General features: G+C 43.8%; 46 protein-coding genes and 2 pseudogenes (2 of these 48 cut by a window edge). 23 read left to right on the top strand and 25 right to left on the bottom strand.

The features are described 5' to 3' along the window. Positions 1 to 1,395, top strand: the 3' portion of a protein-coding gene (locus HMPREF1254_RS00720; RefSeq protein ID WP_023056686.1) for an ATP-dependent Clp protease ATP-binding subunit. It extends 1,146 nt beyond the left edge of the window; 1,395 of the gene's 2,541 nt are visible here — the last part of the coding sequence; its start codon lies beyond the left edge, outside the window; its stop codon occupies positions 1,393 to 1,395. Positions 1,396 to 1,505: 110 nt separating this feature from the next. Here the strand turns inward: HMPREF1254_RS00720 and guaA are convergent, their stop codons facing one another. The 7 genes from guaA to gap form a co-directional block, all read right to left on the bottom strand. Then, a complete protein-coding gene (gene guaA / locus HMPREF1254_RS00715; protein ID WP_036878414.1) occupies positions 1,506 to 3,050 on the bottom strand; it encodes a glutamine-hydrolyzing GMP synthase in 1,545 nt (514 codons plus the stop codon). A 313-nt stretch (positions 3,051 to 3,363) separates the two neighbouring features. Next, a complete protein-coding gene (locus HMPREF1254_RS00705; protein WP_023056680.1) occupies positions 3,364 to 4,776 on the bottom strand; it encodes a glycoside hydrolase family 57 protein in 1,413 nt (470 codons plus the stop codon). 44 nt (positions 4,777 to 4,820) lie between these two features. After that, positions 4,821 to 6,089 carry a glycosyltransferase family 4 protein gene (locus tag HMPREF1254_RS00700; RefSeq protein ID WP_023056728.1) on the bottom strand — a complete coding sequence of 423 codons (1,269 nt, stop codon included), beginning with the start codon at positions 6,087 to 6,089 and terminating at the stop codon, positions 4,821 to 4,823. A gap of 16 nt (positions 6,090 to 6,105) precedes the next feature. Further along, entirely contained in the window at positions 6,106 to 8,049 is a 1,944-nt protein-coding gene (locus HMPREF1254_RS00695) for a glycogen debranching enzyme N-terminal domain-containing protein (RefSeq protein ID WP_023056743.1), read from the bottom strand. A 467-nt stretch (positions 8,050 to 8,516) separates the two neighbouring features. Next, entirely contained in the window at positions 8,517 to 9,452 is a 936-nt protein-coding gene (locus tag HMPREF1254_RS00690) for a diacylglycerol/lipid kinase family protein (RefSeq protein ID WP_023056646.1), read from the bottom strand. Further along, positions 9,442 to 10,356 (bottom strand): tRNA (adenosine(37)-N6)-dimethylallyltransferase MiaA, encoded by a 915-nt coding sequence (miaA, locus tag HMPREF1254_RS00685; protein WP_036878396.1) that lies wholly within the window; start codon positions 10,354 to 10,356, stop codon positions 9,442 to 9,444. The genes HMPREF1254_RS00690 and miaA overlap by 11 nt, the downstream gene beginning before the upstream one ends. 80 nt (positions 10,357 to 10,436) lie before the next feature. Then, positions 10,437 to 11,456 carry a type I glyceraldehyde-3-phosphate dehydrogenase gene (gene gap, locus HMPREF1254_RS00680; protein ID WP_023056631.1) on the bottom strand — a complete coding sequence of 340 codons (1,020 nt, stop codon included), beginning with the start codon at positions 11,454 to 11,456 and terminating at the stop codon, positions 10,437 to 10,439. Positions 11,457 to 11,755: 299 nt separating this feature from the next. Here gap and mscL point away from each other — a divergent pair, with 299 nt between their 5' ends. Then, on the top strand, positions 11,756 to 12,175 hold the full coding sequence (gene mscL / locus HMPREF1254_RS00675; RefSeq protein ID WP_023056659.1) for a large-conductance mechanosensitive channel protein MscL: 420 nt from the start codon (positions 11,756 to 11,758) through the stop codon (positions 12,173 to 12,175). Positions 12,176 to 12,355: 180 nt separating this feature from the next. Here the strand turns inward: mscL and HMPREF1254_RS00670 are convergent, their stop codons facing one another. Further along, positions 12,356 to 13,057: an SIMPL domain-containing protein gene (locus HMPREF1254_RS00670; protein ID WP_023056667.1), complete on the bottom strand. Its 702-nt coding sequence runs from the start codon at positions 13,055 to 13,057 to the stop codon at positions 12,356 to 12,358. 360 nt (positions 13,058 to 13,417) lie between these two features. Here HMPREF1254_RS00670 and HMPREF1254_RS00665 point away from each other — a divergent pair, with 360 nt between their 5' ends. Both HMPREF1254_RS00665 and HMPREF1254_RS00660 read left to right on the top strand, forming a co-directional pair. Further along, positions 13,418 to 14,041: a deoxynucleoside kinase gene (locus tag HMPREF1254_RS00665; protein ID WP_023056658.1), complete on the top strand. Its 624-nt coding sequence runs from the start codon at positions 13,418 to 13,420 to the stop codon at positions 14,039 to 14,041. A 66-nt stretch (positions 14,042 to 14,107) separates the two neighbouring features. Then, on the top strand, positions 14,108 to 14,734 hold the full coding sequence (locus HMPREF1254_RS00660; RefSeq protein WP_023056703.1) for a deoxynucleoside kinase: 627 nt from the start codon (positions 14,108 to 14,110) through the stop codon (positions 14,732 to 14,734). A gap of 71 nt (positions 14,735 to 14,805) precedes the next feature. Here the strand turns inward: HMPREF1254_RS00660 and HMPREF1254_RS00655 are convergent, their stop codons facing one another. Both HMPREF1254_RS00655 and dnaB read right to left on the bottom strand, forming a co-directional pair. After that, a complete protein-coding gene (locus HMPREF1254_RS00655) occupies positions 14,806 to 15,546 on the bottom strand; it encodes a tetratricopeptide repeat protein (protein ID WP_023056690.1) in 741 nt (246 codons plus the stop codon). Positions 15,547 to 15,613: 67 nt separating this feature from the next. Continuing rightward, the gene (gene dnaB, locus HMPREF1254_RS00650) at positions 15,614 to 17,119 is read right to left on the bottom strand and encodes a replicative DNA helicase (protein WP_023056701.1); all 1,506 of its coding nucleotides are present in this window, start codon (positions 17,117 to 17,119) and stop codon (positions 15,614 to 15,616) included. Positions 17,120 to 17,319: 200 nt separating this feature from the next. Here dnaB and HMPREF1254_RS00645 point away from each other — a divergent pair, with 200 nt between their 5' ends. The 8 genes and pseudogenes from HMPREF1254_RS00645 (at position 17,320) to HMPREF1254_RS00615 (ending at position 26,638) form a co-directional block, all read left to right on the top strand. Next, the gene (locus HMPREF1254_RS00645) at positions 17,320 to 19,320 is read left to right on the top strand and encodes an OPT family oligopeptide transporter (RefSeq protein WP_023056660.1); all 2,001 of its coding nucleotides are present in this window, start codon (positions 17,320 to 17,322) and stop codon (positions 19,318 to 19,320) included. A 778-nt stretch (positions 19,321 to 20,098) separates the two neighbouring features. Next, positions 20,099 to 20,284: pseudogene (locus tag HMPREF1254_RS11545) on the top strand (DNA methyltransferase); the annotation flags it as partial. Between the two features lie 21 nt (positions 20,285 to 20,305). Then, positions 20,306 to 21,475 (top strand): PDDEXK nuclease domain-containing protein, encoded by a 1,170-nt coding sequence (locus HMPREF1254_RS00635; protein WP_023056697.1) that lies wholly within the window; start codon positions 20,306 to 20,308, stop codon positions 21,473 to 21,475. A gap of 188 nt (positions 21,476 to 21,663) precedes the next feature. Beyond that, positions 21,664 to 23,229, top strand: a complete 1,566-nt coding sequence (locus tag HMPREF1254_RS00630) for an acyl-CoA carboxylase subunit beta (RefSeq protein WP_036878404.1) — start codon at positions 21,664 to 21,666, stop codon at positions 23,227 to 23,229. 25 nt (positions 23,230 to 23,254) lie between these two features. Continuing rightward, complete coding sequence (locus HMPREF1254_RS12115; protein WP_023056666.1) at positions 23,255 to 23,407, top strand: hypothetical protein; 153 nt, start codon at positions 23,255 to 23,257, stop codon at positions 23,405 to 23,407. A 51-nt stretch (positions 23,408 to 23,458) separates the two neighbouring features. Continuing rightward, on the top strand, positions 23,459 to 23,881 hold the full coding sequence (locus HMPREF1254_RS00625) for a biotin/lipoyl-containing protein (protein ID WP_023056745.1): 423 nt from the start codon (positions 23,459 to 23,461) through the stop codon (positions 23,879 to 23,881). Between the two features lie 459 nt (positions 23,882 to 24,340). After that, complete coding sequence (locus tag HMPREF1254_RS00620; protein ID WP_023056642.1) at positions 24,341 to 25,147, top strand: glycogen/starch synthase; 807 nt, start codon at positions 24,341 to 24,343, stop codon at positions 25,145 to 25,147. 75 nt (positions 25,148 to 25,222) lie between these two features. Beyond that, positions 25,223 to 26,638: a DUF4270 domain-containing protein gene (locus tag HMPREF1254_RS00615; RefSeq protein ID WP_023056638.1), complete on the top strand. Its 1,416-nt coding sequence runs from the start codon at positions 25,223 to 25,225 to the stop codon at positions 26,636 to 26,638. Positions 26,639 to 27,017: 379 nt separating this feature from the next. Here the strand turns inward: HMPREF1254_RS00615 and HMPREF1254_RS00610 are convergent, their stop codons facing one another. Further along, the gene (locus HMPREF1254_RS00610) at positions 27,018 to 27,440 is read right to left on the bottom strand and encodes a DUF3127 domain-containing protein (RefSeq protein WP_023056722.1); all 423 of its coding nucleotides are present in this window, start codon (positions 27,438 to 27,440) and stop codon (positions 27,018 to 27,020) included. A gap of 169 nt (positions 27,441 to 27,609) precedes the next feature. Between HMPREF1254_RS00610 and dnaN the strand changes: the two genes are divergently transcribed. The 8 genes and pseudogenes from dnaN to HMPREF1254_RS12485 all read left to right on the top strand — a co-directional run. Further along, positions 27,610 to 28,734: a DNA polymerase III subunit beta gene (gene dnaN, locus HMPREF1254_RS00605; RefSeq protein WP_023056698.1), complete on the top strand. Its 1,125-nt coding sequence runs from the start codon at positions 27,610 to 27,612 to the stop codon at positions 28,732 to 28,734. Positions 28,735 to 28,841: 107 nt separating this feature from the next. Next, a complete protein-coding gene (locus HMPREF1254_RS00600; protein ID WP_023056708.1) occupies positions 28,842 to 29,696 on the top strand; it encodes a 3'-5' exonuclease in 855 nt (284 codons plus the stop codon). Positions 29,697 to 29,725: 29 nt separating this feature from the next. Beyond that, positions 29,726 to 30,643, top strand: coding sequence for a type IX secretion system protein PorD (locus HMPREF1254_RS00595; RefSeq protein WP_023056635.1), 918 nt, complete (start codon positions 29,726 to 29,728; stop codon positions 30,641 to 30,643). 2 nt (positions 30,644 to 30,645) lie between these two features. After that, entirely contained in the window at positions 30,646 to 32,307 is a 1,662-nt protein-coding gene (gene recN / locus HMPREF1254_RS00590; RefSeq protein ID WP_023056650.1) for a DNA repair protein RecN, read from the top strand. 8 nt (positions 32,308 to 32,315) lie between these two features. Beyond that, positions 32,316 to 34,007 (top strand): tetratricopeptide repeat protein, encoded by a 1,692-nt coding sequence (locus HMPREF1254_RS00585; RefSeq protein WP_023056630.1) that lies wholly within the window; start codon positions 32,316 to 32,318, stop codon positions 34,005 to 34,007. 954 nt (positions 34,008 to 34,961) lie between these two features. Beyond that, a complete protein-coding gene (locus HMPREF1254_RS00580) occupies positions 34,962 to 35,864 on the top strand; it encodes an ABC transporter ATP-binding protein (protein ID WP_023056654.1) in 903 nt (300 codons plus the stop codon). After that, on the top strand, positions 35,861 to 36,637 hold the full coding sequence (locus HMPREF1254_RS00575; RefSeq protein WP_023056678.1) for an ABC transporter permease: 777 nt from the start codon (positions 35,861 to 35,863) through the stop codon (positions 36,635 to 36,637). Before HMPREF1254_RS00580 ends, HMPREF1254_RS00575 begins: the two co-directional genes overlap by 4 nt. Positions 36,638 to 36,963: 326 nt before the next feature. Next, positions 36,964 to 37,106 (top strand): annotated as a pseudogene (locus tag HMPREF1254_RS12485) (IS5/IS1182 family transposase); the annotation flags it as partial. A 133-nt stretch (positions 37,107 to 37,239) separates the two neighbouring features. Here the strand turns inward: HMPREF1254_RS12485 and HMPREF1254_RS00570 are convergent. Together HMPREF1254_RS00570 and lepA are read right to left on the bottom strand one after the other, a co-directional pair. Next, positions 37,240 to 37,836, bottom strand: a complete 597-nt coding sequence (locus tag HMPREF1254_RS00570) for a Crp/Fnr family transcriptional regulator (RefSeq protein WP_023056628.1) — start codon at positions 37,834 to 37,836, stop codon at positions 37,240 to 37,242. A gap of 45 nt (positions 37,837 to 37,881) precedes the next feature. Further along, complete coding sequence (gene lepA / locus HMPREF1254_RS00565) at positions 37,882 to 39,663, bottom strand: translation elongation factor 4 (protein WP_023056733.1); 1,782 nt, start codon at positions 39,661 to 39,663, stop codon at positions 37,882 to 37,884. Between the two features lie 314 nt (positions 39,664 to 39,977). On the opposite strand from lepA, the gene HMPREF1254_RS00560 reads away from it, so the two are divergent. Then, on the top strand, positions 39,978 to 40,382 hold the full coding sequence (locus HMPREF1254_RS00560) for a lipoprotein (protein ID WP_023056737.1): 405 nt from the start codon (positions 39,978 to 39,980) through the stop codon (positions 40,380 to 40,382). Between the two features lie 110 nt (positions 40,383 to 40,492). Here the strand turns inward: HMPREF1254_RS00560 and HMPREF1254_RS00555 are convergent, their stop codons facing one another. The 4 genes from HMPREF1254_RS00555 to HMPREF1254_RS00540 all read right to left on the bottom strand — a co-directional run bounded on the left by HMPREF1254_RS00555 (position 40,493) and on the right by HMPREF1254_RS00540 (position 48,275). After that, positions 40,493 to 41,218, bottom strand: a complete 726-nt coding sequence (locus HMPREF1254_RS00555; RefSeq protein WP_023056625.1) for a YebC/PmpR family DNA-binding transcriptional regulator — start codon at positions 41,216 to 41,218, stop codon at positions 40,493 to 40,495. 120 nt (positions 41,219 to 41,338) lie between these two features. Next, on the bottom strand, positions 41,339 to 43,801 hold the full coding sequence (pheT, locus tag HMPREF1254_RS00550) for a phenylalanine--tRNA ligase subunit beta (protein ID WP_023056685.1): 2,463 nt from the start codon (positions 43,799 to 43,801) through the stop codon (positions 41,339 to 41,341). Between the two features lie 222 nt (positions 43,802 to 44,023). Beyond that, complete coding sequence (glgP, locus tag HMPREF1254_RS00545) at positions 44,024 to 46,585, bottom strand: alpha-glucan family phosphorylase (RefSeq protein WP_023056683.1); 2,562 nt, start codon at positions 46,583 to 46,585, stop codon at positions 44,024 to 44,026. Between the two features lie 25 nt (positions 46,586 to 46,610). Next, positions 46,611 to 48,275, bottom strand: a complete 1,665-nt coding sequence (locus HMPREF1254_RS00540) for a glycogen/starch synthase (RefSeq protein ID WP_036890742.1) — start codon at positions 48,273 to 48,275, stop codon at positions 46,611 to 46,613. Between the two features lie 196 nt (positions 48,276 to 48,471). Between HMPREF1254_RS00540 and HMPREF1254_RS00535 the strand changes: the two genes are divergently transcribed. Beyond that, the gene (locus HMPREF1254_RS00535; RefSeq protein WP_023056689.1) at positions 48,472 to 48,897 is read left to right on the top strand and encodes a hypothetical protein; all 426 of its coding nucleotides are present in this window, start codon (positions 48,472 to 48,474) and stop codon (positions 48,895 to 48,897) included. 67 nt (positions 48,898 to 48,964) lie between these two features. Here the strand turns inward: HMPREF1254_RS00535 and HMPREF1254_RS00530 are convergent, their stop codons facing one another. Next, complete coding sequence (locus HMPREF1254_RS00530; protein WP_036890741.1) at positions 48,965 to 50,320, bottom strand: DUF389 domain-containing protein; 1,356 nt, start codon at positions 50,318 to 50,320, stop codon at positions 48,965 to 48,967. Between the two features lie 779 nt (positions 50,321 to 51,099). Continuing rightward, the gene (gene typA, locus HMPREF1254_RS00525) at positions 51,100 to 52,902 is read right to left on the bottom strand and encodes a translational GTPase TypA (RefSeq protein WP_023056647.1); all 1,803 of its coding nucleotides are present in this window, start codon (positions 52,900 to 52,902) and stop codon (positions 51,100 to 51,102) included. A gap of 270 nt (positions 52,903 to 53,172) precedes the next feature. Here typA and rpsO point away from each other — a divergent pair, with 270 nt between their 5' ends. Continuing rightward, entirely contained in the window at positions 53,173 to 53,442 is a 270-nt protein-coding gene (rpsO, locus tag HMPREF1254_RS00520) for a 30S ribosomal protein S15 (RefSeq protein ID WP_023056734.1), read from the top strand. Between the two features lie 69 nt (positions 53,443 to 53,511). Here the strand turns inward: rpsO and folK are convergent, their stop codons facing one another. The 6 genes from folK to HMPREF1254_RS00490 form a co-directional block, all read right to left on the bottom strand. Continuing rightward, complete coding sequence (folK, locus tag HMPREF1254_RS00515) at positions 53,512 to 53,937, bottom strand: 2-amino-4-hydroxy-6-hydroxymethyldihydropteridine diphosphokinase (protein ID WP_023056632.1); 426 nt, start codon at positions 53,935 to 53,937, stop codon at positions 53,512 to 53,514. A 21-nt stretch (positions 53,938 to 53,958) separates the two neighbouring features. After that, entirely contained in the window at positions 53,959 to 55,125 is a 1,167-nt protein-coding gene (locus HMPREF1254_RS00510) for an S-adenosylmethionine:tRNA ribosyltransferase-isomerase (RefSeq protein ID WP_023056643.1), read from the bottom strand. Continuing rightward, a complete protein-coding gene (gene truB, locus HMPREF1254_RS00505) occupies positions 55,126 to 55,836 on the bottom strand; it encodes a tRNA pseudouridine(55) synthase TruB (RefSeq protein ID WP_023056711.1) in 711 nt (236 codons plus the stop codon). It abuts the gene before it with no gap. Between the two features lie 181 nt (positions 55,837 to 56,017). After that, positions 56,018 to 56,869, bottom strand: coding sequence for an undecaprenyl-diphosphate phosphatase (locus tag HMPREF1254_RS00500; RefSeq protein ID WP_023056736.1), 852 nt, complete (start codon positions 56,867 to 56,869; stop codon positions 56,018 to 56,020). After that, entirely contained in the window at positions 56,870 to 57,109 is a 240-nt protein-coding gene (locus tag HMPREF1254_RS00495; protein WP_023056655.1) for a DUF3098 domain-containing protein, read from the bottom strand. Between the two features lie 75 nt (positions 57,110 to 57,184). Next, a protein-coding gene (locus HMPREF1254_RS00490) for a cell division protein FtsX (RefSeq protein WP_036890738.1) crosses the window boundary here: on the bottom strand, positions 57,185 to 57,671 show its 3' portion. The gene runs 395 nt beyond the window's last position; the window shows 487 of its 882 coding nt (coding positions 396–882); its start codon lies beyond the right edge, outside the window; it ends in the stop codon at positions 57,185 to 57,187.

The raw sequence follows: 57,671 nt of genomic DNA, 5'->3' as shown, positions 1-57,671 counted from the left end.
ATACTGAAAAATATCAAGGAGAGATACGAACAGCATCATCATGTTCAATATTCGGATGAGGCATTGTTGGCCTGTGTCAAGTTGACAGAAAGATATGTAACCGACCGTTTCTTCCCCGACAAAGCCATTGATGCCATGGATGAAGTGGGGTCGAAAGTGTTTTTGCAACATGCTGAAGTGCCTTCTTCTATCACTGACAAAGAGAAAGAAATCGATGCGGTTAAAATAAAAAAGCAAGAAGCTGTACGCAATCAGAATTTCGAATTGGCGGCCAGTTATCGAGACAAACAAACCGAATTGGAAATTGAGTTGGAAGACATGAACAAGCAATGGTCGTCTGGCAAGATGGATAAAAGGGTGAACATCACGGCAGATGAGGTTGCTGATGTTGTGTCGATGATGACTGGTGTGCCTGTTCAACGCATGGCAGAAGCTGAAGGCGTAAGGTTGAAGGGAATGGCCAAAGAGCTGAAAGACGCAGTTATTGCCCAAGATCCTGCCATCGACAAGTTGGTAAAGGCTATACAGAGGAATCGCGTTGGATTGAAAGATCCGAACCATCCCATAGGCGCTTTCATGTTTTTGGGACCCACTGGCGTAGGAAAGACCTATCTTGCCAAGAAATTGGCAGAGCACATGTTTGGCTCAACAGATGCGCTGATCAGGATTGACATGAGCGAATACACCGAGAGTTTCAATGTTTCGCGACTCGTGGGAGCACCTCCTGGATATGTAGGATATGAGGAAGGAGGACAACTGACAGAGAAAGTTCGGCGTCATCCCTACTCCATTGTTTTGCTGGACGAGATAGAAAAGGCGCATGGCAACGTGTTCAACACGCTGCTGCAGGTATTGGATGAAGGAAGACTGACGGACGGAAACGGTAGATTGATTGACTTTAGAAACACGGTCATCATCATGACTTCGAACGCAGGTACACGCCAACTGAAAGAATTCGGGCGTGGAATAGGTTTCAATGCCGCCAACAATTTAGGTCCGAGCATGAATGATGAGGACAAGGAATACGCCCGTTCGATTATTCAAAAGAGTCTGAGCAAGCAGTTCGCACCAGAGTTCTTGAATCGTTTGGACGAAATCATTATCTTCGATCAGTTAGACCTGAATGCCATCAAGAAGATCATCAACATCGAATTGACGGGGCTGTTCAAACGCATTGAAGGCATGGGATACCACATTCATGTGTCGGATAAGGCCAAAGAGTTTGTGGCAACAAAAGGATACGACGTGCAGTTTGGTGCCCGTCCACTGAAGAGAGCCATCCAAACTTATATTGAAGATGGCGTTGCGGCACGCATTCTGTCGGGCGAACTCCACCCTGGTGACACCATCACCATCGAGAAAAAGCCAGGAAAAGAAGAACTGGTTTTCAAATAATCGATGCGCGCTTCAAATAGAAATAAGCAAACATTCACGAACAAAAAGTCCCAAAGGTGATTTTCATCTTTGGGACTTTTTGTCATATTTTACATGGAAATGAAGAATCATCATTCCCATTCGATGGTCGAAGGCGGTTTCGAAGAGATATCGTAGCAAACCCTATTCACCCCTTTCACCTTGTTGATAATCTCGTTAGACACCTTTGCTAAAAACTCGTATGGCAAGTGTGCCCAGTCGGCAGTCATAGCATCCGTGCTGGTAACGGCACGCAATGCGACGGGATGCTCATAGGTTCGTTCGTCCCCCATCACACCAACACTGCGAATAGTAGACAGCAATACGGTTCCAGCCTGCCACACTTTATCGTATAATGGCTCGCCATCATCGCAAATCCAATCATGCAATGCACGGATATAGATATCGTCAGCCTCTTGTAAAATGGCGACTTTCTCAGGGGTAATGTCCCCAAGAATGCGGACAGCAAGGCCGGGTCCGGGGAAAGGATGACGCTTGATGAGATGCTCAGGCATCCCCAATTGATACCCCACTCGGCGCACTTCGTCCTTGAACAACCACTGAAGAGGTTCGCAAAGTTGCAGATGCATTTCCTTTGGAAGGCCACCTACGTTGTGATGACTCTTGATAACCATGCCGGTAATACTCAAACTTTCGATACGGTCAGGATAGATAGTTCCCTGCGCTAACCACTTAGCATCGGTGATTTTCTTCGCTTCTGCGTTGAACACCTCTACGAAATCGCGGCCGATAATCTTGCGTTTTTGCTCAGGATCGGTCACTCCTTTCAAGTCAGCAAAGAACTTCTTGCTGGCATCAACACCTATCACGTTCAGTCCAAGCCCTTCATAAGCCTTCATGACATTGCTGAACTCGTTCTTACGCAACAAGCCATGATCAACGAAAATGCAGGTCAAATTACGACCAATGGCCTTGTTCAAGAGTGTTGCGCACACAGAAGAATCAACGCCACCACTCAGTCCTAATATCACCTTGTCATTGCCCACCTGTTGCCGAATGCTCTCAACCGTGCTCTCAATGAATGACGCTGGGCTCCATGTTTGCTTGCTGCCGCAGATATCCACCACGAAGTTTTTCAACAAAGTGGTACCTTGTGTGGTATGAAATACTTCGGGATGGAACTGAACAGCCCATGTTGGATTCTTCTCACTGGCATACGCCGCATACTTCACCTCACCCGTACTGGCAATTACATGACAATCACTTGGAATGGCAGTAATGGTATCACCATGGCTCATCCACACCTGTGACTGCGGTTGAAAGCCCTTGAAAAGTGGATCAGTTTCGTCAAACTTTTCCAAATGAGCGCGTCCATATTCGCGCGTACCCGTGCTTTCTACCCTTCCACCATTGGTGAATGAGATGAATTGGGCACCGTAGCAGATGCCCAAGACGGGATACTTGCCTATGAAATCACTTAAGTCACACTTGAATGCCTCATGGTCATGCACCGAATATGGCGACCCACTCAGGATGACACCAATGACAGATTCGTCACCTTTAGGAAACTTATTATACGGTAATATTTCGCAGAAGGTATCCAGTTCACGCACTCTTCGGCCAATGAGCTGTGTAGTTTGTGAACCAAAGTCTAAAATGATAATTTTCTGTTGCATATTGATGATATTGCTGGATATTGATTCATAATGCATAGAACGACACATTCCACACAAGAACGAGCTAACTTTCTATTTACAGAACGACCCACTATGGTCTTCATGTCCTTCTATGGTACAAAGTTAAAGGTTTTCGAGCAAATAACAAAGGGGTGCGAAAAAAAAGTCGTTGAGCAAACAACTTTAAACATAATTGCTGTGACCTCGAACGACATCTCATTGAAAACAAAAGGAAAAGTAGCATGCACAATCCTTGAAGCGCATGCCACTAATATGCTGTTTCACAACTAAATCTCTACAAAACGACAACGAATCACGCCTGTAAATCTTTGTTTTTGGCAGCGATTGACGTTGCTTCTGTGCCTGAAACCTTACCTTTTGTCTTGTCAGTATCTTCGTCCAGCTTAGCCTTGAGCTTATCACTGGCCGCTTCTATCTTTTCAATTTTTGTTTGCAAACGCAAGATTTCCTTCTCCTTAATCTCTATTTCTTCGCCTTGGTTCCTGATGGTTGTCAACAAAGAATTCAGCTCTTCATTGTCGATTTCTTCTGGATAAAGGGTGTTCACCCGATTGATAAAATCGCCCAAGATGTTCATATAATTGGTAAAGGCATCAAAAGGACTGCTGTAAATGCCTCGATCCAATCCCACTCCAGACGACTTAGTGGTCATGAACCTAAAGTTGTTGCTCGCTTGTAAGTAGTCCCAATCCTGATTCACTCGCGGATCATTAGCGATTCTCACGCGGTCAGCAACACTGTAAAGCTTGTTGAACGCCTCTCGCTGCATGGGGTTTCCAAGCCAAGCACTCACATCCCTCTCCTCATCATTCCAGCTAATTGTATCTGGAACATCCAAGGCACCAACACTCTGTGTCTTTGAACATATCTCATAAGGAGTAGAAAACACGATGTCTTTATGCTTCGCACAAAACGGCAATGCCTTCAAGAACTCAAGAATATTGCTGTCCAAGGGCTGCGACATCCCTATGGCAGAAAGATTCATGAAGATGTTGATTACCTGCTCTTTATCAGGAAGTTCAGCTATTCGGTTGATGTAATTGTCAGCAAACAAAGGATAACCTTCCCATGAACGGTTGCTGAAACGCAGTGAAATGTCGTCACTCAACTCCACATCACGCAGCAAAAGTTTCAGTTTTGGAGCCAACGTACAATGATAAACATAATGAGGTGATTTCCATCCCAACACTTGCTTGGCGCCCTCTGTCAACATTCCATCAAACCCCATCTGCGAAACTTGCAGTCCGATGTCATCACTGTAAATCAATGACGAATTGCGAAGAACACGCGGTTGTTGACCAAAATACTCTTTCATTTTCTGGCATTGGCGCTTCACCTCTGCTGCGAAACATTCCTCATTAATCAGCGATGACAGCCCATGCGAATAGGGTTCAGCCAAGAACTCCACGCATTTTGTTTCGTTGAGTTCTTGCAATTTTTCAAGCACTTGTGGCGCATGAATCTCCATTTGCTCTATTGCCACGCCTGAAAGAGAAAAAGCCACCTTGAAAAATCCATTGTGCGCCTTAATCATTTCCAACAAGGTGCTGAGAGCCGGCATGTACGATTGATTGGCAATCTCCGTCATTGACCGTTCGTTCTCATAGTCATCATAATAATAATGGTCGGTACCAATGTCAAAAAAGCGATAACGCTTCAGATGCCTGATCTGATGTATTTCGAAATATAGACAAATTGTTTTCATTGTTATTTATAGGTTTTTCGTTATTTCACACATATCCATCACACTTAACGCCAGCCCAGTGTACGCTCGTAAAGCTCTTTGATCCACGCGCCTACCTTCTCCCACGTAATCTGATCCACCTCTTTCTTTCCCTCTGTTTGCAGGTAGGTGAACAGACTTTCATTGTGACAAATGGAGTAGATGGCATCCGCCAGGGCATGGATGTCCCAATAGTCAACCTTGATGCAGTTGGTCAGAATTTCGGCACATCCACTCTGTTTGGATATGATGGTAGGTGTACCACATTGCATGGCCTCTAATGGTGAGATGCCAAACGGCTCACTCACAGACGGCATGACATACACGTCAGAAGCCTTCAAACACTCGTATACCTGTTTTCCACGTAAGAATCCAGGGAAATGGAAGCGATGTGCGATACCTCGCTGGGCCGCCAGATAAATCATCTGGTCCATCATGTCGCCCGACCCTGCCATGCAAAAACGTACGTTGTGCGTGCGATGAAGCACCATGTTGGCAGCCTCCACAAAGTATTCAGGACCTTTCTGCATGGTCAAACGCCCTAAGAAAGTAACGATTTTCTCTTTACCACGGTGATCCGCACGAGGGATATCTTGCAATTCTTTCCGCAGTGGATAAACAGCATTGTGCACCGTAAAGCACTTTCGGGGATCCTGATGATACTGATTAATGACCGTTTGTCGAGTCAGCTCACTCACACACATGATACAGTCGGCATTGTCCATACCATTTTTCTCCATGCCATAAACGGTTGGATTCACCTTACCTCGGCTACGGTCAAAGTCGGTTGCATGAACATGAATACAAAGCGGTTTCCCGCTCACTTGCTTCGCATGGATGCCGGCAGGATAGGTCAGCCAGTCGTGTGCATGGATAATGTCAAAGTCAAGTGTACGGGCAACCACGCCTGCCACAATGGAATAGTTATTGATCTCTTCATGCAGATTGTCGGGATAACGACCAGAAAAATCCAAACATCCCAAGTCGTTAACATTCATGTAATTGAAATCAGCATAGATATGATCCCTGAACCGATAATATTCATTGTAGTCAGTGATGTTGCCAATACGGCTCTTCACATAGTCGGCATCCACGTCACGCCAGGCAATGGGCACGTTGTTCATGGCAACCACATGGGCGTTCGACTGATCTTCGTCACCCCATGGCTTTGGCAGACAGAAGGTAATGTCCATGTCTCCCTGCGCTTTCAGTCCTTCGGTGATGCCAAAACTGGCTGTACCCAGTCCACCCAGAATATGAGGAGGATACTCCCATCCAAACATCAATACTTTCATTTGTTCGTCCTCCTTTTCAATACTTATACTTTTCTAATAACTCCAGCGTACGCAACACCTCTGCCACGTTCATGGCATACGAGATGGCTCCACGCCCATGGAACGGCGGATTGCCGTCAAACAACTCGGGAATGGTTCCCAAGCAGTGCTGCATCATCTCGTCTTCATAACCCACCATCTGGCGCTCGATGAAACTCAATCGCGTACGTTTGTACAACTTCAGACACGCTTCCATGTAGAAACCACCCAGCCAAGGCCAGGCCGTACCCTGATGATAAGCGTGATCGCGCTGCGTCTGCGGCCCCACGTACATAGGGTTGTAGCCATTGCTCTTGGGTGACAACGAACGCAATCCCTTGGGCGTCAGCAATTCTCGTGTACAAACATCCAACACATTCTTCTTCTGCTCTTGTGTCAGTGGTGAATAATCAAAGGCAACAGGGAATATCATATTGGGTCGAACGCTCCAGTCTGGGTGCCCATCATCCACATAATCAAACAGATAACCGTGTTCGTTATAGAAGGTATTCACAAACGATTCCTGGCATTTTGACGCCAAGGCCTCATAATGATCTACTGTTTTCAGGTCTCCGCTTTCTTTCGCCATGGCTGCTACATACTTCAGCGCATTGTACCATAGCGCATTAAACTCAACTATGTACCCCGAACGTGGAACAACCGGACTGCCATTCGCTATAGAGTTCATCCATGTCACTGGCTTATCCCTGCCATTCGTCTTGAGCAGTCCGTTGGCTTCGAAGGTGAGATTAGGATGGCGACCAGCCTCAATGAAACCAACCATCTTCAGCAGAAAGTCATAATATTTACTGATACATTTTTCCATCCCAGCCTCCTTACCGTATTGTTGAATGGCCCATACTGCCCACAACAACACGTCGGGTTGCTCTATCTCATATATTTTTACGGTAAACGGCCTGCCCTCCATGAACTCATTCAGACCCCTCATGGCCGTTGTCATCACCAGCTCAAAATAGTCTTGTTCCTCGATAGACAGGGTCAACCCAGGCAGTGCAACAAACGTGTCACGCGCCCGACATTTAAACCAGGGATAACCTGCCAGGATGTACCGTTCGTCTTCAGACGTACGATTGTGGAACTGGTGAGCAGCGTTGACCAGACAATGAAAGAAATTATCGCGGGGACTACGTGCCTCAACTTCTTCGTCGAAGAGTTGTTGCAGCTCTTTCGGATCACAGGAAGAGGTAGATGCCGAGAACACGACCCGCTCCCCTTTCTTGATGTTCAGCTCGAAATATCCTGGCACGTAGAGATCTTCATTGGACGCATAGCCACGCTCACGTTCTTTGGGATACTCTACCCCACGATACCAATCGGGCTGGAACACAAACTCATTGTCTTTGGAAAACTGCATGTACAGCTCCGGATAACCTGGGTACATACATGTCTTGATACCCTTGTTCACCAATGCGAAATCTCTGCTGGCCGTCGCATTTTCGTGCGTGAACTGTCGAACGCTTCTGAATGCCAAGAAAGGTTTGAAACGTAAAGTGGTCTCAGAGTGTGCATCCAGTAGCGTATAGCAAATCAAAATTCGGTCTTCGTAGTGTTGGAAAACCACCTCTCTCTTCAACAACACCCCACCTACCCGATAGATGGTCGTAGGAACTTTGTCACAATTGAACTCACGAATATATTTGTGTCCATTCGGACTGAAATGATCGCCCTGATATTTGTGCAACCCCAGGTTGAAGGCTGCACCATGCTGGATGACCGTTACATCCAGTGACGACAACAACACATGATTGTCATCATCGAGTTCGGGAATGGGAACAACCAGCAAGCCGTGATACTTGCGGGTGTTACAATCCACAATGGTAGAACAGGAATAGGCTCCCGACCGATTGGTACGCAGCAATTCTCTCTGAAGAGATTCCTCCAAATTAGTCATGAAAGCCCGTTCAAATTTAAGATAGCTCATAGGCCTATTAAGGTATAATATTGGTCTGTTAATAGATTTAATGGCCGCAGCAAACAACATTTCTGCGTGCTTAACGGCGGATTCAAAGTTAGTCATTTTTCAATTGAAAGCAAAATAAAACCGAACTTTATTTGTAAAATCCATCTTATTTCGCTGTGGATGAGCAACAAATGTGGTTTTCTGTCTTGTCTGTCGATGTTAGTAGGCAACGTGGTTCCAGCATCAGTCACAAGCATGATTTGGCACTAAACATTTCCAATAAAATGCCAATACCGATACATGTAAGAAAACGTATATAACGCCCGAAAACCAGACCTGTGATCGCTGATAAACAAAACTCAATGGGTTTGGAGGTTAAAGTCAATGCGTTTAGAGGCCAAACTCAATGGGTTTAGAGGCCAAACTCAATGGGTTTGGAACTGAAACGCAAAGGACTTGAATCGCGACAGCAAAAAGAAGGGAAAAGATTAGTCGGGCAACAAGAAATTGATGACTTCTGGTTCTATCGACAATGTGAATTTTCCAACTGGCGTCTTCATCAGTCGGCCATCAATACCCACCATGGCATGTTCTGCCGCAAACACTTCCACTTTTTTAGTACGATAAGGGTGTACGCTCTTGTGATTGAGGAACTTACCCCGCAAGAACAAGTAGATACCTTCGAAAAGCTGGGTCATTTCGGGATGGTAGACCAAAGAAACATCCAACTGACCGTTGTAGGGAACGGCATTTGGCGTTTGGCCATACCCCAGCGAATTGCCCACGCACACCGTCATTACCTTACGCTTAATGATATCAGTATTAATCTTGAGATGCATTTTATAATCCAGTCGTTGGAAGATTAACAAGGCGAAAGAAAAAAAGAACGACAGGGTTCGGGACCCAAATAAGCGGCGTGTTTTGCGGCGCAGGTTCATGATGGCTGCGATGAAGCCTATGTTCACACAATTCAAGAAATAGCGCCTGCACGCCTCACCGTTTTTATTAGTATACCGCATGCAACCCAAATCCAGTTTCTTGACACGGTGTTTTTTCAGCGCTTTGATGATTCGCTCCTCCTCACCTTCCCGCATATTCCAGAAATGGGCAAAGTCGTTCATCAGTCCATTGGGAATGAGTCCCAAGGAAATCTGTCCACGCAGTTCCGAATCAGCCTGCATCATACAGTTGATGGTGTCATTGAGAGCCGAGTCGCCACCTACGATGACAATCGTCTTATAGCCTGTATTGATGAACATCTTGACCAAGCGACCCACGCTTGCGGAATTCTCGCTTTGCACATAGTCGTACTCCACCTCATTGGCTTGCAGGCTTCTCTCGATGCGCTCCCAATATTTTTGGGGTCTTAAAGCGTTGCTCTTGGGGCAGTAAACAATTCCCCACCGTTTGTTGTCAATAGCCATATATCTCTTTCGTTCTTGTTATTTTTTCTTCCATGGGCAGCATCGCGTCAATCCAATGGATGACGAAGCCCCGCCGTTCCATCCCCCTAAACCAAGTCATTTGCCGCTTAGCAAACTGATGGATGGCGATTTCGAGTTGCTTAAACATCTCGTCGTAAGTAGTTTTTCCAATGACATACTCAGTCACATACTTATATTCCAGACCATAATAGATCAGGTTTTCAGGCGGTATACCTGCTGCCAACAGTCCTTTAATCTCCTCGATCATGCCGTTTTCCAATCGATGCTTCAGTCGGTCGGTAATCTTTTTTCGTCGTTCTTCCCTGTCAATGCGCATTCCAATAATGCATGTGTCAATGGGTGGCAGTGCGCGATCGGGCATGGGATGCTGCAAAAGATGGCTTTCAATCTCAATGGCCCTGATGGCGCGCTGCGCTGTATCCACGTCAGATTGATTGTGCATCACCGAATGGTTTTTATGCTTCAAATCAATCAATATATCCGTCAACTCGGCCAACGACTTGTCGCTTAGCTGCTGTCTCAACTGCTCATTCTGAGGAACGGGCGACAGCGCATAACCTTTCAACACGGCTTCTATGTACAGACCGGTACCGCCACAGAGGATGGGAATGATGCCTCTGGAAATAATATCCTCGTATGCTGCATGAAAATCTTGCTGATACCGGAACAGATTGTACTTCTCTCCAGCATCTACAATGTCAATCAAATGATAGGGAATTTGCTTGTGAACGACATAGTCAGAGAGGTCTTTGCCAGTACCGATATCCATCCCTCGATACACCTGACGGCTGTCGGCACTAATGATTTCAGCACCGATATCGGCTGCAAGATGGGCTGCAAATGCCGTTTTCCCACTGGCCGTTGGACCTAAGATTGTTAACATCTTCACGCGACAAATATACTAAAAAAAAGCCGTTCGAGCTATCTCGAACGGCTTATTTATCGTTAAACGACTAATTTTGATTAGCCATTAACCTTTGCCATGTGCTTGATCAACTCAACAACCTTGTGTGAGTAACCAATTTCGTTATCGTACCAAGATACAACCTTTACGAAGGTGTCTGTCAACGCGATACCTGCCTTAGCGTCGAAGATAGAGGTACGTGGATCGCCCAAGAAGTCAGAAGAAACAACAGCCTCATCGGTGTAACCAAGAATACCCTTCAGTTCACCCTCAGAAGCGTCCTTCATAGCCTTGCAGATTTCCTCGTATGTAGCTGGCTTTGCCAAGTTTACGGTCAAGTCAACAACAGAAACATCCAAAGTAGGCACACGCATAGACATACCTGTCAGTTTGCCGTTCAACTCAGGAATCACCTTACCTACAGCCTTTGCAGCACCTGTTGAAGAAGGAATGATGTTGCCAGAAGCGGCACGACCACCACGCCAATCCTTCATAGAAGGACCATCAACAGTCTTCTGTGTAGCGGTGGTAGAGTGTACAGTGGTCATCAAACCGTCTTTGATACCGAACTTGTCGTTCAACACCTTAGCGATAGGAGCCAAGCAGTTGGTGGTGCAAGAAGCGTTAGATACAAACTGTGTACCCTTCTGATACTTGTCAAGGTTTACACCGCAAACAAACATTGGAGTGTCATCCTTAGAGGGAGCTGACATCACAACATATTTGGCACCAGCCTGGATGTGAGCCTGTGATTTCTCTTTTGTCAAGAACAAACCTGTAGACTCTACTACATATTCTGCTCCAATCTCATCCCACTTCAAGTCAGCAGGGTTGCGTTCTGCGGTCACACGAATCTTATTACCGTTCACAATCAGTTCAGACTTCTCAACGTCATACTCGATTGTACCATCGAACTGACCGTGCATGGTGTCATATTTCAGCATGTATGCCAAGTAATCTACAGGGCAAAGGTCGTTAATACCTACAACTACTACGTCTTTTGCATTAGCTTCTTCCAAAGAAGCACGGAAAACGAAACGACCGATACGGCCAAATCCGTTAATACCAATTTTAATCATTTTACTTTTAGTTTATTTATTAAAGGGTTAAATTATAAGTCATAGAATTGATTGCCTTCCTGATGACAGAATCTCTCATCGTGTCATGAAACAACGAAAAAAAACGAACATCAAGTAACAATTATCCTTTATTTGTATGCAAAGTTACAATTTATTTTCTATATTTGCATGTGATTCATGTATTAAATAATATAAAAAAGCCTTGTTATTCGATAACTTTACAAAATATGATTATTGTAAAAGAACAATGACAAGTCTACATGACAAAATATCAATCATTACAATAACAAAAGATTATTATGAAGAAGTTTTTAAATGAGTTCAAAGCATTTGCCATGCGTGGCAATGTAGTTGACATGGCTGTCGGTGTAATCGTTGGAGGTGCTTTTGGCAAAATTGTTACATCCCTCGTGAACGATATCATCATGCCTCCTATTGGTTTTCTGCTTGGCGGTGTCAACTTTAAAGACTTGAGTATCAAACTGGGTGAGAAACTCTCAGAAGATGGTAAGACCATGGAAGCCGTAACGTTGAACTATGGCAACTTTATTCAGCAAACTGTAGATTTCTTGATTATCGCCTTCTGTGTATTCTTGCTCGTCAAAGCTGTCATGAAGATTACCAAGAAAAATGAAGAAGAACCTGCATCAGTAAAACCTGAGCCAACAACAGAAGAGAAACTCTTGACCGAGATTCGTGACTTGCTGAAGAACAAATAAGCGACATTCTTCGTTTACACACAAGAATCAAGTGGGTAGGTCAATTATCTTTATACACCTACCTGAAGACAACAACGGATGTTTCACAATGAACCATCCGTTGTTTGTTTATCCTTTCACCCACAAAGCCAGCAAAAGTTGCTCACACCATCAATCATCTAATGTGACGTTCAACGGCGGTTAATCTTTCAAAGAATAGGTAATGGTGGTCACCACTCTTACTTTTTTGATGTAAGGAGTGTTGGAGTCACGGTTTTCAATGGAGAACTGTCCTTGATCAGCACTAATAATCTTATTCAATTTGCTGCGACTGTTTTCGGCAAACTGCTTAGCGGTTTTCTCAGCATTATCAATGGCTTCCTTCATCATCTTCGGCTTCATGGCTGCGAAAGACACATACTCGTATTTCACAGGATTCTCGTATCCACCATCAACAATGGCCACTCCTTCCTTCAGCAAACTGCCTTGCTTGGCGATAATGCTTCTCACCAACTTCACTTTCTTCGAGGTTACGGTTATCGATGAGGTGATGTTGTAGCGATAACGCGACTCATTATTGGAATATTGGTTGGCATTCATGTCAATCACGGAAGGTGCGTTAACGCTGATTTCACTTTCAGAAATACCATTGCTCAGCAAGAAATTTTTGATGGTTGCCTGTGTGTTGGCTATGTTCTTATACAGCTGTGGCAGGTCGTTTCCGATTTCTTTTGATAAGATGGGCCATGTCACTTTGTCCGCCTCAACCTCTTTTTCCGACAATCCCTTTACCGTTACCTTGTGGTCTTTGTTCACAAAGTTATCGATACCGCCCTTAATCGCAAATCCTAATACGACAATACTGAAGGCGATGAGTGCCGCAGATAAAACTTGTCCTTTCATATTTTTATGTTTTTGATGAATCATTCTGTATGACACAAATATAGGATTTTCATTTCAATTGCATGCGCGAATGTAATAACAAATGCGGGTAATTAGATTTAAATAACCTTTCGTCAAACATTATAACACATTAAACGGAAGGAGAAAAACATCGCATACGAACAGCTGACGACTTCTTCCTAAAAAAGAAAGTCAAGATGAACGAAGGCCAAGAAAAACCAACTAATATATTTTGAAGTATGCACTGTTTGGGCTAACTTTGCAGGCAAAATGCAGAACGGCTTTGCATATTTGAATCTAATAGAAAGAATACGCACGGCTCATTCTGCTTGGTCATCAACTCTTAGTAAGACAAAAACCGTGCACATAGTCATCGCAGGAAACATCGGAAGCGGCAAGACAACCCTCACAAACATGTTGGTTAAACATTATGGTTGGACACCTAAATTGGAATCGGTGGACATCAATCCATATTTGGACGATTACTATCGATCCATTGAACGATGGGCTTTCAACCTTGAGGTCTACTTCTTGAAACAACGATTTCACGACTTACTAGATATAGCTCAATCAAAAGAAACCATCGTACAAGACCGTTCGATATACGAAGGGGTATATGTTTTTGCCGCCAACAACCGAGATATGGGTCATTTGTCTGACAGAGATTTCAATACTTACATGGAACTATTCGAGGCTATGATGATGGCTGTCAAGCTTCCTGACCTCATGATTTACCTCCGTTCGTCAGTTCCCAACCTGGTTGGGCACATCCAAAAGCGCGGAAGAGACTACGAACAGGTCATCCCACTGGAGTATCTCACCAACCTGAACGAACGTTACGAAGATTTTATCCTCAATAAATACCAAGGAAAAAAGCTCATCATTGAGGCGGATGCTCTTGACTTTGAGCACAATCCGAAAGACTTTTCAGAAATCATCGACAAGATAGACGCGCAACTGTTCGGCCTCTTTGGCAATCTGTAACGACAACGCAACGTCTTTTCAACATATCAACAATCACTCTATTCACACAACAAAAACACATTCATCATGCACATAGCCATAGCTGGAAACATAGGAAGCGGCAAGACAACCCTCACTACCATGCTTGCCAAACGATATAATTGGATACCACAATTTGAACCAGTAGACAACAATCCGTATCTGGATGATTTCTATGACGACATGACACGATGGTCGTTCAACTTGCAAATCTACTTTCTCAACAAGCGGTTTAGAGACGTTGTTGCCATCAGCAAGAGTAACGACACCATCATTCAAGACCGCACCATCTTTGAAGATGCCTGCATCTTCGCACCCAACTTGCACAGCATGGGTATGATGAGCGACCGCGACTTTGACAACTATACAGACCTTTTCAACCTCATGATGTCGCTCGTGAAGTTGCCAGATCTCTTGATTTACATTCGTTCAGGGATTCCAAACCTGGTTTCTCATATCCAAAAACGTGGGCGCGAATTTGAGAAATCCATCCGAATAGACTACTTACAGGGGCTCAACACACTCTACGAAAACTGGATTAGCACGTACAAAGGGAACCTCATGATTGTTGATGGCGACCGTCTTCATTTCAAAGAAAACCCACAAGATTTCAAGGAGATAACAGATATGATTGACGACCGACTGTATGGTTTGTTCCCGCTTGACGTGAAATAGCACCGACACGGCCATGCCTTAAATGATACAGAACAAGGGTATACGATTGTTAGGGCGTGGTGTTTTCAAAATCATTGTTTCAGTCTTCTATACCAATTCCTGAGAGCTGGGCGCGGAACACCTAATGACACAAGGCGGTCAAGGTCTTCTCTTGCCTTTTCAGTCTTGCCCAATTGGATGCGCAGTTCGGCTCTGTTCAGCAGATAATCGGTATTATTCTGATCTCGTTTGATGGCCTCTGAATAATCGTATTCGCCCAACTCAAGCATCCCCTGCTCTACTTCAATTCCCGCACGAGCGGCATAAGCCACCGCACTGTCGACATGCTGACTCACCAACAGGTTAATCTGATTAAGTGCTTCCGTATGGTGTTTGTCCTTCTGATTGAGCAAAGCCAGACCTAAGAGCGCAGAAAAATGTCCGGGAACTCTTTGCAACAGATGCTCATAATCAAGTCGGGCAAAATTATATCTCCTCAATTTTTGATTGGCGAAAGCCCGATAATACAAGGCAGCGATGTTGTGCTGATCCTTACTTAGCACCCTATCATACTCGTCTTTAGCATACTGCCACTGCTCTAATTGTAAATTCCACGCAGCTTTTTTCAACCGCAAGTCCACACTGTCAGGATGATATTCCAAGGCTTCGGTGGCCTTCTTCAAACTATCACGCAACGCTTCACGCTGTTGTGCAAAGCAGTTTAAAGGCAAAAGAGACAAGAAAGAAAGCACTGAAACAGACAAGATGCACGCCTTTTCCCTGAAAGAAAAAGCATCTAAAGTACATCTCAACATGCTGATAAAATCCCTCATAACAGTCGCTTTTTCACTATTTTATACCAAAATCTCTATCGTATTCATTGAGAAAAGTGCCCATTCATCAAAACGGAACAGATTCTGCTGGAGGCAAATCTCCTAAAGGTGTGGACTCTGGGGGTGGGAAACCTCCATTAAGACGCGACTCCATAAACTCCCCACCTTCTGGAATTGGCATCGAATAACCTTCGTCCAAGTTCTCGAAACGCGTATACTCGCCACGAAAATTTAGCAGCACATCGCCCGTTGCACCTTTACGATGCTTGGCTATGATGATTTGAGCTTTACCTCGTAAGTCCACCCCATTGTTGTCTTCATACAACCGATAATACTCCGGTCTGTGCACAAACAGCACCAAGTCGGCATCCTGTTCGATAGCACCCGACTCACGAAGGTCACTCAACTGTGGTCGTTTTCCCTCCAACCCGTCACGATTCTCCACGTTACGGCTCAACTGTGACAAAGCCAGCACTGGAATATCCAGCTCTTTGGCCAGTCCTTTCAGCGAGCGGGAGATGGTAGAAACCTCCTCCTGACGGTTGCCAAACCGCATGCCATTGGCATTCATCAGCTGTAAGTAGTCTATCATGATAATCTGCACGCCTTTCTCTCTTACCAGTCTACGTGCCTTGGTTCTAAGTTCAAAGATACTCAGTCCTGGCGTGTCATCTATATAAATAGGTGTACCCATTAGGTTTCTCACTTTCGTATCAAAACGTTTCCATTCATCAGCAGTCAATTGTCCACTCAGAATCTTGTTACCCGCAATCTCACAAGTATTGGATATCAAGCGGTTTACCAATTGTACATTGTTCATCTCCAATGAGAAGAATGCAATAGGAACTTGATGATCTACAGCGATATTCTTAGCAATAGAGAGTGCAAACGACGTTTTTCCCATGGCCGGACGACCCGCAATAATCACCAAGTCAGACTTTTGCCAGCCACTTGTAATGCCATCCAATTTGGTATATCCAGAAGGTATTCCCGTTAAATCACCTGTGTTAGCAGATGCCTTTTGCAGTATTTCCGTTGCTTGAGCTATCACAGGATCAATTTGCGTATAGTCCTTCTTCATGTTGGTTTGCGACAACGTGAAGAGGTCACTTTCGGCTTCTTGCATCAATTCATCTATATCCTGTGACTCATCAAACGCCTTGGTTTCGATAACACTGGCATAAGAAATCAACTGACGAGCCAGCGATTTCTGCGAAAGTATTTTGGCATGATACTCAATGTTGGCTGATGACGCGACCTGTGCACTAAGCTCCACCACATAGGCAGCACCACCTATCTCCTCCAAAGTTCCCTCTCTTTTCAGCTGATCGGTCACGGTGATGATGTCAACCGGTTTCTCCTCCATCGTCAACGACTGGATGGCATGGAAAATCTTCTGGTGCCTTGGCTCGTAGAATGACTCAGGACGAAGAATCTCGGAAATGATGGAAAAAGCGTCTTTGTCTATCATCAGTGCCCCCAGAACAACTCGTTCTACATCAGTTGCTTGTGGCTGAACATGTGCATAAGAGTTATCTATCGGTGCCGGACGCTTGTTTTTGGTAGTGGCCATGGTTGAAGTATTTTATTGTTTTACCAACTTGGGAATGCAAATGTATAAAAAATAGTTCAACTATCGCCCATCGGCGTTCATCTTTTTACATTCCACACCACTCTACAGCAATCATGACAAAGTGGAATAAAATCTTACAATTCGTTTTGCTATCTTATTGATTTAGTATATCTTTGTCAGCAAAAACACAAATATTACTTATGGAAGACAAGCAAAAAGAGTCTGTGCAATTACCTGAAAATGCTTTCAGGAAACTGAAAGAAGGAGAAGAGTATCAACCTATCATGCACGCAAACCAAACCTACCCCGAGGTCAATGCGTGGTCAGTGACATGGGGCATCCTCATGGCGATGTTGTTTTCGGCCGCCGCAGCCTATCTGGGTTTGAAGGTAGGACAGGTGTTTGAGGCCGCCATCCCCATTGCCATCATCGCCGTAGGCGTATCAACAGCCGCCAAGCGAAACAAGGCACTTGGTGAAAATGTGATTATACAGAGCATCGGAGCCTGCTCGGGTGCAGTGGTGGCTGGAGCCATCTTCACCCTGCCTGCCATTTACATTCTTCAAGCTAAGTATCCCGAAATGAGCGCATCGTTCATGAAAATCTTCATGAGTTCGGCACTCGGAGGAGTCATTGGCATTCTATTTCTGATTCCTTTCCGCAAATATTTCGTGAGCGACATGCACGGCAAATATCCATTCCCCGAAGCTACTGCCACCACGCAAGTGCTCGTGAGCGGTGCCAAAGGCGGATCGCAAGCCAAGCCATTGCTTATGGCCGGACTGGTTGGTGGGCTTTATGACTTCATCGTAGCCACCTTTGGATGGTGGAACGAGAACTTCACCACCCGCGTTTTCGGCTTGGGTCAGCAGCTGGCCGATCAGGCAAAACTGGTCTTCAAGGTAAACACCGGCGCAGCCGTAATGGGTCTTGGCTACATCATCGGACTGAAATATACCTTTATTATCTGTATGGGTTCGTTCGCCGTTTGGTGGCTCATCGTGCCAGGACTATCGCTGTTGTTTGGCGACACCATCTTAAACATCGGTGGCACCAACCTCACCATGACGGTGGGCGAGATGTCTCCCGAGCTGATTTTCACCACCTACGGCAAGAGCATCGGTATCGGTGGCATTGCCATGGCGGGCATCATTGGCATCATCAAGAGCTGGGGTATCATCAAAAGTGCCGTTGGACTGGCAGCTAAGGAGATGAAAGGCCAAGGTGAGGTGACGAAAGAAGAGATACGCACGCGCAGGGACATCTCGTTCCGGGTCATTGCCATCGGCTCCATTGCCGCCATTCTTATCACTTTCGCATTCTTCCTTTTGGGCGTGATGCACAACTTTACGCATGCGCTGATTGCCATTCTCTTAGTGGCCATTATTGCCTTTTTGTTTACCACTGTGGCAGCCAATGCCATTGCCATCGTAGGCAGCAACCCGGTATCGGGCATGACCTTGATGACACTTATCTTGGCCAGCGTGGTGATGGCAGCCGTGGGACTCAACGGTACGGAGGGCATGGTAGCCGCCTTGATCATGGGAGGCGTGGTGTGTACCGCTCTCTCCATGGCCGGTGCGTTTGTCACTGACCTGAAGATTGGCTATTGGTTGGGAACGACGCCAGCCAAACAAGAAACTTGGAAGTTCTTGGGAACCCTGGTGAGTGCGGCTACCGTGGGCGGCGTAATGATGCTGCTCAATCAAACCTACGGCTTCGATCCGGCACAACAAGGGCATCTGGTGGCACCGCAAGCCAATGCCATGGCAGCCGTCATCGAGCCCTTGATGAATGGTGCGGGTGCACCTTGGATCTTATATGGCATCGGTGCTTTGCTGGCCATCATCCTCACTTTGCTCAAGATTCCCGCACTGGCATTTGCATTGGGCATGTTCATTCCGTTGGAACTCAACACGCCCCTGCTCATCGGTGGCGCCATTCACTGGTTTGTCACCACGCGCAGCAAAAATAATGAAGTGAACAAACAGCGCGGAGAGAAGGGTACGCTGTTGGCCAGCGGCTTCATCGCCGGCGGTGCGTTGATGGGCGTTTTAAGCGCATTGCTGCGCTTTACGGGCTTCAATCCCATCAATCCCGACTGGCTTGCCAACCCCTTGTCCGAATTGCTTTCACTGGCCGCTTACCTGCTATTGATTAGCTATTTCATCCTGGCAACGCGCGACAAGAGCAAGGCTTAAACATTGGATGGCAGTCTGGTGCAGGATTCCAAGCCCAGACTGCCATTTCACATTTACATTGAACCGCATCGTTTCATGTAGGTTTATCTTTGTGAATTTTCTTGACAACACATCTTCTCATGCTTGGCTTATTTGCAAACGAACACAGGTTTGCTTGCAAATAAGCCAAGCATGAGCGTTTTTCGCACTTCGTTGATACACAACATATTACAAATTATTCAGCCGCATTCGTAACCAAATTCAACCATTTTTCAGTTAAAAAGCATGCTTTCATGCCCCTAATTTGCATGTAATTGACTGCCAATAGCATGCATATAATGCGGTAAAAGGATGTTACTTGTCTGGTAAGACCATTGCTTTTACCCTGAAATGCGCTTTTTCTTCCCACATCATCCCCTATTTGCATCCTCTTTGCCTATCGATTTTTTCTATATTGAAACTTTTCAAGAGCCGATTTAAGGGCTGTTTTTGAGATAAAAAATTGACATTTTTGTACGAAACGTCCGTTAGGGACGTGATTCATCACCCTCCACTCTACCCAATAACACAGCTCTTGCATTGAAGTGATAATGGTGGTGAAACTTAAGAATTAGGATGATTTTTCATCATCAATCATCATTTCTTCAATGACAAATCCGTGTGTCACCACGCACAATAAGAGTATTTGCAAGTGTAAATTTTCGAAAGTTTTGTCTATCTTTGCAAGTGAACTTTTAGAGAGTATCGCTGCAAAATGCTATCAATGACCGAAGTGGTTTTGAGGTCATTTACTTGAAGTTTTGAAAAGAATGCCGACACCAACGGTCGTTTCCACAACGATTGGCTGAACATGATTTATCCCCGACTGAAAGTAGCAAGATACTTGCTCACAGAAAACGACGTGAGATTTATTTCGATTGATGACAATGAGGTACATAACCTCCGCAATGTTTGCGATGAGGTTTTTGGAGAGAAAAATTTTGTAGAGTTGCATTATTAAACAATTATGGACAATCATATACAAGACACAACAGGTTTCAGCTCGCTGTATTCGGACATCTGTTCGATTATAGAGGATGCCCGTGAGCAAGCATACCGTGCTGTCAATGTTTCCCTCACACTTCGCAATTGGATGCTTGGTGAACGCATTGCACGTGAGAAACTTGATGGAGAAGAGAGAGCCGAATATGGAAAACAGGTGATAACCACACTTGCTAAAGAACTAACCCATGCGTATGGCAAGGGGTTCAATTTTAGCAGCTTATATCAATACATACGTTTCTACAAGCTATTTCCAAACATTTTGGACGCAGTGCGTACAAAATCCGAAAGTGTAGACGCAGTGCGTCAACAATTAGGACACGTCAACACCGTGAGTGGGCAATCTGAGATTGTGAACGCAGTGCGTACAAAATCTAAAGATTCATTTCCGCTTAGCAGAAAAATTCTGCCATGGACGCATTATCGGGAACTAATAAGGGTGGAAGATCCTATTGTGCGTAGGTGGTATGAACAAGAGGCTTTGAGGGAGATGTGGAGCACACGCACCTTACACCGTAATATTGCCTCACAATATTATAACCGCCTACTTCAATCTGCACATAAAGATAAGGTTGTTGACGAGATGCACAGGCTCACAGCTCCTATGCAACAGGATAAGTTGGAATTTATCAAAAATCCTGTAGTGGCAGAGTTTCTTGGCTTGCAGTCAGATGCAGACTTTACAGAGTCAGAACTGGAAGGCAGTATCATCAACCATTTGCAGAAGTTTATCATGGAAATGGGTAAGGGATTTGCTTTCGTAGGAAGACAACAGCACATACGCACGGACATGGGCGACTTCTATATTGACCTTGTTTTCTACAATTATATTTTAAAGTGTTTTTTCCTCGTTGATCTCAAAACCACACAGATCTCGCATCAAGATGTTGGGCAGATGGATATGTATATCCGTATGTATGATGCTCTGAAACGAACAGAGGGGGACAACCCCACCATTGGATTATTGCTCTGCTCAGATACCAGTGACGATATGGCAAGGTATAGTGTACTGCATGGCAGCGACCAAATATTTCAAGCTAAATATCTTACCTATCTTCCTTCTAAGGAGGAATTGGCACGCGAGATAGAGATGCAGAAAGAAATATTTCGTCAGCAACAGGAAAATAAAGATTAAAAGGATGAAGTTAAGTTTAAGATACGTTGTTGAACAGCAAATGATTGTTTTTGACAACAAACAACTTTCTATAAACGAAAGAGCCGTGTTACAATAACATAAATTACGCCTCAATCCATCAACCTTTCACTAATTATTATTACCTTTGTGACGTCATATATATCGAAACCAAAAGATTGAATAATAATATGAGTAAACAAGTAGAAAAGATTAAAGAGCTGGTAGCCAAGAGAGAACAAGCTCGTCTTGGCGGTGGCGAGAAAGCGATAGAGAAGCAGCATGCGCGTGGAAAATATACGGCGCGTGAGCGTATTGACATGCTCGTGGACGAGGGTTCGTTCGAAGAATACGACATGTTTAAGCTGCACCGCTGCCACAACTTCGGCATGGAGAAAAAGCAATACCTTGGCGACGGTGTCGTAACGGGCAGTGCCACCATCGACGGCCGCTTGGTTTACGTTTACGCACAGGATTTCACCGTGAACGGAGGTTCGCTCTCCTTGACAATGGCTGAAAAGATATGTAAGATCATGGATCTGGCCATACAGAACGGAGCTCCCGTCATCTGCATGAACGATTCGGGTGGCGCACGCATCCAAGAAGGCATTTGTGCCTTGGCTGGCTATGGCGAGATTTTCGAACGAAATATTCTTGCCAGTGGCGTAGTTCCGCAGATTTCTGCCATCCTTGGCCCCTGCGCAGGTGGTGCGGTGTACTCTCCTGCCCTGACAGACTTTATCATGATGACCGAGGGAACCAGCTACATGTTCCTCACAGGACCGAAGGTGGTCAAGACGGTGACAGGCGAGGACATCGACGCCGAGCACCTGGGAGGTGCCAGCGTGCATGCCACGAAGAGCGGCGTGACACACTTCACGGCCAAAAACGACGAAGAGGTGATACAGCTCATCAAGACGTTGTTGACCTATATTCCGTCCAACAACACCGAAGAGGCACCGCGCGTGGAGAACACCGACCCAGTTGACCGCACAAGTGACTTGCTCAACGAGCTATTGCCCGACGACCCAAACATGGCCTATAATATGTATAAGGTGATAGCAGAGATTACGGATAATGGCGAGTTCTTTGAGGTACAGCCCAAGTTTGCCAAGAACATCATCACCGGCTTTGCCCGCTTCAACGGACAGAGCGTGGGCATCGTGGCCAACCAGCCACAGGCTTATGCTGGCGTGCTCGACACCAATGCCAGTCGCAAGGGAGCGCGCTTCGTTCGCTTCTGCGATGCCTTCAACATCCCCATCGTCTCACTGGTGGACGTTCCAGGCTTCCTTCCTGGCACCGGTCAGGAGTACAATGCCGTCATCCTGCATGGCGCACAGCTGCTCTACGCCTATGGCGAGGCCACCGTACCAAAGATTACTATCACGCTACGCAAGAGCTATGGCGGAAGTCACATCGTGATGGGATGCAAGCAATTGCGTTCTGACCTCAACTTTGCATGGCCAACAGCCGAGATTGCCGTGATGGGTGCTTCGGGTGCCGTAGCTGTTTTAAGTGCGAAAGAAGCGAAAGCAAAGAAAGAGGCTGGTGAAGACGTGCGCGCGTTCTTAGCCGAAAAGGAAGAAGAATACACAGAATTGTTTGCCAATCCTTATCAGGCTGCTCAGTATGGTTACATAGACGATGTCATCGAACCTCGCAACACACGCTTCCGCATCTGCCGTGGACTGGCACAGCTGGCGCACAAGCGACAGAGCCTTCCGGCCAAGAAGCACGGATGCATGCCTATGTAGAAACATTAAGTAGAAGAAAACAGACATGGATAAGAACATTTATGCAGCTATCGCAATGGCTCTCTATGAATATAGGGGAAACAACGTACACGACATCGAATCGGGCAAAATAACCATCAAGCACAAGCAGAGTATGTGGGACGCTAAATTCATATCTTTCACGGAGAAGCCACGATAGTGCGGAGCAAAGTAAACCACTCACCTATTTAAGAGAAAGGAAACACTGATTATGAAAAAATTCAAATACATTATCGACGGCAAGGAATATACAGTCGAGATAGGAAACATCGTCGACAATATCGCACAGGTTATTGTCAATGGTGAAGACTTTAATGTTGAACTTGAGGCAGAACCGGAACCCGAAAAAAAGCCCGTGTTGAACAAACCAGTAGCCAACGAGCCTGAAGAAGAAAGTCTGTCGGCCACTAATGTCAACACCGACCATGCCGTGAAGGCGCCACTCCCTGGCGTCATCACCGACATCTTAGTGCATGTAGGCGACGAGGTGAAGGCCGGCGACACAGTTGTTGTGCTGGAAGCCATGAAGATGGCCAACAACATTGAGGCCGAGAAAGATGGCAAGGTGACAGCTATCTGCATCAAACAAGGGGAAAGCGTCATGGAAGACACCCCGCTGGTGGTGATAGAATAAACGGCCGCGAAGCACTATACACAAGAGTCAGGAGGATGTAAAACCACGCAGACAGCATCTCGTTGTAGAGGACAACAGGATGCCATAATGCGTATGGGCACACCACTCACGCGTTCTCATCAAGACAAAACAAGTTTGGATTAACCATAGATGCCTGTACAACCTATTGATGTTGCACAGGCATTTATCATAGAAAAGCGGAAAGAGAATGTAAAGACAGATGGCACGTTCAAAGTTTAAAAATAACAAATTGCAATGGCTTGGACACGGAATTAAGAGAATTATCACCAGTAATTCGATTATTTTTCGTATCTTTGCAGTGGGCAGATGTTGTAGGCTGCAATGAAGCGCAATTGTTACAAGCTGCTATAAAGGGCAATTGTTACAAGCTACCTAACTGACGATTTGCATATCACAGCCATTCTGTCACCACTAAACAAGTAAACGCCAAACAAGGACATGACGAAGAAGATTCTATTTATCAACCAAGAGATGACACCTTACGTTCCAGAAACTGAGATGTCGCTCATGGGACGTAACCTTCCCCAGGCCATGCAGGAAAATGATTGCGAAATCAGAACATTCATGCCAAAGTGGGGAAACATTAACGAAAGACGCGGCCAACTGCATGAAGTAATCCGCCTTTCAGGTATGAACCTGATTATTGATGACACCGATCATCCACTGCTCATTAAGGTTGCGTCTATTCCACAAGTGAGAATACAGGTTTACTTCATAGACAACGAAGATTATTTCACAAAGCGGCAAATGACGGTAGATGAATCTGGAACGGAATATCCTGACAACGGCGAGCGCGCAATTTTCTTCGCGCGTGGTGTTCTCGAAACTGTCAAGAAGCTGCGTTGGGTACCAGACATCATTCATTGCCAAGGATGGATGGGAGCCGTAATCCCGCTATATATAAAGACAGCCTATAAAGACGAACCTTCGTTTGCAAACACTAAGGTGATCACATCCCTATTTCAGACACAACTCAAGACCGACCTGGGGACCAACTTCAAAAGATGCGTGCAGTTTAAAGACGCCAAGCTGAATTTACTCAAGCCATACAATGAGAAGTTCGACTTCTTTGAACTGGGCAAACTGGCCATAGATTACAGTGATGGCATTATCGAGGCTGGCACTGACGTTAACGAAAAGTTATTGAAGTACTGTGCAGACAAAGAACTGCCTTTCTTGAAATATCCAGGAAGTGATTTCACGAAGGCCTATCAAGAGTTCTATGATCTTGTCCTACAGAAATAAGCTCGTTTGAGTGACAAAATACATCCTGAAACACAAACAGATTCGTTTACAGCAAATATAACAGCTTAAACACAAATGAGAAATAAGTTTATTGCAATTCTTGCATTTGCCGCACTCATGTTCACGGCATGTGACGATACGACTGACAATGTGGGCATATCATTGACCAACTCATTGGACAAACTACAGATTTCAACCGACACCTTCATGGTTTCTACACGTTCCATCGCAGCTGATTCGGTGTTGTCAAGAAACACTCTTGGGTATTTGGGAAAGATTAGAGACCCGGAAACTGGAGGTTACATCACAGGCAACTTCATGACCCAATTCCACATTCAGGAAAACTATCAATTTCCTGATGCAAACAAAATGGTCAACAAAGAAGACGGAATGATTGTGGCAGATTCATGCGAACTCAGACTGTACTACGACAAGTTCTATGGTGACTCGCTCGCGCCAATGAAGCTAACTACATACGAAATGAGCAAACCCATGAGCGAAGCTAACACCTATTATTCTAATTTTGACCCCATGGAAAATGGTTATATCGGCGCAAATGGGTTACAAGTGGACAAGATTTACACACTGACAGACCAACAAATCAGTAAAAAGACCCGATGGGACAAAAACTACACGAATCACATTAAGGTCAAGCTGAACCAGCCATACACTGACAAAAACGGCAAAAGATATAAGAACTACGGAACCTATATCCTAAACCAATATTATCAACATCCTGAATATTTCAAGAATTCCATGACATTTACCCAGCATGTTGTGCCAGGATTCTACTTCAAACATGTCAGTGGATTAGGATCGATGGCCTACATATTCAGGACACAACTGAACGTTTATTTCAGGTTCGCTAACAAAGACAGCATCTATACAGGAACAGCTTCATTCTCTGGTACCGAAGAGGTGTTGCAGACATCAACCATGGTGAACGACCGAAAGACAATTAACGAGTTGGTGAGTGACAAGAACAACACTTACTTGAAATCACCTGCCGGCATCTTCACGGAGATTACAATCCCTGTTGAAGAAATCTGTAAGGGGCATGAAAAAGATTCAATCAACGCTGCAAAAATTCATTTGAAACGAATCAACAATGAGGTTAACTCCAAGTTTGCATTGGACATTCCGAAGACACTCTTGCTGATTCAGAAAGACAGTTTATATACATTCTTTGAGCATAAACGAGTTGCCGACTACAAAACGTCTTTCCTCGCCACGTACGACAGGGCCAACAATGGTTATACCTTCAACAACATTGGAAGTGTCATCAAGGCCATGGCACGCAACAAGGCTACAGGTAAACAGTCGGAAAATTGGAACAAACTGGTTGTCATACCAGTGACCACGTCTTATTACACATTCAATCAGACACAGATTCTGACCAACGTAGTACACGACATGTCACTATCAGGCACCAAACTCTTAGGTGGCTCAAACAAGCAAACCCTGTCTGTCATTTACTCACACTTTAAATAAATCATGGCAGACAATTATCTGGAACGGAAAAGAAGAGATTATGAGGAGCGGAAGAAAGAGTGGATAAAAAAGAAAAAGCTCCATTTAAAACCTCGCCAAAAGCAAGCCAAAAGCAAGTTCACAAAGATGCACTCATCCACGATGAAAAGTCTGATGTGAAGTTTCAGTGAATTAAGTAAGAAAGTTGCAGCCAGGTTCCAACTGATTGTATCTCGCGATGAACGCCCTTTCCTTGTACGTGTAATTCTTGACACAAACACTTACAGATGGACCTTCAGTCCAACAAACAATATAAAAACCGCGGTTTCTCAAAAAAGAGGATATGTCCATCTATAGACATATCCTCTTTTTTATGTAATTTACAATTGGCTGTTGTACGTTAGAATGGTAAGTCGTCGGCATTGTCTTCTACCGTTTCAGACTGTGGCGGAAATGGAGCTTGTGCTCCACCTTGCTGTGGGGCAGCCTGCTGTGCAGCCGTGTCATTGCCACTGACTGGTGGCACCGGCGCTCCCTGCACACCGTACGTAGCAGGATCAACCTGACGTACATCGAAAGCACGGATACTGTTGAACCAGCGGCCATTATATTCATGAGCATCGATATCAAACGACACCAACACCTCTTGTCCTACCTGAACATTAAATCTTTGCAAGCGATCTTCACCAAAAACAGAGAAGACCATCTTGCGAGGATACTGGTCGTGCGTTTCGATGACATATTCCTTCACTTTCCATTCTCCTCTTGCTGACACTCCACTTCTTTCAGGCATTTCAGCAATAACTTTTCCTTGTAATTCCATTTATAGTGTTTTTTTGAATAAATTATCTGACATGTGTGTCTTCTGTTTTGCGAAATTAGTAAAATACTTCTAAAAAAAGAAACTTTTAGTACCTTTTTTTGTCCAACACAATGCTTTTTTGTATTTTTGTAACTATTAAATACAGACAAACATTTAAAACAATATACCAATGAGATTTACATTATCAAGCAGTGCTTTGAACAGTCGCTTACAAACACTTTCAAAGGTTATCAACAGCAAGAATTCATTACCAATTCTTGACAGTTTTCTCTTCGATATTCAAGATAAACAGCTGAACATTACCGCCAGTGACAGTGAAAATGTCATGCGAACATCATTGCAACTTGATGAATGTGATGGTGAAAGCAAGTTTGCTGTGCCCAGCCGCACCATTCTTGACGCCGTTAAGGAGTTGCCAGAGCAACCGCTGACTTTTGAAGTGGATATGAACAATTTCACCATTCAGATACAGTATCAGAATGGTGTATACAACTTCACAGCCCAAAATGCGGCAGAGTATCCTGAATCACAAGCAATACCAGATGGCGCAACTGTCATTACAATGAATGCTGGGATTCTCAATGACAACATCAACCGCTCACTCTTCGCCACAGCACAAGATGAGCTGAGGCCTGTCATGAACGGTATATATTTCGATCTGACGAGCGACAGTTTGGCTATCGTGGCAAGCGATGGCCACAAACTTGTTAGAAACAAAAACTTCGCACTAAAAAGTGAAACACCGGCTTCTTTCATTTTACCCAAGAAACCAGCTATGTTGCTCAGAAACGTTTTGACAAAGGATGAGGGAGATGCTGTCATCAAATTTGATACGAAGAATGCCGAAATACATTATGCAGGAGGATCATTATCGTGCAGATTGATAGAGGGCAGATACCCTAACTACAACTCTGTCATCCCGCAGGACAATCCCAATCAACTGACTGTCGATCGCAAGGGCCTCTTGGGTGCCTTGAAACGCATCCTACCCTTTGCCAGTGAAAGCAGCCAACTGGTACGGCTTCATCTGGAAACAGGTAAACTGGAGCTCTCTTCAGAAGACATAGACTTTGCGACAAGTGCCAAGGAAAGCATCGTTTGCGATTACTCTGGCCAAACCATGAACATTGGCTTCAAGGGAAGTTCGCTGACAGAGATTCTCACCAACCTTGAAAGTGAAGACATAACCATACAACTGGCTGATCCAAGTCGGGCTGGTGTCATTGTTCCGACGACACAACCAGAAGGCGAAGACATTCTGATGCTGATCATGCCTATGCTGCTCAATGACTAACATACAGCAACTCGCATGAGGAAAGGCATATCTACCCGGTGTGGAAAAACATATATTCCGATATCGGGTAGATATTTCCATTTTATTCATAGACAAGTCACTTAAAAATGAAACTGAATTTAAAAAAGCCTATCATCATTTTTGACCTTGAGACGACAGGGCTTGATTTAGTAAAAGACCGTATCATCCAAATATCTTACATCAAAGTATTTCCTGACGGAAAAGAAGAGCGCGAGAACATTCTCGTCAACCCTGAAAAGAAAATACCTCTCGAGGTTTCTGCCTTGACGGGCATTACCAACGAAGATGTAGCGGATGCACCCAAATTCCAAGATTTAGCGCAAAAACTATCCGAAGAATTTAAAGGTTGTGATTTTGCAGGCTACAATTCGAATCACTTTGACATACCAATACTGGCAGAAGAATTCCTGCGAGCAGCCATTGACTTCGACTTCAGTAAAAGCAATTTGGTTGATGCTCAAACTATCTTTCACAAGATGGAACGACGCAACCTGGCAGCAGCTTACAAATTCTATTGTGGCCGGAAAATGGAAGACGACTTTGAAGCGCATCGAGCTGACCAAGATGCTGAGGTGACTTATCGGGTACTGATGGGACAACTGGACAAATATAATCCCGAAACAGAAGAAGAAGCTGACAGGGCATTGCCCAACGACATGAAATACTTGGCCGAATTCTCCAAGATGAATGATAATGTCGATTTTGCTGGCCGTATCGTTTGGCAAGACATGAAAGGTACAGACGGCAAGGTGTTGACCACAGAAGACGGTTCACCCATGAGACAAGAAGTGTTCAACTTCGGTAAATATAAAGGTTGTGCCGTGACAGAAGTTCTTCTAAAAGATCCAGGTTATTACAGTTGGATGCTATCCAATGACTTTACCAACAACACGAAACAGGTGCTCACCCGTATACGCTTACGAGAGTTTAACAAGAAATAAGAACGATTGGCGCACTGATTTTTTGACAGATGAAGAAGTTTGTATCCCTCCTCATATTCAGTCTTTTCTTGGCTGCTGGCGTCTATTCGCCGGTATACAGCCAGGAATTGAATGCGCGTATCCATATCAACCACAACCAAATACAAGGTACGGATGCCAGCATTTTTGAGAATCTGGAGCAGACACTCACTAGATTCATCAATGACAGGCAGTGGACCAACCTGAAGTTCCAACGCATAGAGCGCATTCCATGTAATTTCAACATTACGGTGACCAAATACGATCAAGCCACGAACATGTTTACCTGTCGGGCATTGATTCAAGCCAACAGGCCCGTGTTCAACTCTGCTTACACCACTACATTATATAATAATACAGACAACGACTTTAATTTTGAGTTTGCTCAATTCGACCAACTCGAATTCAATGAAGAGACTATCAATAACCAGCTCACTGCCTTGATTGCCTATTATGCTTATCTCATCATTGGATTGAATCTGGACTCTTTCTCCCCCATGGGCGGTGAAGACATACTGCAAAGATGCCTCAACCTGACCAATAATGCGCAGAATCTTAATTTTACGGGCTGGAAATCATTTGATGACAGCCGAAACCGCTTTGCCATCATCAACGACTATATGGATAGTGCCATGTCACCCTTCCGTCAACTGCAATACGATTATTACAGAAACGGATTAGACCAAATGGCCACGAACGTTGAGCGAGGCAGAACAAACATCACGACAGCATTGGAAGAGGGATTGAAAAAAAGTCACGAAAACAGACCACTAAGCTTGTTGCCACAGATATGGACCGATTATAAGCGTGATGAACTGGCCAACATCTACAGCGGAAAAGGAACCCAGAAAGAGAAAGAGCGGGTCTACGAAATACTGTTTTCCATCAACGCTTCCCAAAACAATGCATGGGAAAAAATCAAAGAATAAAGATGCTGAAGCAATTACATATTCAAAACTTTACACTGATTGATGAACTTGACATCAACTTTCATCCTGGATTTTCCGTCATTACGGGCGAAACAGGAGCAGGCAAAAGCATCATACTTGGGGCCATTGGCCTCTTGAAGGGCAGTCGAGCCGACACAAAACTCATCAGAACTGGAAAGGATAAATGCTTGATTGAAGCTCATTTTGATGTCAGCAAATACAATCTTCTCCACTTTTTCGAAGAGAATGACATCGATGATGATGTAACAGACTGTATCGTGAGAAGGGAAATCTACAGCTCAGGAAAAAGCAGGGCCTTTATCAACGACACCCCTGTACCTCTTGCCACCATGAAAGAATTGGGGGAACAATTGATTGATATCCATTCACAGCATCAAAACCTTTTGCTCAACCTGGAAGACTTTCAACTACAAGTTGTCGATATCATTACGCAGGACAGCAAGAGTTTGGCCCAATATCAGTCATGTTATCAAGAATACAAGAAGGCTGCTGAACAGTTGGAAGAATTGAAAGCTGGCATTGCAAAAAGCCAAGAAAATGAGGAGTTCTTACGCTTTCAGTATGGTGAACTCGCACAAGCACAACTTGTTGAGGGTGAACAGGAAGCCATCGAACAGGAACTTGCCACGCTCGAACATGCAGAAGAAATCAAGACAGCCCTGTATCAGTCAGAACAGTTGTTGTCTGCAGAATCGGTTGGCGTCATCGAGGCTTTGAGAACAATTACTCAACAATTGGATGGCATCAAGGAAGTTTACTCCCCCATTGAAGAGGTTGCACAAAGAATAGAAAGCTGTTATATCGAACTAAAAGATATAGAGAACGAGATTCAGAACAAAACGGAAAACATAGAATTCGACCCCCAACAGCTGGCAAAACTTCAAGAGCGAATTGATTTAATCAATGCATTGGAGCACAAATTCCATGTGGAATCCGTTACCGAATTACTCACTCAACAAAAGTTAATTAAAAAACAACTGGAGCATATCGACCATAGTGACGAAGAACTACAAAAACAACAAGCACAGGTTGACCAACTGCTCATAGAATGTACGAAGAAAGCCAATCAACTGACAACAATAAGACAAAAAGCCGCCAAAGCTATTGAAAAGGAAATGTCGAGTCGGTTGGTACCTCTTGGTATTCCTAACATCCGATTCAAAGTTGAAATTACCCAGAAACCATTGGGAAACAAAGGGCAAGATGGCGTTTCTTTCTTGTTTAGCGCCAACACCAATTCACCCTTATTACCCGTATCACAAGTCGCTTCCGGTGGTGAGATAGCGCGCGTCATGTTGTCGTTGAAGGCTATGATTAGTGGGGCCGTCAAACTTCCTACCATCATTTTTGACGAAATAGATACGGGCGTGAGTGGTAGTGTTGCCGAGAAAATGGCACACATCATGGACGAGATGGGCAGGGACGATCGGCAAGTCATCAGTATAACTCATCTTCCGCAAATTGCTGCCCTTGGAGAAACTCACTATAAGGTAAGCAAGTCTGAGTTAAAAGACAGTACTGTAAGCAATATGTACGAACTAAACCAAGATCAACGTGTACAGGAAGTGGCGCAGATGCTGAGTGGAAGTAATGTCACAGAAGCGGCTCTTGCCAACGCACGCGAACTTTTAAATATGAAATAAATAACACAATGATACATCCAATACAATCAAGGACAATTCTAACTCTCACCACCCTCATTGCCTTGCTGCTAGGGGGACATTCACAAGTAAACGCACAGTCTGCAAATGTAAAAAAGGCAGCGAAATCGGTTTTCTCATTAACGACGTTCAAGGCCGATGGAACCTTGCTTAGTTCAACACGCGGTGTATTTGTTGGAGAAAATGGAGAGGCAATCAGCACATGGAAACCTTTTGTGGGAGCCGACAGTGCTGTAGTGATTGATGCCCAAGGCAATGCCATGACAGTTGACGTTATGATTGGAGCGAACGAACTATATGACGTATGTAAGTTTAAAGTAGTAGGAAACACCACTCCGGCAAAAATTGCTTCGTCTACCTCGAAGGCGAACGAGAAAGTGTCTGTCGTAGGCTATTCCATCAAATCACTTGATATCAAGCAAGTGCCAATCCAAAAGATAGAAACCTTTATGGATAAATACGCCTATTATATCTTTTCTTCCGAAGCTCCGGCGAACAAGGAGGGCTGCCCTTTCGTGAATGCCAAGGGTGAGGTCATTGGCATATTGCAACATGCCAACAGTGCCGACGAGACACATGCTGTGGATGCAAAGTTCATGAACGACATGAAAGTAAACACCGGACTGAGCATTGCTGACCCTGTATTGCGACAAACTTCTATTCGCACACAAATGCCAAGCAAGGAGTCAGACGCGCTGGTCATGCTGATGATGTCAAGAGAACAGACGCATAAAAACTATCTCAAATATGTGCAAGACTTTAAACGTCTGTTCCCACAATCTGTTGATGGATATGTAGCGCAAGCAAACATTTTTGCCAGCAAAAGACAGCTTTCACAGGCTGCCGACGAGATGGAAACGGCAATTAAGCATGCTAAAAACAAGGATGTTGCCCACTCCGAGTATGCCAAGCTCATCTATCAGCAGCAACTTTATCAGCTCGACTCCACCTTTACGCAATGGTCATTAGATAAAGCACTTGATGAAGCCACACAAGCAAACAACATCAATCCACTTCCTGTATATCAACATCAGCAAGCACAGATTATTTTTATCAAAGGAGATTATCAAAAGGCCTATGACATGTTCATGGCGCTGACGAAAACATCGTTACGTTCTGGCGAACTCTTTTACGAAGCCGCACAGGCAAAGACTCAACTCAAAGCTGATGAGAAAGAGATTCTAACCTTACTGGATAGTGCCGTTGCAGCCTGTCCACAGCCTTTGACACCAGTGGCTGCTCCCTATGTGTTGGCACGCGGTGTTGCTTACGACCAGATTGGCGATTACAAAAAAGCATTGGCAGATTATAATCAATATGACACGTTGATGCTGGGCAGAGCCAGTCATGAATTTTATTACACGCGCTATAAGTGCAATTCACAGCTGCGAAGATATCAACAAGCTTTGAACGACATTGCTCATGCAGCCGTGCTGAATCGGCAAGAACCTACGTACTTAGCAGAGATGGCTTCGCTACAATTGAAAGTGAATTTATACGAAGATGCCATCAAAACGGCTGATTTATGCATTTCCCTCGCACCAAGTTATGCCGATGCCTATCTCATCAAAGGATTAGCTCAAGTACAAAATAAGCAAAAGAAAGAAGGACTGGAAACCTTGAATAAAGCGAAGGAATTAGGTGATACCAGGGCTAAAGACTTTATCGACAAATACAAATAAAGCCACTTCTCCTCATGTAAGGTCGTCAACAAACACACACGGCTCTTTCAATTGAGCAAGCATGCTCGATGTAAAAAAACAAGCATGCCCGTTTGTATGAACACGAATAAAACTGTCATTTACGACACGATGTGAAAATAATGCTGGATGACAATCAACGAAACCATCTGTGTCAACAAACCTTTCATTTGTTAAAGCGATTCGTTTTCTTTGACAAAACAAAATTGAAAAATAGAAAAAATCAGGAGATTTTTTAGACGTTCAAAACCTTCAATTCACCATCTTGTACCTTATTCACATGGAATAAAGCAGCAATTAACATGCCTTTAGCGTCTAATCTGCAAGCTATTGCTGTCCAATCTACATCATATAGGAGGGCTTTTTTGCACAAAAAGAGGAGTTTTCACCTCAAACACTTTGCTTTTTGATTTCGCTCTAAGCCTAAAAATTACATAAGTTGCTAACAATCAAACAGATAACAAAACATCCCCATTATTCGCATATTTTCAACACACGAACAGGTTCGTTGAAAAAACGCCCAGCATTTGTGTTAAAAAGACGTTCCTCAAAAAGGCGACATTGCATTTTTGAGGGTCGACTAGATAAAATACAATAATGTTTATTGTGTTATATGTAGCATGAAACACCTTTGCAAGCTACATTTTTGCGTTCATGATAATTTTAAATACAAACATGTACGGTGAAGTGGAGTCAAATTGCTTCATGATTGAAAATAATCCCCCAAAAGGAGTAAGTCTCTCAGATTTAATTTGTATCTTCGCCATGTCTATCGTCGGATTCTCTTGTTTTTTTGCAACACTAAGATAAGTGAAAATTCTGACATGGCAAAATCCTGAGCAACTTTTTGTTGCTCAGATACCTAAAAAGTTTATCTTATAATCGTGTTGCGGAATTAAGGTTAAATACGAATAATTTTAAAAGAAAGTGTTGATTATGAATATACTTGAAACTAACCATCTCACTTTTAACTACAGAAATCATTCTGTATTAGAAGACATTAACTTGAAGGTTCCAGAAGGTTCCATTTATGGATACTTAGGCAAGAATGGAGAGGGTAAATCAACAACGATAAAGATACTTTTAGGATTGGAGCAAACTAAAATAAATACGGTATTTTTCAATAAAAAAGAATTTCATTCCAACAGATTGCATATCCTTCAAAATATAGGATGCTTGATTGAACAGCCATTCTTCTATGCAGATTTGAGTGCCTATGAGAATCTAAACTATTTGGATATACTATATCATTGTGGACAAAAACGCATTCAAGAGGTTCTAGAGCTTGTGAATTTGACTAAAGATAAAGACAAAAAAGTTAGAAAATATTCTACAGGAATGAAACAACGCTTGGGAATTGCGATGGCAATATTTCATAATCCTAAATTACTCATTCTTGACGAACCACTCAATGGACTAGATCCTCAAGGTGTTTTTGAAATGAGAGAGCTAATGCTCAAACTTAAAAGTAAAGGAAAAACCATTTTCATTTCAGGACATATCTTAGCTGAAATGGAGAAAATATGCACACACATCGGAATATTAAATAATAAAAGATTATTGTTTCAAGGAGAAATGAATAGTCTACTCAATCAGAAAAAGCAATCTTATTTAATACATACGGACCAACCGGAACGATGCATGAAGATATGTAAAGAACACTTGATTCCCACAAAAAGGATCTCTGATGGAACGCTTATTATAGAAATAGAGCAAGATGGTTCCTTTGACAGTTTTAAAAAATTAATGCAACAAAACCACATTCAAATTTTATTTGCAGATACATACCAAGAAAATTTGGAGTCTGTATTCCTTCATCTAATAAAAACCGACTTATGAAACCTATATCGTTCTTTACTATTCTTAAAAGTGAACACTATAAATTAAGATTTAATATTGCCATTTGGCTTTTCTTACTATTTCCTTTGTTCATGACTTTATGCGTCGATATATATGTTTTACATAAACATGCTGATGATATCTATAATCCGGCAATAACTTTTGATTATAATCCTTGGGTATGGGTATTGGGTAGATACATCTTCGACTTCTATGCTCTGCTTTATCCAATTCTTGCAGCCATTTTGAGTTATTCTTTATGCGATGTAGAATATAAGAATTATGGATTTAGACTTCTTTTTACAAGACCAATTAGCAAGCTGACAATTTATTCGAGCAAAATAGTCTTCCTTTTAGAGATTAACTTTATTTCTTTCCTTATAGGTTATCTTTCTTTCCTCATGTCTGGTTTTGCTCTGGATAAGTTATTACCTGGATATGAATTCTCCAGTTATAATGTTAATAACCTAATAGCTTCTTATTTCTCGTATTTGTTTATAGCACTTTCTGCTGTTTCATTTATACAATATTATCTTAGTTTGATTTTTAAGAGTTTTGTTTTACCTATTGGGTTTGCTAGCCTCATGACGATTTTTGGTATTATTGCTCAAAATAAAGATTATATCTACCTTATACCCTATAGTACAGTGTGGAGATTAAACTATTGTTTTTATAGCGGGATAATAAACTTTTCGAAAGGCGAATACGTAAACATAGCCTATGTGCTATTCTTTGTCGTTATCTCATTTTTTGTATTTATAAGGAAAAAATAAAAGATACCCTTCGATAGATTCAACTTGAAAATGCAACTATGTAGTCGACCCTCAAAAAGGTGAGATAGCATGCTTCATATAGACCTGCGGATAAATTGGTGTTGAGAAATTAACACGTCGTTTCTTGAAAAACATTTAACTATCTGGTTATCAATAAAATAATCGTTTATAAGATTGCATTTTCTACAAAGTTTTGTTCCTTTGTATAGTAAAATCTTGCAAATCAACGATGTATAAATCTCCATCCAAAATCCGTCAGGCATCATTATTCTGGGTCTTGATACAATGCTCTCTCCCAATAATTCCCTGTACAAGTTAGCAATTTGATCGATTGGGATGTGTTTGAGCAGTCTTTTTCCCTCTTTACAGCAAGGACTCTAGCTACATGGACACGCACCGTCCGTCTGTGATGGTGGGTCTGCTAATCTTGAAACACCTTCGTGACGTCTCAGACGAGAGCGTCGTGGAGTAATTCTCGGAGAACGCCTACCTTCAGTATTTTTGTGGAGTGGAGGCATTGCGTTTGATCTAAAAGCGAAAAGCAACCTTGTTAAATGAAAGATCCGTGAGCAAGGGCGTCAACTCCGTATGAAAATCGTGAATCAGTCCAACAAAGTAGAGGACCTCACTCTACTCAATGTTTCGGGAGTCATCTGTAAATAGTTGGCAATATAGGTCAGCGGAGCGCGCAAGATAACTTGGGGAGACAGTTTACACATCCGCTTGTATCTATTCTGTGCAGACTCAAACCGAATTAAGTCGGCATGAACCTGCGAAATAATCAAACTTTCTTCCAATATCTTTCGATACATCATTTGAATATTCACATGATGTAGAGATATCCGTTCCAACTTATCTTTGGGCATGGCGTAAACAACGGAAGCCTCAAGTGCTTCTATTTGTAGGTGGCTGGGCTGCTCTTTGAACAAACTCTCAATACACATAAAGATGGTGTGGTCTTCACCCAAATGTTCTGTTAATTCTTTGTCGTTCTTGAAATAAAACTGACGTATCAATCCCTTGTCGAGATAGTAAATATTGCGACACACTTCTCCCTCACGGAGAATCATTTCACTTTTCGCAAATTTCATGGGAACGAGAATGCTTTCAAGTGCATCCAACTCCTCGTGTGTCATCGTACTATATCTACGTGCCAATTCCCTTGCAATATCACGAGGTGTATTAACAGGTTCTTTCATTTGTCTGGTATTGAAAAGTTAGTAATTTTTAGTTTGCCTAAAGCATTAATCCAGTTTGAGCACGGCAAGGAACGCTTTCTGCGGAACTTCAACATTTCCAATCTGTTTCATGCGTTTCTTTCCTTTCTTTTGCTTCTCCAACAATTTACGTTTTCTGCTCACGTCTCCACCGTAACATTTAGCGGTTACATCCTTACGGACGCATTTCACGGTTTCCCTGGCGACGATTTTCCCTCCGATGGCAGCTTGAATAGCTATGTCAAACTGCTGTCTTGGTATCAAGTCTTTGAGTTTTTCACACATTCTTCTGCCCAAACTCACAGCATTGTCCTGATGCGTCAAGGTAGAAAGCGCATCCACAGGCTCGCCATTGAGCAAGATGTCGAGCTTGGCCAACTTTGATGGTCGGAACGAGTCTACGTGATAATCGAACGATGCATAACCCTTTGAGATGGATTTCAGTTTATCGTAGAAATCGATGACAATTTCTCCTAACGGTATCATAAAATGCAATTCAACGCGATTTCCAGATATGAACTCCTGCTTAACCAACTCGCCTCTCTTCTCCAAACAGAGCGTCATGATGGGGCCAATGTAGTTGGCATCCGTAATAATGGTTGCTCGAATATAGGGTTCTTCAATATGTTCAATCATCGTTGCTTCTGGCAAACCAGACGGATTATGAACTTCCTTCGATTCTCCGTGCTTGTCGTAAACCATATAAGATACGTTGGGCACGGTAGTGATGACCTCCATGTTGAATTCTCTGTCCAAACGTTCTTGCACGATTTCCATGTGCAAAAGTCCCAAGAATCCACATCTGAAGCCAAATCCAAGTGCCACAGACGATTCAGGAGAGAACGACAATGAGGCATCATTGAGTTGAAGCTTTTCAAGAGATGCTCGCAAGTTTTCGTAGTCATTAGGGTCGATGGGATAAACACCCGCAAACACCATGGGCTTCACCTCCTGGAAACCAGCAATAGCCTTTTCGCAGGGACGGTTTACATGGGTGATGGTATCTCCCACTTTCACCTCTTTGGCATCTTTTATTCCGCTGATGATATAGCCTACTTCTCCGGTTTTCATTTCTCTCCGGGGAACCATATTCATCTTTAGAATGCCAATTTCATCGGCATCATATTCCATTCCCGTGTTATAAAACTTTACCTTATCGCCCTGCTTGATGCATCCATTTTCTATTTTAAAATAGGCGATGATACCACGAAAGCTGTTAAAAACAGAGTCGAAAATTAATGCCTGGAGTGGAGCTTTCTCATCCCCCACAGGATGTGGAACGCGTTGCACAACAGCATCTAATATATCGCTAACACCTTCACCTGTCTTACCAGATGCGCGAATAATATCAGAACGGTCACACCCAATCAATTCTACAATTTCATCTTCAACCTCTTCTGGCATGGCAGAAGGCATGTCAATCTTGTTGATGACAGGGATAATCTCGAGGTCATGCTCGATGGCCATATATAGATTAGAGATGGTTTGCGCTTGCACACCTTGCGTAGCGTCGACAACCAGCAAAGCACCCTCGCATGCAGCTATACTCCTACTTACCTCATAAGAAAAGTCAACGTGACCCGGAGTATCAATCAGGTTTAATATATAATTTTGTCCCTCATATTGATATTCCATTTGGATGGCGTGGCTCTTAATGGTAATGCCACGCTCTTTTTCCAAATCCATGTTGTCAAGCATCTGCCCACCAGTTACTTGAATCGTTTTAGTATATTCCAGTAATCGATCTGCCAATGTTGATTTTCCGTGATCAATATGGGCAATGATGCAAAAGTTTCTTATTTGATCCATCAGATATTTTCGTTATCGTATCAAAGATTCTACTACCGCTATGACGGAAGTTCAATCGTTAATTTAAAAGAGTAAAATCAATCCTTTTGTTAGAAAATAGTGCCATGAATTTCATTGTGTTCGTCCAAAATGATTCAAAGGCTTCCATACTTATGCAAAGGTAGCCATTTTAATTTATAAATCAGCGAACGTAATGATAAAATTAGTAAAAACTTCGTATCTTTGCAATGGATAGAATCCGCCCCAGCAAAACAGATTAACTTGCTTTTCACTCGACTCATACGAGCTTAGAAATGCTTATAATGTAAGAAAACATGAACAAATTATTCATCGCTATTTTATTGATTCCCATGCTGTCTTCATGTCATGAGAATCTTGAAGAAAGATCCGCAAGAGAAGCCAAGGAATATACGGATAAATACTGCCCTACCCCAGTGGTTAATGGCACAAGGACGGACAGTGTGACCTTTCGCAAAGACACCAAGACCTACACTTACCACTGTTCATTTGTAGGTGAGTTGGACAATGCGCAAATTGTAGCACAGAACAGAGAAAAAATACATCAACTCATGGTGAAGGAGATTAAGGACAATACAAGTATTAAGAAACTAAAAGATGCAAAATATAATTTTGCCTACATAGTGCATTCAGATAAAGAGCCACAGAAAATATTGTATCAGCAAACAATCAGCGTTGCCGACTATCAAGATACTTATTGAGGGGGAGGGCTTTGTTAAAATCTTGCAAGCATTAGACGATACACATTATCGTCTAATCTAAAAAGAGAATGCATCGAATTTGATGCACTCTCCTCTATAACATGTTCCTGTTATTCAGGTTTCATATTGGTATAAACAGTTTGTACGTCGTCAAACTCTTCAAGACGCTCTACCATTTTATCAATCGTTTCACGCTCTTCGGGAGTAACGTCTTTCAAATCGTTCGGGATGTATGTAAACTCAGCACCTGTCACTTCAAAACCGTCCGTTTCCAGATGCTTTTGAATTTCACCGAAGCTCGTGGGGGCACCATAGATGGTTATTTCGTCCGTTTCCTCATCTTCATCATATTCATCTTCCACACCATAATCTATGAGGTCGAGAATCAGTTCGTCCATGTCCAAGCCATCTTTCTTCTTAAAGGTGAATACGGCTTTATGGTCAAAGAGGAATGCCAGTGAACCACTTGTCCCTAAGTTGCCATTAAACTTATTGAATACAGACCGCACATCACCAACGGTTCGGGTGGTATTGTCCGTTAAAGTATCTACCAAGATAGCCACTCCATGAGGACCATACCCTTCGTATGTGACCGATTTGTAGTCGCTTTGATCTTTCCCCATTGCGTTCTTAATGGCACGATCAACATTGTCTTTCGGCATGTTTTCGCGCTTGGCATTGGCTATGAGGGCGCGCAAAGCTGGATTGTTTTCAGGATCAGGTCCTCCGGCTTTTACTGCAATTGCAATTTGTTTACCTATTTTCGTGAATGTACGAGCCATGTGGCCCCATCTTTTCAGTTTTGTTGCTTTACGATACTCAAATGCTCTTCCCATTGGAATAAAAATATTTAATCCTCTTCATTAAAGAGGTTTAGGACGAAGAACCTTCGCGCCTAAATGTTGATTATTTAATGATATATGAACGTTTATATTCACAAAAGTATGGCAACCTAATCATCGAAGTTCGGCGCCAAGCTTTTCTGTGAGATTCTTTATAAGTTTCTGCATGATTCCGTCAATCTGCTTGTCATTCAATGTTTTTTGCTCATCTTGCAGGATAAAATTGACGGCATAGCTCTTTTTGCCTTCAGGTAGATTCTTACCTTCGTAGACATCAAAGAGCTCAACGCGCTTCAGTAACTTCTTTTCTGTCTGGAAGGCAATCTTTTCTATTTGCTCGAATTCTGTTTGCCTATCTATCAACAAGGCCAAATCACGACTAACGGCAGGATACTTAGACAGCTCTTTGTACTCAACCGTATTCTTACGAGTTAATTTCATAAGTGCCGTCCAGTTGATTTCAGCAAAATAAACTTCACCGGCTACATCAACCTGCTTTAGCAACTTTTTACAAACAACACCCAATTCAGCAATGATTTTCCCTCCTCGATTCATGATGCTCAAACCATGAGAGAAGATGTTGTTGTCACTTTTTTCTGTTACCAACATGCCAGAAGGCAGGCCTAACCGGGCAAAAATATTTTGAACATAGGCTTTCAGTTCGTCAAATGAACTGGGCTCATCTGCATGTGCCCAACTTCCTTCCACACGTTTACCAGTAACCCACAATCCTAAATGATAAGCTTGCTGATATGCCTTAATCGGATCTTCCTCATTCTCTCGCTCTGCTACATATTGGTAGCAGTTACCAAACTCAAAGAAGCGCAAGTTTGTTTGCTTACGATTCACATTGCGCATGATGCTTTCAAGGCCTCCAAACAACAGTGTCTGGCGCATCACACCCAGGTCGGTACTCAAAGGATTCATAATCTTTACGGTTGCCTCCTCTGGGTAACGGTTCAAATCATGATAATAAGACGTCTTGGTAAGCGAATTGTTCAGAATTTCATGAAAACCACATCCAACCAACTGTTCACCAACCAAGTTTTCCAAATGGGCAGCCCTATCCTCATCGCCCTGTATGGCCAACGAACTCTTGAGCTGTGTTGGAATTTCAACGTTGTTATAACCATAGATACGTAGGATATCCTCTACAACATCACAGGGACGCTGAACGTCAACTCGGTATGCGGGGACAGACAATTCAAGACCTTCTTGATTCTCGCTCTTGATTTCCATTTCCATGCTTTCCAAGATGCTCTTCATCACTTCTGGCTCTATCTTTTTACCAATGAGACCGTTCACATAGTCGTATGAAAGTGACACATGGGCGTTTTCAATAGGCGTAGGATACACATCTTTAATCTGCATGCTGACCTTACCACCAGTCAACTGCTGGCACAAAATCGCAGCTTGTTTCAGTGCGTATATCGTGCCATTAGGATCGATGCCACGTTCAAAGCGATAGCTTGCATCCGTACTCAAACCATGCCGACGTGCGCTCTTGCGAATCCAGGTTGGATGGAAATAGGCACTCTCCAAAACAACATTGCGTGTTGTTTCATAGGTACCACTACCCTTTCCACCGAAGATTCCGGCAATACACATCGGGTGTTCTGCATTGCAAATGCTTAAGTCGTGTTCACCCAAAGTATGCTCTTCACCATCAAGGGTCACAAACTTGGTCCCCTCTGGCTGCGTTCTCACCACGATTTGATGACCTTCAACCATGTCGGCATCAAAGCAATGCATGGGCTGTCCGTAGGCCATCATCACATAATTTGTGATGTCAACGATGTTATTAACGGGTCGCAAGCCGATTACTTTCAGATTGTTCTGCAACCACTCCGGACTTTCTTTCACCTCACAATCCGTGAGTGAGAGACAGGCATAACGCTTGCAGGCCTCTGTATTTTCAATCTTGACATCAATGAGCAAGTCTTCATTATCTACCTTAAATTCATCACAAGACGGACGATGCAGACTGGTTTGATACCCATTTTGCTTCAACCATGCATACAAATCACGAGCTACACCGTAATGAGACAAAGCATCAGACCGGTTGGCTGTGATGTCTATTTCGATGATCCAATCGCTCTCAAGGTTATAATATTCTGCAGCCGGCTGGCCAACAGGCGCATCTTCTGGCAACACAATAATACCCTCGTGTGACGTACCAACACCAATTTCGTCTTCCGCACAAATCATTCCGAATGAATCTACGCCGCGTAATTTGCTCTTCTTGATGGTAAACGAATCATCACCATCATATAAAACACAGCCAAGATCGGCTACGATGACTTTCTGCCCAGCAGCCACATTGGGGGCGCCACATACAATCTGCTGAGGCTCGCCCTTTCCTAAGTCTACTGTCGTGACATGAAGGTGGTCAGAGTTGGGGTGCATTTCACAAGTCAACACCTGCCCAACATAAAGTCCTTTTAGTCCTCCCTTGAGGGTTTGAACTTCTTCCAAGGCATCTACTTCGAGCCCTGTAGAAGTTAAGGCTTGCGCAACTTCCTGCGGAGTCAAGTCGAAATCGACATATTCTTTAAGCCATTTATATGAAATATTCATTAGATAGATGAATTTTAAGTGTATTCGTAAAGCATTGCAAAATTACTAAAAAAACAAGACCCTTACAAATGTTTGTTCAAAAATGAGAGTTACAAAACCTATCTTGAGGAAAAGATAGTACATCGATGCACGAGCAAACGACCGAATCGCTTGATGGAACAAACCAAAGAGGGCATGTCAAATTCTTGACACACCCCCTAGTACAAACTTATTCACCTCAAGTTAATCAAGCCATTTCACATAATTGAAGTCTTGACGATGTGGCAGGTTTTTATGCTTTGGGAACATGCGCACGCATGATTTAAAGGTGCCGGCGTCATCAGGATCCACTTCTGCTTCAAAAGTATACAGATTACCTTCGTGACCAACGACCTTAAAAGGACGCACGCTATAAACTTCCCTGCCGTCATCATCTGGCATCGGTTTCAGCGTCACCAGTTCCAAACCGACCGCATCCTCCAGACCCTGTTCGTCTATGACGTACTTTATGTGATAAACGACGCCCGTCTCGCCACCGTTTGTCAAGAACTCCGTATCTTTTGAAACGACATGGATGGCATCCCAACGCTCGGCTACCGTTTCCTTCCAATGCGCAATCTCTTTAGCCTGCTTGGCATCATTGGCAGCCAACTTAGCGAATCTATCAGCTTCTTTTTTATAGAACTTGTCGTAATAATCGTCCAACTGACGCTTCATGGTGTAATGAGGTGCGATCGTCGAAACTGATTTCTTCACTACGTTCAGCCATTGCTCACTGTAGCCTTCCTCATTTCTATTATAATACATAGGAATGATCTCATTCTCTAAAAGCGAATAAATGGTAGCTGCATCCAACTGATCTTGATACTCCTGATTTTGGTAAGTACGTTTCTGAGGCAAGGCCCATCCGGCACCATCTCTATAACCTTCTACCCACCAACCATCGAGAACGGACAAGTTGACAACACCATTCATCTCGGCTTTCTCACCCGATGTGCCTGAAGCTTCAAGTGGACGTGTAGGCGTATTCATCCAAATATCTACACCAGAAACAAGTCTACGGGCCAATTGCATGTCATAATCTTCGAGGAAGATGATTTTACCTAAAAACTCTGGACGCTGGCTGATCTCATAGATACGTTTGATGAGATCTTGTCCGGCTCCATCAGCAGGATGGGCCTTGCCTGAGAAGAAGAACAACACAGGGCGGTCTGGGTTGTTGACAATCCTTGACAACCGAGCGATATCCGTAAACAACAAGTGCGCTCTTTTATAAGTTGCAAAACGACGACAGAAGCCTATCATCAACGCATTTGGATTGATGCATTCAAGCAGTGACATCACGCGTGACGGATCGCCTTGGTTCTTCAACCAATTCTCTGTAAACTTCTCGCGAATATACTTCACCAGCTTGTTTTTCAACATCATGCGCGTTTGCCAAATCTCTTCATCAGGAATCTTCAAAAAGGCGTGCCAAATTTTTTCGTTGCTCTGGTCGCTCATGAACGACTTGTCAAAGTATTTGTCGTAAATGTCACGGAACTCTGTTGAAGTCCATGTTGGGAGGTGTACGCCATTGGTTACATATCCCACATGGCTCTCCTCAGGATAATAGCCCTTCCAGATAGGAGCGAACATCTTTTGGCTTACCCATCCGTGCAACTTGCTTACACCATTAACTTCTTGTGAGGTATTGCATGCAAAAGTACTCATGCAAAATTTCTCGGTATGATCATCAGGATTTTGACGTCCCATACCAATGAATTCATCCCATGTGATACCCAAACGTTGTGGATATCCTTGCATGTATTTTCCGAAAAGTGCCTCGTCAAAATAGTCATGGCCTGCCGGAACGGGTGTATGTACTGTGTATAGTGAGGATGCTCTCACCAGTTCAATGGCCTGATTGAACGTCAATCCGCTCTCTACGTAATCACAAAGACGTTGCAAATTACACAGAGCCGCATGGCCTTCATTACAATGATAGATGTCTTTCTGGATGCCCAGTTTCTTCAATGTGAGTATACCACCAATACCCAGCAATATCTCTTGCTTGAGTCTGTTTTCCCAATCTCCGCCGTACAGAGAGTGTGTAATGGACTTGTCGAACTGCGAATTCAAGTCGTTGTCTGTATCCAACAAGTACAACTTGATTCGGCCCACATTCACACGCCACACGTATGCATGTACAACATAATCGAGATAGGGAACGTCAACCACGATGGGGTTGCCATTTTCATCAACCTCACGCTCAATGGGAAGCGAGTTGAAGTTCTGAGCCTCATACTGAGCAATCTGCTGACCTTCCATACTGAGTGACTGCTTGAAATAGCCATAACGATACAAAAAGCCTACGGCACACATATCTACATTGCTGTCTGACGCCTCTTTGAGGTAGTCACCAGCCAACATGCCCAGACCACCTGAATAGATTTTCAATATCTGATTAATACCATACTCCATGCAGAAATAGGCAACAGATGGCCGCTTCTTATCGGGTTTCACATCCATGTAAGCGCGAAATTGGGCATACACGTCCTTGACACGCTTCATCAGCTTGGCATCGTTAACAATCTCTTTTTTGCGGTCATAGTTGAGGCGTTCCAACAACAACACGGGGTTGTGCCCTACTGCTTCGTATAATTTCTCATCAAGACTCTTGAAGAGACTACGCGCATCGTGATTCCAACCAAACCACATATTATGTGCTAATTCATCCAAACATTTCAGTTGTTCGGGCAATCTTGATTTGATTGTCAACTCCCTCCACTGTGGAGCGTTAACATTGCTCGTCTTAATTTTCATAATCGTTAATTTTCTTATTTTTTTCTTACTTGATTATTCTATTCTCTACGCATGACAAAGCCTGATGATAGGCTGTCTCATAATGCTTAATAAACCGTTGCCACAGTGCTTTTTTTGACAAATCGGCCGCTCTCTGACGTATGACATTCACCTCTTTTGGTGACAGCTTTAACAGCTGCATGATGGTCTGCTTAATCTCGTCGGCCACATCAGAATAGTTGTTGTCAGTACGGTGAATCACTTTTACACCATTCTCAATCTCACCATACGTTCCGATTGTTCGATTAACCCACAGACCAAATCCAGCCAAATCAGTTGTAACACAAGGCACCTTGAACGCAATAGCCTCCAACGGCGTGTAGCCCCAGGGTTCGTAGTAGGAAGGATAAACGCACAGGTCGTTACCCACAACCAAATCATAATATGGCAGGTTTAAAATACCATCATCACCCGTAAGATAGCACGGAACAAACATCACTTTCACGTTATCGTGTTGAGCGTTATGTATATTCAGCGCTTCCAGCATCTGAAGGATGCGATCGCCTGACATGTCCCGAAGCCAATGTGTCAACATAGGATGTTCCAAGGGCGTGTCAAACGATTTTCCCGACGCTAATCTTGTCATCAAGTCGGCTCGCGGTTCGCCCACCCAAGCAGGCACTTCCACTACGATCAGCACCTTACGGGATAAAGTATCCTGCGACAACCGCAAGCGGTGGATGGCTTCCAGGAAGACATCGATACCTTTGTTGCGAAACTCATAACGACCACTTGTAGAAACAATGAAAGCATCTTCATCAAAAGTATTACCCATCAGCGCATTAGCCACCTCTAGCAGTCGCTTCCGTGCCCGCCTACGTTTGCTCGTCAGTTCTTGCCCTCGTGGTACAAAACTGTCTTCAAAACCATTGAGCAATATCTCATCGACAGGTTTATCCAGCAGCTCCTTACACTCGTTGGCTGTAATCTCACTCACGGTTGTAAAGCAATCAACATGATGGGCGGTTTGCTTCTCTATCGAGTGTTTGCTCTGCATGTTTAGCTCTTCGGCCATTTGGTCTCCGTGATAGGCCGACAGATATTCGTACAGGGGCTTATTGTTTCCCGCGATACTTCTACCAATGCTCGTTGCATGGGTTGTGAAAAGGGTGCCTATCTCGGGTACCTGATGGCGAATGTAGAGCAATCCCATGCCGGTCATCCATTCATTTCCATGATAAATCACCCTCTTGGTCTTGTCCAGATAAAAGCGATAAAAGCTCTCCACCACCCTGCCGGCCGCATACGAAAACATGGAGGCTTCATCGTAATCACCATAACCATGCAGACTGTCTACCTGAAACCATTCCCACATTTGGGCATAAATTTCATTTTTCTGAGCGTATAAGGGCTCAAAATCTACCAGTATGGCAAGTGGATGTCCTGGAACTGACCAGCGACCAATTCTGCATGTCAATCCTTCTTCAGCAGCTTTGCTCTTCCAATCTGTGAAAAGAGAACTGTCTTCTTGAAAATATGGACTTTCTTGTTCTTTCCAACAATCAGGACCAATAAAGATGATACGGTCCAGATATTGATCCTGCAATGTCTTTGCTCGTGTAGAAAGAACGGTATAAATACCTCCTACTTTATTACAAACTTCCCAACTCGACTCAAATATATAGTCGGGACGCAACAAGTCTTTAGTCATAAGAATCATAATATGATGAGCAAAGATAATATAAAAAAGGTGAAATCCAAATGATAGGTTCTTTAATTTTCTTAATACACGCGTTTTATTGATATAAAACAGTAACTTTGCAAAAACAGACTAAGTCTTGGCAAGCAAGGAAATCTGATGCGGCCTCCTACTTGCGTCTTCCTATACGCAAATAAAATCAACAAAGATGAAAAAGTACCTATTCCTCAATATTTTATGCTTTCTGGGCATGCTGGCGACAGCACAAAACACACAAAAGCTGCCTTTCAAGGGTGTCATAGGAAACTCGGAGTACAGAATATACATCAAAATGAATTTGTACGAGAACAACGTTACCGTACCTGGGCAGGAAATCTTTGGTGAACTTCCAGGCTTCATGGGAGACAGCATCGATTCACGAAAATGGTTGTTCACATCGGCCAAAATCCATAAAAACACGGCCCGTCTGGAGATTACCAACGACTATGGTAGTGAAGATTTAGTGGCCACTTTGACCCTCAACAAAGACAATACATACACACTACAGCAAGTTGAAGGCAGCAATATGAAAATTGCTCGTCAAAGAAAATGGAAAAAACTGCCAAAAACATTGGTATTTATCTCGAAAGAATAGATACCTACAACGTGTGCGGGCCTATTGGCATATCTTTGTTTTTCGATACTTTCAGGCCAAATGTTCATCACTTGGTATAGGTAATCACCAGTTTTACACTTTCTTCATTCGTGCGCTTCTGAATCCATTGACGCATTTGAATGTTTTGCTCGTTTGTCAATGGTTTCTTCACTTTAAATTGAGCAATGGCTAAAAGGTAAGGCTCGTTTGCTGTGGTATCCAAATTAGCCTCGACTACTGGAGACAATACCAATGATTGGACACCTGGGTATAGCACCAACATCTCGTTAAACATATCCACACTTAGTTGTGAATACGAATCAATTTTCCCTAATTTTTGCCGCAACTCCTTGATTTCAACTGCTTGCTCTTGAAGTACTTTGACGCTTTGTTCCCGATTTTTCGAGATGGCTACAAGAGTACCTTTTTCTGGTACTAAATCTGAGGATTCAGTACCCTGTATAACAGCTAACTTCAGATGTTTCAGTCGCGAATGTTCATTCAGTTCCTTCTGTGCTTTCTTCTTTTGTGCTGGCGTAATCTCTTTCCCTAAGGCAACTATTTGCAATACGCTGTCTCCATATAGATGTTGCGACACCACTTGTGTTCCTTTCCAGTTCAAGCTATGTTGCGCAAAGTTACTCAACTGCCTGTCAAACAGGCTGGATCGCATCATGCGTACAGTCATATAACCGGCTGGTATCATCGTTAAAACAGCAATGGCTAAAATCATACGATGCACAAATTTACAACGTTGAGGATCCACAAAGTGTTTGCGTCTGAAACGCAACAAGAAAACACCGAAGGTAGTTGCCACAGCAATGAAGACGGTGTTGATAAAATATAATAAAGAAGCACCAGCAAAAAAGGCCAAATTCCCCGTAGCTATGCCATATCCTGCCGTACATAGTGGAGGCATTAATGCTGTGGCAATGGCAACACCTGGAATGACATTACCCTTGTCTTTTATCGAGGCAGCGACAATACCTGCCGCACCACCAAAGAAAGCGATGAGAACATCGTAAATGGTAGGCTCGGTACGCGCCAACAACTCTGATTGTACACCCTGAAAAGGTGTTAAGAAAAAATAAACGGTTGCTGTGATGATACTGATAATGGTCGCCACCATATAGTTTTTAACGGCCCGTCTCAGCAGCGGCAAATCATCGATGCCCACTGCTAAACCCATGCCTAAGATAGGTCCCATTAGTGGTGAAATGAGCATGGCGCCGATGATGACTGCCGTAGAATTGATATTCAATCCTAAAGAAGCAATAAACACGGCACAAATTAGAATCCAAAGGTTAGCTCCTTTAAAGGTTACGCCCGATGCTATTTCATCAACAACATCCTCTTCCTTCTCACGATTTTCTGACATATCGAAATACTGCCTCAGATATGCCTTCAACGAAATCTTTTCCATTTTGTATGATATTTCGCAACTACAAGGTTTTTCTATCTTGTGACGTGCTGTTATTTCCTTAAGCATTAAGCACTTTGAGTGTCAACTCTTTTTCATAGAAGAAGCACAGCCGCACTGGTTTGTTTATGATATTGCAAAGATAACAATTTCAAAAGAACTCACCAACAAACCGTCACATTAACTCATTCGGATGATTGAACTACGAAAACAATATTATTTTCAAGTCGAAAAGAAAAGACTCCAAGTTGCGTTCAGAATAGGGCTCTTTCGTTTAACAAAAGAACTTTGAGGTTTTTAGACGAAACGGAATGGTTATCTATGAAATGTTTTCCGTAACGACAACTTTTTAACACAAATGCTTGGCGTTTTTTTGACCAACTGGTTCGGATGCTGAAAATACGCGAAATATGAAGCGATTTTTATACCAGATTGATTATTAATTTATTATGCGATTTTTGGACTGGAAATACATTCCAGAAGTAATGAGTTTTTGTGGAAAAATGCTGTTTTTGCGCAAAATAGGCCTTCTATAGCATGTAAATTGCCTCACAAAGTGATTGAGATTGGCACGCAAAGTGATTGGGTTTAACACCCAAAACCAATGACTTTGAAATACCTCCCCAAATAGGTTAGATAACACACGAATGGAAGTGTGGGAAAAACTCTCGATTCAGATAAGAAACGGCACAGCCTAACAACGATTCTGACTGCCGAGTGTGAACAAAAAATCCTTGCCACATTGGGCAAGGATTTCTTTGTTTGTCAGGCTAAATGAACAATCACTCTTTATTCAAGCGCTTGCGTTCGGTATGGTCGAGGGTTACCTTTCGCATGCGCATGCTCTTAGGAGTAACCTCCAACAGTTCGTCGGCCTTGATATACTCCAAGCATTCTTCCAGACTCATCACCACCTTTGGAATCACTCGCGCCTTATCATCCGAACCACTGGCACGCACGTTGGTAAGCTGCTTAGCCTTGGTTACATTAATCACCAAGTCGTTGTCGTGAACATGTTCGCCTACCACCTGACCGGCATATACTTCCTCTCCCGGATCGATGAAGAACTTACCACGGTCTTGAAGTTTATCGATGGAATAAGCGAATGCTGTGCCCGTTTCCATGGCAATCATGCTGCCGTTTACCCGTCTTGTTATCTCACCCTTATAAGGTTGATACTCTTTGAAACGATGCGCCATGATGGCTTCTCCTTGAGAGGCTGTCAGCACATTGGTTCGAAGTCCCATGATACCGCGCGAAGGGATATCAAACTCGATGTTCGTACGGTCACCTTGGTTCTCCATAGAGGTCATTTCGCCCTTTCGACGCGTCACCATGTCAATCATTTTGCTGGAAAATTCTTCAGGAACATTGATGGTGAGTTCCTCGATTGGCTCGTATTTTTCGCCGTTGATTTCTTTGAAAATCACCTGTGGCTGACCTACTTGCAACTCATATCCCTCGCGACGCATGGTTTCAACCAACACGCTGAGGTGGAGAACGCCACGTCCACTGACAATCCATTTATCGGTTGCATCCTCGAAAGGACGCACACGGAGAGCCAGATTTTTCTCCAACTCCTTTTCCAATCGGTCGTTGATGTGGCGCGAAGTGACATACTTTCCCTCTTTACCAAAGAAAGGTGAGTCGTTAATGGTGAACAGCATGCTCATCGTAGGCTCGTCAATGGCGATTGGAGGTAATGGCTCGGGATTCTCAAAGTCACAGATAGTGTCGCCTATTTCGAAGTGATCCAGACCGATAACGGCACAGATGTCACCGCTGCTCACTTGGTCGGTCTTGGCGTGCCCCATGCCCTCAAAGGTATGAAGTTCTTTAATCTTTGTTTTTTCCTGACTGCCGTCGCGATGGCTAATGGTTACATTCATGCCACTGGCAAGAACGCCTCGATGTACCCTTCCAACGGCAATACGTCCCGTGTAGTTGGAGTAGTCGAGACTGGTAATCAGCATTTGCGGAGTACCCTCCAGCTGCTTGGGCGCAGGTATCACCTCAACAATCTTGTCAAGCAAATATTCGATGTTGTCCGTTGGTTTCTTCCAATCCTCCGCCATCCATCCATTCTTGGCCGAACCATATACGACGGGGAAGTCCAGCTGGTCTTCGGTTGCGTTCAAGGAGAACATCAAGTCAAACACCATTTCATACACTTCCTCGGGTCTGCAGTTGGGTTTGTCCACCTTGTTCACCACGACGATGGGTTTCAAGCCTATCTGCAAGGCTTTCTGCAACACGAAACGTGTCTGCGGCATGGGGCCTTCGAAAGCGTCAACGAGCAAGATACAACCATCCGCCATGTTGAGCACGCGCTCTACCTCGCCACCAAAATCGGAGTGACCGGGAGTGTCTATGATGTTGATTTTAGTTCCTTTCCAATTGATGGAAACGTTTTTAGAAAGAATGGTGATGCCACGTTCGCGCTCCAAATCATTGGCATCCAATACCTGTCCACTGTTATCCTGTCCGTCACGGAACAATTTTCCTGCCAGCATCATCTTGTCTACCAACGTGGTTTTTCCGTGGTCAACGTGTGCGATGATGGCAATATTTCTGATGTCTTGCATTTCTTTTACCTTAAACTTTTACGACTGCAAAGGTAATGCTTTTAATTTATAATTTGCACTGCACTATTCGTAATTATAAGCTATCAACTATATTTTTTCTACCTAATAGACATTGATGGACAGGAAACGAGAAAAAAGAACTTATTAAATGTTAAAAAACGGCTCAAAGCTGACAAAATATGAAAGAGCGATGATGAAATGTACATTAAAAGCATTACCTTTGCAACCGCATTATTGCACAACATTTTTATTTTTTAACAACAAAGTTCTATGTATTTAGACAAAGCAAAAAAAGAAGAGATCTTTGGACAGTACGGAAAGTCTAACACTGATACTGGTTCAGCTGAGAGCCAGATAGCATTGTTCTCATACCGTATTTCCCACTTGACGGAGCACCTTAAGAAGCACCGTAAAGATCATAACACGGCACGTTCATTGACCAAATTGGTAGGTAAGCGTCGTTCTTTGCTCGATTATCTGTATGATAATGACATTGAGCGTTATCGTGCTATCATCAAGGCTCTTGGCTTGCGTCGATAAAACGCCAACGTGCTATTTAGCTTAAGGAATGAAGTAGGAGGAAACAACTTTTGTTTTCTCCTACTTTTTTTATTCTCCTACAGTGAGTATCTCACGCAAGGGAACCATCACAAACTCGCGTTCATGCATCAATGGATGTGGAATCGTCAGTTCGGGAGTTTGGATGTTGAGATGGTCAAACAACAAGATGTCTATGTCAATGCAGCGGTCTTGGTAAACTTGAGCATGTGTCTTCTCCACTCGTCCCAGCTCTTTTTCAATGATCTGGGTGGCTCTTAACACCTGGAGCGGATTCATGTTGGTGCGGCAACAGATGCAAGCGTTGATGAAAGCGTGGGGCGATGAGAATCCCCATGGCTGTGTTTCGTAGAGCGAAGACTGGCGTTCTACGGGGCCAATCTGTTCTGCTATTCTTACAATAGCCTGACGAATGTTTCGCCGTCTGTCACCCAGATTGGCACCAAGTGCAAGGTAAACGATATGCTCCTTAGTCATTTTGCGTGTCCATGGCAGCGATCAATCGTCCAAAATCAAGAGTGAATCGCCGTAACACCCAAACTTATAACCATGCTTCACGGCCAGGTTGTAGGCTTCCATCACCAGCTCATATCCACCAAACGCAGCTGTTTCCATGAGCAAAGGCGACATACTGTGATAGAAATTGGCAAGCATCGTATCAGCCAGACCAAAGTCGTATGGTGGGAAGATGAACTTGCTGGTCCAGCCATCATACTCTTTCAGCAAGCCATCTGTACCGACAGCCGTTTCAGTTGCCTTGACAACGCTTGTCCCAACGGCACAGACACGATGCCCTTCTTGCTTTGCTTTATTGACAATCTTGCAGGCCAGGGCATCAATCTTCACTGGCTCAGAATCCATCTTATGCTTCGTCAGATCTTCCACCTCAATGTTATTGAACGCACTGAGACCACAATGCAGGGTGATATAAGCAAAATGAATGCCCTTGATCTCCATCCGTTTCATCAGTTCCCGACTGACATGCAGGCCAGTAGCGGCAGCGGTTACAGCTCCTTCATTCTTGGCGAAGATGGTCTGGAAATCCTCCATGTCGTGCGCATCGGCATGCGGAACCTCACGCCGATTGATGATGTAACGAGGCAACGGTGCCTCACCGAGCGCAAAAAGTTCGCGCTTGAACTCCTCATGAGGACAGTCGTAGAGGAAACGAAGCGTACGTCCACGGCTCGTGGTGTTGTCGATGACCTCAGCAACCATGGTCCCGCTTTCATCAAAGAACAACTTGTTACCGATGCGTATCTTACGCGCAGGCTCCACCAACACGTCCCACAGGCGCATTTCTCGATTGAGCTCGCGCAAGAGGAACACCTCTATCTTGGCGTCCGTTTTTTCCTTTGTTCCGTACAAGCGGGCAGGAAATACCTTTGTGTCATTGAAGATGAACGTGTCACCTTCATCAAAATAGTCGAGCGCATGACGGAACTCCAAGTACTGTCCCTCTACAGGTTTGCCCTTTTTGTTCTTCTGGAACATGTCAATGTTCTGCGACTTACGATGCAAGACCATCAATCGAGATTCGTCACGACGCGTCATTCGGGAGATTTTCTTTTCTCCTTTGTCATTCACTATCTCATGGTAGACACTATGAGGATACAGAGCAACAAGCTCTTCCGGCAAATTGAATTTGAATTGTGATAGTTTCATTTATAGGTGTTTTTCGTCTATTTCTTGTTGATCCAACCACTCCTTGAAGTGATCGAAGTTAATACTGTTTTCTACTTTGATAGCTCCCACTCGGGTCCGGCGCAGTGCCGTGAGGTATGCCCCACTGTTCAAAGCGCGTCCCAGGTCACGGGCCAGGGCTCTGATATAAGTCCCTTTACCACATACCACACGCAACTTGAGCAGCATGGTCGTTGGGTCAAAATCCATCACCTCTATCTCGTCAATTCTGACGCTTTTTGGTTTGAGCACCACTTCCTCGCCTGCGCGACGCAAGTTGTATGATCGTTCACCGTCTACCTTGCACGCACTGAAGGTTGGTGGGGTTTGTTGAATATCGCCAACAAACTGTTTCAGTGCCTCATCGATACGCTCGCGTGTGATGTGTTCGGTTGGGAATGTTTGATTAACCTCGTGTTCTTTATCGTAACTCGCAGTGGTTGCCCCCAACTGGAGCGTGCAGGTATATTCCTTATCGTGTGCCTGCAACTGCTCAATTTGCTTGGTTGCTTTCCCCGTACACAACACCAATACCCCCGTGGCTAATGGATCCAACGTGCCGGCATGACCTATTTTAATTCTTTTGATGCCCAACTTGCGAGATATGACATACCGCACATGGGCCAAAGCACCAAAACTGGTCATGCCGTAAGGCTTGTCAATGGCAAATATTTCTCCTGTATAAAAGTTCACGGTGTGATTGCTTTTGAGTTTATGAGTTAATGAGTTTTTAAGTTGATGAGTTTGGAAGTTAATGAGTTGATGGGTTTATAAGTTTGTGAGTTTGTGAGTTGTTGTTTGGTTTCTTACGAGTGATGTACTCATGATGTATGAACTATCAACTTGTCAACTCGTCAACTTGTCAACTATTCTATCAATCAACCATCGCCAACTGATGGCCCATCATCAGCCAAATCAAGATGGCACCGCCGACAATAATACGATATACGCCGAAGGCTTTGAAGCCATACTTGGTAAGGAAAGCCACAAACCATTTCATGGCCAGCAATGCTACGACAAAGGCAACGCCACTGCCTAACAGCAAAGTGGGCACATGCGCGGACAAGGCTTCCACACCTCCATTCTTGATTAACTTAAACACATCGAGACAGGTGGCGGCGAACATGGTGGGCACAGCCAAAAAGAACGAGAACTCGGCCGCACGTTTACGCGTCAGTCCTTGCGCCATTCCACCCACGATGGTGGCCATCGATCGCGAGACACCCGGTATCATGGCAATGCATTGGAACAGTCCTATCCGCAAGGCTCTCTTCTCTGTCAGCGGCGTCATCTTGCTTCCATGATTGAACAGGCGGTCGCAAAACAACATGAAAACGCCACCAATCACCAGCATCACCGCAACCACCACGACGCTTCCCAACATCTTTTCAATCAGATGGTTAACCAGCAATCCGATGACAGCTGCTGGTATGAAGGCCACTAACAGCTTCCAATAAAAGTCCCATTTGTGCAAGAAAGCCCTGACCGCGGTACTTCCTGCCGGTGCTGGTGAGCGGTCGAGCCGGAAGAATTGCTTCCAGTAGAGCGCCACGACCGACAGGATGGCGCCAAACTGAATGATGACAATGAAGGCGTTGATAAACGAATCGTCAGCCCTCATGCCCAACAAGTCGCGCGTGATGATCATGTGTCCCGTCGAAGACACGGGCAAAAATTCCGTCAACCCCTCTACGATTGCCAGAATGATGGTTTCTACTATGCTCATTTATTCCTCAACGTGCTTATCCTTGGGTCTACGAACAATGGCATAAATCATGGACACAAATCCGATGAAACATACCACCGGAGCCACCTTGATGCGGCGAACACTGAAGATGTCCGGATTGTATGAAGTTTCAGTAGAGCCTCCTCCGCTCATCAGGAGGAAGCCAATGATGACAATCACCATGCCGACCGCCAACAACATGAAGTTGACCTTGTCGAATGCGAAGTTTCTTCTATCCATCTTATTGATTGATTTTGCCATGCGTCAGGATATCGCGTATCCTGTGCATGACGATATGATTGCGAGTTTACTTATTTAGATGTTATATAATTCACCAGCCTTCATCCGCAAAAACTTGTTCACGGAAATATGTGCGCAGATAGCCGTAATGATGATGCCGAACAAGAACACCACTGCCGCTGTAACAGCCATGTCACGCCATGTAACAACGCTCAAGATGTCAGGCTCAGAGACATACAAGCCATAGACACACGCAGCCAGCACGATGTTGGCTATCAATCCGGCTATCAAACCTATCCATATAGCACGGTTGACAAACGGCCGGCGGATGAAACTCCACGAGGCACCCACGAGTTTCATGGTGTGTATGGAGAAGCGCCGTGCGTAGATGTCCAGCCGAACGGTATTGTTGATCAGGGAGAATGATACGATAGTGAGCAAAATGGCTAACACCAACATCACCAAACCCGTCTTAGCCAGGTTGCGGTTGACGCTGTCTATCAACTCTTTTTGATAATTAATCTGATTGACTTTGGGATATTTCTTCAATTCGTCGGTAATC

It is taken from the genome of Prevotella sp. BV3P1, from assembly GCF_000479005.1.
In the GTDB taxonomy this organism is placed as follows: domain Bacteria; phylum Bacteroidota; class Bacteroidia; order Bacteroidales; family Bacteroidaceae; genus Prevotella.
This window is presented reverse-complemented; position numbering and strand designations above follow the sequence as displayed.

Coding starts and splice junctions, on each gene's coding strand:
- guaA (WP_036878414.1), bottom strand. CDS start 3,050: ATGCAACAGAAAATTATCATTTTAGACTTTGGTTCACAAACTACACAG.
- HMPREF1254_RS00705 (WP_023056680.1), bottom strand. CDS start 4,776: ATGAAAACAATTTGTCTATATTTCGAAATACATCAGATCAGGCATCTG.
- HMPREF1254_RS00700 (WP_023056728.1), bottom strand. CDS start 6,089: ATGAAAGTATTGATGTTTGGATGGGAGTATCCTCCTCATATTCTGGGT.
- HMPREF1254_RS00695 (WP_023056743.1), bottom strand. CDS start 8,049: ATGAGCTATCTTAAATTTGAACGGGCTTTCATGACTAATTTGGAGGAA.
- HMPREF1254_RS00690 (WP_023056646.1), bottom strand. CDS start 9,452: ATGGCTATTGACAACAAACGGTGGGGAATTGTTTACTGCCCCAAGAGC.
- miaA (WP_036878396.1), bottom strand. CDS start 10,356: ATGTTAACAATCTTAGGTCCAACGGCCAGTGGGAAAACGGCATTTGCA.
- gap (WP_023056631.1), bottom strand. CDS start 11,456: ATGATTAAAATTGGTATTAACGGATTTGGCCGTATCGGTCGTTTCGTT.
- mscL (WP_023056659.1), top strand. CDS start 11,756: ATGAAGAAGTTTTTAAATGAGTTCAAAGCATTTGCCATGCGTGGCAAT.
- HMPREF1254_RS00670 (WP_023056667.1), bottom strand. CDS start 13,057: ATGAAAGGACAAGTTTTATCTGCGGCACTCATCGCCTTCAGTATTGTC.
- HMPREF1254_RS00660 (WP_023056703.1), top strand. CDS start 14,108: ATGCACATAGCCATAGCTGGAAACATAGGAAGCGGCAAGACAACCCTC.
- HMPREF1254_RS00655 (WP_023056690.1), bottom strand. CDS start 15,546: ATGAGGGATTTTATCAGCATGTTGAGATGTACTTTAGATGCTTTTTCT.
- dnaB (WP_023056701.1), bottom strand. CDS start 17,119: ATGGCCACTACCAAAAACAAGCGTCCGGCACCGATAGATAACTCTTAT.
- HMPREF1254_RS00645 (WP_023056660.1), top strand. CDS start 17,320: ATGGAAGACAAGCAAAAAGAGTCTGTGCAATTACCTGAAAATGCTTTC.
- HMPREF1254_RS00635 (WP_023056697.1), top strand. CDS start 20,306: ATGGACAATCATATACAAGACACAACAGGTTTCAGCTCGCTGTATTCG.
- HMPREF1254_RS00630 (WP_036878404.1), top strand. CDS start 21,664: ATGAGTAAACAAGTAGAAAAGATTAAAGAGCTGGTAGCCAAGAGAGAA.
- HMPREF1254_RS12115 (WP_023056666.1), top strand. CDS start 23,255: ATGGATAAGAACATTTATGCAGCTATCGCAATGGCTCTCTATGAATAT.
- HMPREF1254_RS00625 (WP_023056745.1), top strand. CDS start 23,459: ATGAAAAAATTCAAATACATTATCGACGGCAAGGAATATACAGTCGAG.
- HMPREF1254_RS00620 (WP_023056642.1), top strand. CDS start 24,341: ATGACGAAGAAGATTCTATTTATCAACCAAGAGATGACACCTTACGTT.
- HMPREF1254_RS00615 (WP_023056638.1), top strand. CDS start 25,223: ATGAGAAATAAGTTTATTGCAATTCTTGCATTTGCCGCACTCATGTTC.
- HMPREF1254_RS00610 (WP_023056722.1), bottom strand. CDS start 27,440: ATGGAATTACAAGGAAAAGTTATTGCTGAAATGCCTGAAAGAAGTGGA.
- dnaN (WP_023056698.1), top strand. CDS start 27,610: ATGAGATTTACATTATCAAGCAGTGCTTTGAACAGTCGCTTACAAACA.
- HMPREF1254_RS00600 (WP_023056708.1), top strand. CDS start 28,842: ATGAAACTGAATTTAAAAAAGCCTATCATCATTTTTGACCTTGAGACG.
- HMPREF1254_RS00595 (WP_023056635.1), top strand. CDS start 29,726: ATGAAGAAGTTTGTATCCCTCCTCATATTCAGTCTTTTCTTGGCTGCT.
- recN (WP_023056650.1), top strand. CDS start 30,646: ATGCTGAAGCAATTACATATTCAAAACTTTACACTGATTGATGAACTT.
- HMPREF1254_RS00585 (WP_023056630.1), top strand. CDS start 32,316: ATGATACATCCAATACAATCAAGGACAATTCTAACTCTCACCACCCTC.
- HMPREF1254_RS00580 (WP_023056654.1), top strand. CDS start 34,962: ATGAATATACTTGAAACTAACCATCTCACTTTTAACTACAGAAATCAT.
- HMPREF1254_RS00575 (WP_023056678.1), top strand. CDS start 35,861: ATGAAACCTATATCGTTCTTTACTATTCTTAAAAGTGAACACTATAAA.
- HMPREF1254_RS00570 (WP_023056628.1), bottom strand. CDS start 37,836: ATGAAAGAACCTGTTAATACACCTCGTGATATTGCAAGGGAATTGGCA.
- lepA (WP_023056733.1), bottom strand. CDS start 39,663: ATGGATCAAATAAGAAACTTTTGCATCATTGCCCATATTGATCACGGA.
- HMPREF1254_RS00560 (WP_023056737.1), top strand. CDS start 39,978: ATGAACAAATTATTCATCGCTATTTTATTGATTCCCATGCTGTCTTCA.
- HMPREF1254_RS00555 (WP_023056625.1), bottom strand. CDS start 41,218: ATGGGAAGAGCATTTGAGTATCGTAAAGCAACAAAACTGAAAAGATGG.
- pheT (WP_023056685.1), bottom strand. CDS start 43,801: ATGAATATTTCATATAAATGGCTTAAAGAATATGTCGATTTCGACTTG.
- glgP (WP_023056683.1), bottom strand. CDS start 46,585: ATGAAAATTAAGACGAGCAATGTTAACGCTCCACAGTGGAGGGAGTTG.
- HMPREF1254_RS00540 (WP_036890742.1), bottom strand. CDS start 48,275: ATGACTAAAGACTTGTTGCGTCCCGACTATATATTTGAGTCGAGTTGG.
- HMPREF1254_RS00535 (WP_023056689.1), top strand. CDS start 48,472: ATGAAAAAGTACCTATTCCTCAATATTTTATGCTTTCTGGGCATGCTG.
- HMPREF1254_RS00530 (WP_036890741.1), bottom strand. CDS start 50,320: ATGGAAAAGATTTCGTTGAAGGCATATCTGAGGCAGTATTTCGATATG.
- typA (WP_023056647.1), bottom strand. CDS start 52,902: ATGCAAGACATCAGAAATATTGCCATCATCGCACACGTTGACCACGGA.
- rpsO (WP_023056734.1), top strand. CDS start 53,173: ATGTATTTAGACAAAGCAAAAAAAGAAGAGATCTTTGGACAGTACGGA.
- folK (WP_023056632.1), bottom strand. CDS start 53,937: ATGACTAAGGAGCATATCGTTTACCTTGCACTTGGTGCCAATCTGGGT.
- HMPREF1254_RS00510 (WP_023056643.1), bottom strand. CDS start 55,125: ATGAAACTATCACAATTCAAATTCAATTTGCCGGAAGAGCTTGTTGCT.
- HMPREF1254_RS00500 (WP_023056736.1), bottom strand. CDS start 56,869: ATGAGCATAGTAGAAACCATCATTCTGGCAATCGTAGAGGGGTTGACG.
- HMPREF1254_RS00495 (WP_023056655.1), bottom strand. CDS start 57,109: ATGGATAGAAGAAACTTCGCATTCGACAAGGTCAACTTCATGTTGTTG.